Origin of the sequence: Streptosporangium sp. NPDC048047, from assembly GCF_040653115.1 — a bacterium.
Classification (GTDB): Bacteria; Actinomycetota; Actinomycetes; order Streptosporangiales; family Streptosporangiaceae; genus Streptosporangium.
Map to the genome: position 1 here is coordinate 297,239 of NZ_JBEZNH010000001.1, position 55,520 is coordinate 352,758.

Consider the following 55,520-nt stretch of genomic DNA (forward strand, 5'->3'; position numbering starts at 1 on the left):
ATCCGGGCTTTCCGGCTGCCCGGATCAGGGACACGGGAAAGGCCGCACAGCGGTACCCGCTCCACATCGGGGGACGCCGCCGACCGCGGCACCCCGTAGATGCCACGCCGGTCCTGGAACCGGAGCCTGAAACTTCTCGGACGCCCGCTCAGCGGTCCGCGGCCGAGCGCTCGGCGGTACGGCGGGAGCGAGCCAGGGACAGTCCGCCGAGGACCGCGGCGGCCAGTCCGAACGCCAAGGCCAGGGCGCCTCCGAACACTCCGTTCCCGGTGCCGAGGCCGCCGTCGGCGACCGCCAGGTTCACCGCGCCGTTGACCGCGGCGATGAGGCCCCCGGCCAGGGCTGCGACGGCTGCTCTCCTCCGGCCGTCGCCGGTGCGACGGCCGGAGCGCGGCGCCGGCCGGCCGATGGCCACGGCACCCATGACCACGGCGCCCAACGCCAGCAGTGCGGCCATGCTGGCCCAGATCCGCTGAGGAGTGCCGAGGAAGGTGCCGACACCCTGACCCGCGCATTCCGTCGCACTCGTACAGATCGGTGTGGCGACCACAGACAGGACGGACATGAGGTGCTCCCCTCTCCCCGCGACCGGACGCTTCTGCGACCGGACGCTTCGTGTGACCGGGCGCTTCTGCGACCGGGCGCTTCGTGTGACCGGACGCCAGAACCATGCCCGCCGGACCCGCCGCCGGGCATCCGCCTGCGGAGGTGCTTCTCTCTGTCGCAGACGCCGTACGAGCCGGGCGGATCTACCGCGTCCGGGGTAGGGGAGGGCCCGTGCCGTACCGGCCGGTCGCCGGGGCGGGCTGGACGGAATACCGTGATTGCATGCGCCTGACCGCCTTCACCGACATCTCGCTCCGCATCGTGATGCGGCTGGCCGTGGCGGACGGCGAGGAGCAGCCCGCGACCCGGTCGGTCGCCGAGGTACTGGCCGTGCCGTACACCCACGCGGCCAAGGCGGTGGCGCGGCTGAGCGAGATGGGGCTGGTGGACACCCGGCGCGGGCGAGGGGGAGGGCTGCGGCTGACCGGGGCGGGTCACCGGGCGTCGGTCGGCGCCATCGTCCGCGCGCTGGAGGGCGACGGCGACGTGGTCGGCTGTGAGGACGCGGTGCCCTGCCCGCTGCGGGCCGCGTGCCGGCTGCGCGGGGCGCTGGCGCGGGCCAGGGAGGCGTTCTACGCCGCGCTCGACCCGGTCACGATCGACGAGCTGGTGACGGAGCCGACCGGACCGGTGCTGCTCGGACTGCTGCCGCCGAGGACGCCGTCCCGGAAGCCGTCCGAGGAGGCAGCCGGGGTGACGTCGGGAGCGCCGTCCACCGCGTTCTGAGGCCCCCGATGGGACACCCCCGTCGCGGAACCCGCTGAACAGGGGATTTCCGGATGATGTGACTTTCGGCCCTATGGCGGGTGACCTCCGGCCCCGGAGGAGGGGCGGCCACGCGGTCTTTAATATGTATGTGAGATGCAAATTAAGTTGGCCGCATCTCCCCGCACCCGTCGCAGGAGGTCCAATGCTGTCCGCGGAGTCCGCAGCGATCGTCCGTAGCACGCTGCCGGTCATCGGAGCGTCGCTCGACGACATCACCGCCCGGTTCTACGGCACGATGTTCGCCGAGCGCCCGGAGCTGCTCGACGGCCTGTTCAACCGCGGCAACCAGGCCAGCGGGGCCCAGCGCCGCGCCCTGGCCGGCTCCATCGCCGCGTTCGCCACGATGCTGCTGGACAACCCCGGTGAGCGCCCCGACGCGCTGCTGGCCCGCATCGCGCACAAGCACACCTCGCTCGGGGTCACCGACGACCAGTACGTGATCGTCCACAAGTACCTCTTCGGCGCGATCGCCGAGGTGCTGGGCGACGCCGTCACCCCGGACGTCGCCGCCGCCTGGGACGAGGTGTACTGGCTGATGGCCGGTTCGCTGATCGCCATGGAGGCCCGTCTCTACGCCGAGGCGGGCATCGCCGACGGCGACAGCCGGCGCCGGTGGCGCGTCGTCGGACGCCGCGAGGAGACGCCCGACGTGGTGTCCTTCCTGCTGCGCCCGGCCGACGGCGGGCCGGTCCCGCCCGCCCGTCCCGGCCAGTACGTCAGCGTCGAGGCGCGCATGCCCGACGGCGTGCGCCAGCTCCGCCAGTACAGCCTGTCGGGCCTTTCAAGCGAGGACGGCCTCCGGCGCATCACCGTCAAGCGGGTGCGCGGCGAGGGCGGCCCGGACGGCGAGGTCTCCAACCTCCTGCACGCCGCCGTCCGCGAAGGGGACGAGCTGACCCTGACCGCGCCCTTCGGCGACGTGGCCCTGGAGGACGGCGACGGCCCGCTCGTGCTCACCTCGGCCGGCATCGGCTGCACCCCCATGGTCGCCATGCTGGAGCACCTGGTCCGCACCGGCTCCACGCGGCGCGTGCTGGTGCTGCACGCCGACCGCTCCCCGGCGGACCACGCGCTGCGCGAGGACACCGAGCGCCTGGTCGCCGCGCTGCCCGACGCGACGCGCCTCTTCTGGTACGAGGACGGCGCGGCGGGCGGAGAGCGCTCCGGGTGGATGGACCTCGCCGGGACGGAGGTCCCGGAGGGGGCGACGGCCTACCTGTGCGGTCCGCTGCCCTTCATGCGGGCGGCGCGCTCGGCGCTGATCGGCGCGGGCGTGGCGGCGCGGGACGTCCACTACGAGGTCTTCGGCCCCGACCTGTGGCTCGGCTCCGAGGGCTGAGCCCCGCCGGCCCCGGCCGGACCACCCGTCATCGGCCGCGGGCCCCTACGCGGGGCCCGCTCCGGGACCGTCCGCCCGGACGGAGCCGGGACCGGTCGCGAGACCCTCGACCGGGGCCAGCGGCTCGACGGCCGGTCCCTGAAGGACCTCGCCGTCCACGCCGAAGCGTGAGCCGTGACAGGGGCACTCCCAGGCGCGTTCGGCGTCGTTGAACCCCACCACGCAGCCCAGATGGGTGCAGACCGCGGAGACGGCGTGCAGGCGGCCGGCCTCGTCCCGGTGCACGGCGCACCGCTCCCCGCCGATCTTGAGCACCGCGCTCTCGCCCGGCCGGAGGGCCTCGGCCTCCTCCGCCTGTCCCGCGCCGAAGCGGTCGGCGACGAAGTGCCGCGCCACCGTGGCCTGCATGCGCAGCGCCGCGCCCGCCTCGCGCACCGGGTGCAGCCGGCGGGGGTCGTACAGCTTCGCCCAGGGGGAGCCGCCCCCGGTGATCAGCTCGGCCAGCAGCCGTCCCGCCATGACCCCGTTGCTCATGCCCCACCCGCCGAACCCGGTGGCGACGTAGGCGTGCCGGGCCCCGGGGTGCAGGAGGCCGACGAACGGCAGCCGGTCGGCGGTGTGGTTGTCCTGGGCCGCCCACCGGTAGGAGATCTCCTCGGCGCCGAACCTGTCGGCCACCCAGGAGGCCAGCCGTGCGAAGCGGTCGCCGACCCTCCCGGCGCCGGGCTTGAACGTCTCTCCGGTGACGATCAGCAGCCGCCGGCCCTCGTCGTACGGGGCGGTGCGGACCGAGCGGGTGTTGTCCTCGGACGTGACGAACATGCCCTCGGGCGCCCGGTCCGCGGGCACGGCCGCCGCCACGACCAGCTCGCGGCTCGGCTCCATCCGGGAGAACAGCAGCGCCCGGTCGAAGATCGGATAGTGCGTGGCCACCACCACGTCGCGGGCGGTGACGGTGACGCCGTCGGAGGTGGTGACGCGGCACGGGTCGCTCTCGGACAGCTCCGTCACCCGGCTGTGCTCGAAGACCAGCGCACCGCCCGCCACCAGGGCGTCGACCAGGCCCATGAGGTAGCGGCGCGGGTGGAACTGCGCCTGGTCGTCCACCCGCACCGCCCCGGCGACCGGGAACGGCAGCGGCGTCTCGGTGACGAACGACGCGGGCAGCCCCGCCCGTGCCGCGGCCTCGGCCTCGGCGCACAGCTCCTCGGCGCCCTCGGACGACTCGGCGTAGGTGAACGCGGGCATCCGCTCCACCTCGGCGTCGATCCCCAGCTCGCCCGCCGTGGCGATCAGGTGCTCGATCGCCGCCTGCTGGGAGGAGGCGTACAGCCGGGCGGTCTCCGCGCCCGCCGACTTCTCCAGGTGGGCGTAGATCCGCGTGTGCTGGGCGGTGAGCTTGGCGGTGGTGTTGCCGGTGACGCCCCCCGCGACCTGGCCCGCCTCGACCACGGCCACCGTACGGCCCGCACGCTGCAGCTCCCAGGCGGCGCTGAGCCCGGCCATCCCCGCGCCGACGACCACGACGTCGACCTCCAGGTCCTGTACCAGGGTCGCGTGCGGCCGGCCGGGGGCCGATTCCATCCAGTAAGACTGCGTCGTCATGCCGCGCCCCTGCCCTCGTCACCGCCCGTCACACACGGGGACGGCGGACGCGGGGCCGGGCGCGGGGGATCCGGCGCGTGTGGAGCGCGTGGATCCCGCGCCCGCGGGCCCCCCTCCCGGGTCCTCGCGCGCGACCCCCGCCGCCGGGGCGGGTCAGCCGCCGCTGAGGCCGTCGGGCCGCTCGGGAGAGGAACTGGTCAGCGGGACCGAACCGCCCCGCACCAGGTCGAGCTGGACCATCTGCCGCGGCAGCAGGGCGTCCAGCAGCCAGTTCCCCGCGATGCGGGCCCGGCCGCCCGGTACGGCCAGCAGGTGGTAGCCCCGGGTCACCGCCTTCGCCGGCAGGCCCGACAGCGGCAGGCCCAGCGGGTTCGCCGCGGCCTTGAGCCCGCCCAGGTCCACGACGAACCCCAGGTCGTTGTGCTTGTACGGCTTCCGCTCGGCGCGGCCGTAGGTGGCGGCGACGTTGCGGGCCACCTGCTTGCCCTGGCGGCTGGCGTGCTGGGCGGTCATCGGCGTGTACTTGCCGGGGTTGGTCAGGTCCGGCACCGCCGCCGCGTCGCCGCAGGCGAAGACCTCCGGGTGGCCGGGGACGTTCATGTACTCGTCCACCAGCAGCCGGCCCTTCTCGGTGGGCAGTCCCATGGACTCCACGAACGGGTCGGGCCGCACGCCCACGCACCAGATCAGCGAGCGGGTCGGCACGTGCTCCCCGTCGGACAGCTTGACCCCGTCGGCGTACGCCTCGGCCACGCTGGTGCCGGTGCGGATCTCCATGCCGCGCTCGGACAGGGTGCGCTGCGCGGTGTCCGACAGCCGCCGGTCCAGCTCCGGCAGGATGCGCGGGGCCAGGTCGGCCAGGATCCAGCGGATCGGCTGGTCGCGCAGGCCCGGCCGCCGCCGGACCGCGTCACGGGTGAGGAGCTGACCCTGGGCGGCCACCTCGGTCCCGGTGTACCCGGCGCCCACCACGACGAACGTGCAGCGCGCCCGGCGCTCCTCGGGGTCGTCGGAGGCGTCGGCCAGCTCGATCTGGCGGATCAGGTGGTCGCGCAGGTAGAGGGCCTCGGCGATGCTGCGGAAGCCGTGCGCGTGCTCGGCGACCCCGGGGACGGGCAGCAGCTTGTTGACGCTGCCGACGGCCAGGACCAGGCGGTCGTAGGACAGGTCGCGGTGGTCGCCCTCGGCGTCGACGCACGTCACCCGCCTGTTCTCGATGTCCACGGACTCGGCCGCGGCCAGCAGGTGCCGCACTCCCGGGCAGTTGCCCGCCAGCGGGATCGCCACCTTGCGCGGGTCGAGGACGCCCGCGGCGACCTCGGGCAGCAGCGGGAGATAGAGGAAGTAGTCGGTGGGGTTGACGAGGACGATCTCGATGGCTCCCCGGGCCATGCGGGCGAGGGTGCGTGCGGCGGTGAACCCCGCGAAACCGCCCCCCACGATGACGACTCTCTGCCTGTCGGCCATTTCCGATGGGTCCTTCCACGTCGTGGAACTGCTGTCCTAGCCGCGTGCCCTTTCTGGGCGCGGGCAAGCCTCCGCGCGGGAAAAGGCCGGGCCGCACGGGGCGGGCCGTACGGATGACGGGGCCGGTCGGAGGGCCGGGCCGTACGGGATCCGGCCGGGCCGGGGCGGCGGGCCGTTCGGGAGCGGGCCGGGCGGGTACCGGACCCGCATGAGCACAGAACACGCTTCGGGGCGCGGCGACCGCGAGGACGCCGAGGCGCGCCTGGCCTCCCTCGACCCCTTCGACATCTTCGACGCCGAGGCGGCCCGCCTGGACCGGTTCTTCTCCGGGCTCGACGCCGCGGGATGGGCCCGTCCCTCGCGGTGCGAGGGCTGGTCGGTGCGGGACGTCCTCGCGCACCTGGCCGGGGAGGAGATGTACAACCACGCCTGCCTGGACGACGACCTGGAGGGCTTCCGCGCGGCGCTCGGACGCGAGGGCGTCGGCGGCGGCTTCGACGGCTTCAACGAATGGTGCGTACGGCGCCGCCGCGACGTCCCCGTGGAGGAGGTGCTCGGCGAGTGGCGCCGGGCCAACGGGGAGACGCGCCGCCGCATGCGCGAACTCGGCCGCGACGCCGAACTGCCGACCATGGCCGGGCCGTACCCGGTGGGCCTGCAGGCGTTCCACTACGACTCCGAGTACGCCACCCACGCCGACGACGTCGGAGCGCCCGTGGGGGACGGCGAGAACGGCGGGCGCGCCCGGTGGCGGGCGGCGGTGGGCGCGTTCGTCCTCACCGAGCGGGACTCCCCGGTCCGGGCCGAGCCGGGCGGCGACCTGGTCGCGGTGCGGATGGACGGCCGGCGCGAGCGGCTGCCCGTGGCGGAGTTCGTGGACGCCACGGTCGGCAGGCTGCCCGAAGGGCGTCTCGACCCGGCGCTGCGGGACGCCCTGCGCTGCCTGGCCTGAGGAACCCGGGGCCCCGGGCCGTCCCGCGCCGCCTGGTCTGAGGAACCGGTGCCGCGGGACGGCCCGCGGCAGCGGGCCTGAGGAGTCCTCAGCCCCCGGTGACCTCTTCGACCAGTACGGCGGTGCCCTTCCTGAGCGTCACCTTGGCGCGGATCGCCTTGCGGGCGCCCAGCGCCTTCTTGAGCTGGTCCACGGTGCAGCGGTGCGGCGCCTTCCCCTTGTCGCAGATCCGGCCCCGCTGGTCGAGCACCTCGGCGTGCGGGCTGAGCGGGACGGACTGGGTGTCGCCGGCGCCGGTCAGCACGTCCAGGGTGTCCGGCTGCGCCGCGTTCAGGCCGAGGTCGCCGAGCAGGTAGACGGCCGGCTCCGCGTCGCCGGCGTCGTCGTCCCGGGCGGCCACGCCGGGGTCCTCCGTCGGCTTCCCGGGCGAGTCCGTCTCCCCGGAGTCGTCCGGGGCGGTGGGCTCGGCGGACGCGGAGGCCGAGGGCTCACTGGCCGGGGTGCTCTCCGCCGCGGCGGGAGAGGAGACCGCCGGGGACGGCGGGGGAGCGGCCGTGCCGCCGCCCGCCGAACAGGCGGTGAGCCCGGCGGCGAGTACGGCCGGCAGGAGGAAACGGGGCATCGTCAACGAACCGCTCATGGGGCGCAACGATCTCACGCCTCCCGGGGCGACGGCGAACTCACGCTCCGAGGCCGGCCGGCCGGCCGGCCGCGCCGCGCGGGGAGGCCGGGGCCGCCTCGCCGTACCGGTGCCGAGGGGTCCGCGCGCCCGGCGGCGGGTAACAGCATCACATGCCGGAAATCCTGCCCGAGGAGACGCTTCGGGAGGTCGTGAACCTGTTCGTCCGCCTCGTCGAGGCGGCCGGCGCGCTGGTCATCTTCTCCGGCGCGGCCGTGGCGTTCGTACGGTTCCTGCTGGCCGCGGTGGGACGGCGGGAGGGGCAGGGGTTCGTGGGCGTGCGCCTGTTCCTGGGGCGGTTCCTCGTCCTCGGACTGGAGTTCCAGCTTGCCGGGGACGTGCTGCGCACGGCCGTGGCGCCGAGCTTCGGCCAGATAGGCCAGCTCGCCGCGATCGCGACCATCCGGACGGCGCTGAACTTCTTCCTCGGCAAGGAGATCGAGCGGGAGGGGCGCGTGGTCGACGCCGGCCGGCCCGTCGCGTCCGGCGGCGCCGCCGGGGGGTCCGGCCGGTGAGGCACGGCGTCGCCGGTGCCGCCGGGACGGATCGGGGAGGACGGGGAGGCAGGGGTGGGGGAGATCGTCCAGGCCGCCGTCAACCTGATCGTCGCCGCCGGGGTGGTCGCCGCGCTGGCGGTTCTGCCCGCCGGCGGGCCCCGGGCCGCGGTCGCGGTGCTGCTGGACTTCCTCCTCGCCGCGGGACTGCTGCGCCTGTCGCAGGCGCAGACCTGGGCGGCGATCGTCACCGCGGCGCTCACGGTGGTGATCCGCAGGATCGCGGTCGCGGGTTTCTCCCGGCCGGTGCGACGATCCCCTCCGGCCGCCGGGACGCGCCGGGACTGACGGGCCTCCCCGGCCGAAACTCCATAGAGTGATGTTTGCGGCCCTTGATGGCCCTTTTCCCGGAATGTTCGTTTTGAGAAGCGCTGCTCTCGGTAGTTAAGTAACTACACCACGAGAGGCGACTCGATGATATTTCTCGGGATAAATGCGATTTTTCATGATCCGTCCGCCGCGTTGGTCGTGGACGGGGAAGTGGTCGCGGCGGCCGAGGAGGAACGCTTCAACCGGCGGAAGCACGGCAAGAGCCCGGTGCCGTTCTCGGCGTGGGAGCTGCCCGAGCAGGCGGCGGCCTGGTGCCTGGACCGCGCCGGGCTGCGCCCCGAGGACCTGGACGCGGTGGCCTACTCCTACGACCCCGACCTCGTGGTGCCCGGCGGGCCGGGCCAGGACGCCGGCTGGGAGGAGCTGCGCACCGCCTACGCCCGGCGCGCCCCGTCCTTCCTGGCCGCCGCGCTGCCCGGACTGGACGCGGCACGGGTGCGCTTCGTGCCCCACCACATCGCGCACGCCGCCTCCGCGGGCCTGGCCGCGCCGTTCACCGACTCGGCCGTCCTGGTCTGCGACGGCCGGGGCGAGGCGGTCTCCCACCTGGCCGGCGCCTACCGGAACGGCGCCCTGGAGATCCTCGCCGCCCAGGAGCTGCCGCACTCGCTCGGCCTGCTGTACGAGAGCCTGACCGCCCACCTGGGATTCCTGCGCTCCAGCGACGAGTACAAGGTGATGGCGCTCGCCTCCTACGGCCGCCCCCGGTTCCTGCCCGAGCTGCGCACCCTCGTCCACCCCACCGGGGACGGCGGGTTCCGCACCGAGCCGGTGGACTGGAGCGCCTTCGCCAAGCCCCTGCGCCCGCACCGCGAGTGGACGGGCGAGCACGCAGACCTCGCCGCGAGCGTCCAGGCCAGGCTGGAGGAGGTGCTGGTGGACCTGGCGCGGTGGCTGCACGGCCGCACCGGGCTGCGGACGCTGACGATGGCCGGCGGGGTGGCGCTGAACTGCGTGGCCAACACCCGCATCAGCGAGGCCACCCCGTTCGAGCGGGTCTGGGTGCAGCCGGCCGCCGGGGACGCCGGCACCGCGCTGGGCGGCGCGCTGCACCTGGCCGCGGCGGCGGGGGAGCCGGCCGCGCCCATGCCGGGCGCGGATCTGGGCCGGTCCTGGAGCGAGGCGGAGCTGGCGGCCTGGCTGCGGACGGCGAACGTCTCCTGCGAGCGGCCGGCGGACCTGGCCGCGGCGGTGGCCGGCGAGCTGGCCGCCGACCGGATCGTGGCGTGGTTCCAGGGCCGCAGCGAGTACGGCCCCCGCGCGCTGGGGCACCGGTCCCTGCTGGCGCATCCGGGGCACGTGGCCAACACCGAGCGGCTCAACGACGTCAAGGGCCGCGAGCGGTTCCGTCCGATCGCGCCGATGGTGCTGGCCGAGCGGGCGGGGCGGATCTTCAGCCGGGGACCGGTGCCGAGCCCGTACATGCTGTTCGTCCACGACGTGGCGCCCGAGTGGCGCGGCCGGATCCCGGCGGTGGTCCACGTGGACGGTACCGCCCGCGTCCAGACCGTCGAGCGGGAGAGCGAGCCGCTGCTGGCGCGGCTGCTGGAGGAGTTCGAGGCGCGGACCGGGCTGCCGGTGCTGGTCAACACCAGCCTGAACACCGCGGGCCGCCCGATGGTCGACGATCCGCGGGACGCGCTGGAGTGCTTCGGGTCGGCTCCGGTGGACGTGCTGGCCCTGGGACCGTTCCTGGTGCGCCGGGCGGGGGCGTTCACCGCATGATCACCGTGGTGGTCCCGACCACGGGCCGGCCGAGCCTCGCCGCGACGCTCGCCGCGCTGGACCCTGGCCTGGACGTCATCGTCGTCGACGACCGCCCGGCGGGCGCCGGCACCGCACCCCTGCCGGTGCCGGACGGGGTGCGGACGGTGCGCTCGGGCGGCAGGGGGCCGGCCGCCGCCCGCAACGCCGGCTGGCGGGCCGCGGACACCCCCTGGATCGCCTTCCTGGACGACGACGTGATCCCCGCCCCCGGCTGGGCGAAGACGCTCCACGCCGACCTGGGCGGCCTGCCGGCCGAGGTGGCGGGCAGTCAGGGCCGCATCCACGTGCCGCCGCCCGAGGGCGGGCGGCCCACCGACGACGAGCGCGCCACCGCCGGACTCGCCCGCTCCCGCTGGATCACCGCCGACATGGCCTACCGGCGGGAGGCGCTGGAGCGGGTCGGCGGATTCGACGAGCGCTTCCCGCGCGCCTACCGCGAGGACGCCGACCTGGCGCTGCGGGTGACGGCCGCCGGCTACCGCCTGGTCAGGGGCGAGCGCGTCACCAGCCATCCGTTCCGTGACGACGGGCCGTGGGCGAGCGTGCGACGCCAGCGCGGCAACGCCGACGACGCGCTGATGCGCCGCCTGCACGGCCCGGCCTGGAGGATGGCCGTCGGCGGCGGCCCGGGACGGCTGCGCCGCCACGCGCTGATCACCTGCCTCGGCGGACTGGCGGTCCTCGCGGGCGCGCTGCCCGTGATCGCCGGTCCCGGCGCGCCGGCCCGCGGCCGGGCGTCCGGGCCGGTACGGGGCCGAGGCCGGGCGGCCGGACCGGTGCGGAACCGCGGACTGCCGGGCGTCCCAGGACGGGCGCATGGCCGGCGGGTCCGCAATCCGGTCCTCCCGGAACGGGGCCGGGGTCCGGCACGCGCGCTGGCCAGGGGGGTCGCGGCGGCGGCCGGGACTGGCTGGCTGGCGCTGACCGTCGAGTTCGCCTGGGCCAGGATCGCCCCGGGGCCGCGCACCCCCGCCGAGATCGGCCGGATGCTGCTCACCAGCGTCCTCATCCCACCGGCGGCCTGCGCGCACCGGCTGCGCGGCGAGTTGCGGGTCCGGCTGTGGCGGGCCCCGTGAACGGCCCGGCGAGCAGCCCGGTGGACGGCTCCGTGAACGGCGCGGTGAACAGCCTGGTGGACGGCGCGGTGAACGGCGCGGTGAACGGCGGCGCGGCCCGCCCCGCGCCCGCCGTGACCCGCGCCCCGGCCCGTTCCGCGAACGGCGCTCCGGCCGGAACCGTCCTGATCGTCCGCCTCGACAACGCCGGTGACGTGCTGCTCGCCGGTCCGGCCGTCCGCGCCGTGGCGGCGTCGGCCCGCCGGGTGGTGCTGCTGGCCGGGCCTGACGGCCGGGCCGCGGCCGAGCTGCTGCCCGGCGTGGACCGCGTGCTGGAATGGCGGGCCCCGTGGATCGACCCCGACCCGCGGCCGGTGACCGGCTCGCACGTCGTCGGCCTGCTCCGGCTCGTCCGGGAGGCCGCCCCCGACCAGGCGCTCATCCTCACCTCCTTCCACCAGTCGTCACTGCCGCCGGCGCTGCTGCTGCGGCTGGCCGGGGTCCCCCGGATCGCCGCGATCAGCGAGGACTACCCCGGCTCGCTGCTGGACGTCCGTCACATCGTGGACGAGACCGTGGACGTGCCCGAACCCGAGCGGATGCTCGCGGTGGCCCGCGCCGCCGGTTTCCGCCCGCCGCCCGGCGACGACGGCCGGCTCGCCGTACGGCGTCCGCTGCCGCCGGTCGGGCACCTCGCCGGGCCGCCCGGCTACGTCGTGGTCCACCCCGGGACCTCCGCGCCGGCCCGGGCCTGGCCGGAGGGCCACTGCGCCGAGGCGGTCCGGGAACTGGTCCGCGCGGGCCGGCGGGTCGTCGTCACCGGCGGGCCCGGCGAGTGCGAGCTGACCCGGCGGGTGGCGGGCGGCGCCGGGCACGCCGGGACGGACGGCTCCGGCGCGGAAAAGGCCGTCCCGGGCGCCGCGGAGGCCGTCCGGGACCTCGGAGGCCGGACGTCCCTCGCCGAACTGGCCGCCGTGCTCGCCGGGGCGAGCGCGGTCGTGGTGGCCAACACCGGCCCCGCCCACCTGGCGGCGGCGGTCGGCACGCCGGTGGTCACCCTGTTCGCCCCGGTGGTCCCGGCGGCCCGCTGGGCCCCGTACGGCGTGCCGTCGGTGCTGCTCGGCGACCAGGACGCCCCGTGCGCGGGGAGCAGGGCCCGCGTCTGCCCGGTCCCCGGCCACCCGTGCCTGTCGTCGGTGTCACCGGCGCGGGTCGCCGAGGCCGTCGGCCGCCTGGCGTCCGTGAGGGAGACCGTGTCGTGAGGGCGCCCGCGGGAGGGAGCGTCCGTGAGGGAGGCGGCGTCGTGGGTGCGCCCGCGGGAGGGAGCGTCCGTGAGGGAGGCCGTGCCGTGAGGGCGCCCGCGAGGACCGTGACCTGAAGGCGTCCGCGTGGAAGTCAGTGGCATGAGGCGTGAAGGAGATCGTGTCATGAGGATCGCCCTGGTGTCGGAGCACGCCGACCCCCTCGCGGCCGTCGGCGGAGTGGACGCGGGCGGGCAGAACGTCCACGTCGCCGCCCTGGCGGCCGCCCTCGCCGAGCGGGGCCACGAGGTGGTCGTCCACACCCGCCGCACCGCGTCCGGCCAGCCGGAGCAGGTCTCCGCGGGACCCGGGCTGACCGTCGAGCACGTCCCGGCCGGGCCCGCCGAGGACCTGCCCAAGGACGAGCTGCTGCCGTACATGCCCGCCTTCGGCGCCCATCTGGCGCGTCGCTGGGCCGGACGGCCACCCGACGTGGTCCACGCCCACTTCTGGATGAGCGGGCTGGCCGCCCTCGCCGCGGCGCGGGACCTCGGGGTGCCGGTCGTGCAGACCTTCCACGCCCTGGGGGTGGTCAAGCGGCGCTGGCAGGGCCCGGCCGACACCAGTCCGCCGGGACGCGTCGCCGCCGAGGCCGACATCGCGCGCCGGGCGCACGCGATCGTGGCGACCTGCCGCGACGAGGTGAGCGAGCTGCTGCGCATGGGCGTCGGCCACGAGCGGATCGCCGTGGTGCCGTGCGGGGTGGACCTGGAGCTGTTCCGCCCCGACGGGCCGGTCGCCCCGCGCGGCCCATCGCCCCGGGTGCTCTGCGTCAGCCGCATGGTGCCCCGCAAGGGGCTGGACACCGTCGTGCGGGCGCTGTCCCGGCTGCCGGACGCCGAACTGCTCGTCGTCGGCGGCACGCCGCGCGACGACGAGGCGGTACGGCTGACCGGCCTGGCCGCGGCCTGCGGGCTGACCGGCCGGGTCCACCTGCTGGGCAGCGTCGGCCGCGCCGAGGTGCCGGCGCTGATGCGCTCGGCGGACGTGCTGGTGACCGTGCCGTGGTACGAGCCGTTCGGGATGGTCCCGGTCGAGGCGATGGCCTGCGGCGTGCCGGTGGTCGCCTCCTCCGTCGGCGGCCACCTGGACACCGTCGCCGGCTGCGGCGTGCTGGTGCCGCCCCGCGACCCGCGCGCCCTGTCGCGGGCCCTGCTCGACGTGCTGGACCGGCCCGAGCTGCGCGCGGCCCTCGCCGAGGCGGGCCGGCGGAGAGCCGTCACCCGGTACGGCTGGCCGCGGGTGGCGGCCCGCACCGAGTCGGTCTACCTGGACGTCCTCGCCGAGCGCGGGGCCCGGGTCGCCGTGGCGGGGGGATGACCGTGCACCCGCACCTGACCCGTCTGCGCGCCGCGCTGCGCGCGGTGGACGCCGAGGCGGCGACGATCTCCGTCTGGGGCCGCAAGCTCGCGGCCGTGCTGTGCGGCGGCGGCCGGCTGCTGGCCTGCGGAAACGGCGGCTCGGCTGCCGAGGCTCAGCACCTGACGGCCGAGCTGGTCGGCCGCTACCGCTCCGACCGGGAGCCGTACGCGGCGATCCCGCTGCACGCCGACACCTCGGCGGTGACCGCGATCGGCAACGACTTCGGCGCCGAGGAGGTCTACGCCCGCCAGGTGCGGGCGCACGGCCGGCCCGGCGACGTGCTGATGTGCCTGTCCACCAGCGGGCGCAGCCCGAACGTGCTCGCGGCGGCGCGCGCCGCCCGCCGGACGGGCATCACGGCCTGGGCGCTGACCGGCCCGGCGCCCAACCCGCTGGCCGTGCTGTGCGACGAGGTCCTGGCGGTGCCCGCCGGGGACACCGCGACGGTGCAGGAGGTGCACCTCGCGGTGATCCACATGCTCTGCGACGCGGTGGAGGGCGCGATGGAGGAGGTGACCGGATGAGCACGGGCCCGATCGTCGTCATCGGGGACACCCTGCTGGACGTGGACGTCGAGGGCGACGCCGAGAGGCTGTGCCCCGACGCCCCCGTGCCGGTCGTGGCGGGCGGCCGCGAGCACCGCCGCCCCGGCGGGGCGGGACTCGCCGCGGTGCTGGCCGCCGAGGGCGGCGCCGAGGTGGTCCTGGTCGCCGCCTTCGGCGACGACCACCCCGGCCGCTGCCTGCTGGGCCTGCTGGCCGGCCGGGTCGAGGTGGTACGGCTGCCGCTGCAGGGCACCACGGTCACCAAGACCCGGGTGCGGGCCAGGGGCCAGACCATGCTGCGCGTCGACACCGGCGACGGCCGGGCGGACCCGGCCCTCGACATCCGCCGGGCCGGGCAGGTCGAGTCGCTGCTCCGCGGCGCGGGAGCGGTCCTGGTGTCCGACTACGGCCGCGGCGTCGCCGAGGTCCTGGGCCCCTGCCTGCGCCGGGCGGCCGGGCCGCTGGTGTGGGACCCGCATCCGCGGGGGCCGCTGCCCCCGCCCGGCTGCACGCTGGTCACCCCGAGCGAGTCCGAGGCCCGGACGCTGAGCGCCCAGCCGCGGCTGTCGCCCGACCGGATGGCCCGCCACCTCGTCCGCGCGCTGCGCGCCGAGGCGGTGGCCGTCACGCTGGGCGGGGAGGGCGCCGTGCTGGCCCGGCGGGGCGGCAGGTCCACCCGGATTCCACCGCCGGTGTGCTCGGCGGGCCCGGACGCCTGCGGCGCGGGCGACCGGTTCTCCGGGGCCGCCGCGCTCGCGCTGGCCTCCGGCGTCCCGGTGGAGGAGGCCGTCGGGACCGGCGTCGCCGAGGCCGCCCGGTTCGTGGAGAACGGCGGGGCGGCGGCGGTGCGGACGCCCGCGCCCGCGCCCGGGGACCGGCCGCGCACCGCCCTGGAGGTGGCCGAGGTGGTCCGGGCCACCGGCGGACGGCTGATCGCCACCGGCGGCTGCTTCGACCTGCTGCACGCCGGTCACGTCAGCCTGCTGCGCCGGGCCCGTGCGCTGGGCGACGCGCTGATCGTGTGCGTCAACTCCGACGCCTCGGTGCGGCGGCTGAAGGGCCCGGGGCGGCCCGTGGTCGGCCAGCGGGACCGGGTGGAGGTGCTGCGCGCGCTGCAGTGCGTCGACGCCGTGGCCGTGTTCGACGAGGACACCCCGGCGGCGATGATCGAACGGCTCCGCCCCGACGTGTGGGTCAAGGGCGGCGACTACACGGCGCCGGACCTGCCGGAGGCCGAGACCGTGCGCCGGACCGGGGGAGAGAGCGTGATCCTCCCGCTGGTGTCCGGAAGGTCCACGACCGGTCTGATCGAGGCCGCGAGGGCGGCCAGGCGATGCGAGGGGGAACATCCATGCTGGGAAACATCCTGATCACCGGCGGATCGTCCGGGCTGGGCAGGGCGGTGGCCGAGGCCGTGGCCAAGGAGGGCGGGCGGCCGCTGGTCGTCGACGTCCGCCCGCCCGCCGGCGGCGTGGACCACGTCCTCGCCGACGTGGCGGACCGCGACCGGGTGGAGCGGGCGGTGACCGAGCTGGCCGGGAGGGCCGGCGGTCTCGACGGGGTCGTCACCGCCGCGGGCATCGACGCCTGCGGCCGCCTCGCGGACGTGCCCGCCGCCGCGTGGGAGAAGGTCGTCGCGGTCAACCTGCTCGGCACCGCCGCCACGATCCGCGCGGCCCTGCCCCACCTGACCGCCTCGGGCGGCCGGATCGTCACCTGCGCCTCCACCCTGGGACTGCGCGCCCTCAGCGACGCCACCGCCTACTGCGCCTCCAAGTTCGGCGTGGTCGGCCTCACCCGTGCCCTGGCCGCCGAACTCGCCGGACGGGTCGGCGTCACCCTGCTCGTCCCCGGCGGCATGCGCACCCACTTCTTCGACGACCGTCCGGACCGGTACAGGCCCGGCCCCGACGCGGGACTCAACCAGCCCGAGGACGTCGCCGCCGTCGTGGTCTTCGCCCTGTCCCAGCCGGCCGGCTGTGAGATCCGCGAGCTCGTCGTCTGCCCCGCCACGGAGACCTCATGGCCGTGACCGGCGGAACCGCCCGGTGGACCCGGTGGACCCGGTGGACGCCGTGAACCCGGCGGGCGCGGCGGACACCGGGACGGGCCTGCCCGCCCCCGGAAGGGCCTCCGGCGGCCCCGCCGGGAGCGGGCGGCCGGTCATGGTCGTGCTGCGCGGCCTCGGCCTGGGCGACCTGCTCACCGCCGTGCCCGCACTGCGGGCCCTGCGCCGCGCCTTTCCCGGCCACCGCGTCACCTTGGCCGCCCCCGCCCCGCTGGCCGGTCTGCTGCCCCTCATCGGCGCCTGCGACGACCTGCTCGACGTCAGCGGGCCGGGCCCCGTCCCCCTGCGCCGTCCCGACGTGGCCGTCAACCTCCACGGCCGTGGCCCGCAGAGCGCCGCCGCCCTGCTGGCCACCCGTCCCGCCCGGCTGATCGGCCACGCCCGCCCCGGCCTGCCCGGCCCTCCCTGGCCCGCCCAGGTGCACGAACGCGTCCGCTGGTGCGACCTGCTGACCTGGCACGGCATCCCCGCCGACCCCGCCGACCTGACGCTGACGCCGCCGTCCGCGGGCTCCGGCGCTCCGGCGCGGGAGTCTCACTCCGGCCCGGCCCCCGTCCTCGTCCACCCCGGAGCCGCCCGCTCCGCCCGGCGCTGGCCGCCGGACCGCTTCGCCATGGTCGCCGCCGCGCTGCGCCGCGCCGGACACGACGTGCTCGTCACCGGGGGCGCCGCCGAACGCGGTCTCGCCCTGCGGGTGGCCGCCGTGGCCGGCCTGCCGGACGAGGCGGTGACGGCGGGCCGTACGGACGTCACAGGGCTGGCCGCGCTGGTGGCACGGGCCCGCCTCGTCGTCTGCGGGGACACGGGCGTGGCGCACCTGGCGAGCGCGTTCGGCACGCCCTCGGTCGTGCTGTTCGGGCCGACGCCTCCCGAGCTGTGGGGGCCGCCCCCGGGGCCCCATGTGGCCCTGTGGGCCGGTGTCCCCGGTGACCCGCACGCCGGCCGTCCCGGCCCCGGCCTGCTGAGAATCGGCGTCGAAGAGGTCCTCGGCGCCGCGACCGACCTGCTGGAGGTGACCGTCCGATGAACATCCGACGCGCAGTGGTCACCGGAGGCGCCGGCTTCCTCGGCTCCTACCTGTGCGAACGCCTGCTGGCCCGTGGTGCCGCCGTGATCTGCATGGACAACTTCCTGACCGGCTCGCCGCGCAACGTCGACCACCTCCTGGGCCGTCCCGCCTTCCGCCTGCTGGAATGCGACCTGACCGGGTTCGTCCACGTCCCCGGCGACGTCGACCTCGTCCTGCACCTGGCGTCGGCCGCCTCCCCGGCCGACTACCTGCGTCACCCCATAGAGACCCTCAAGGTCGGCAGCCTGGGCACCCTGCACGCCCTGGGTCTGGCCCGGGAGAAGAACGCCCGCTTCGTCCTGGCCTCCACCAGCGAGGTCTACGGCGACCCCCAGCAGCACCCGCAGACGGAGTCCTACTGGGGCAACGTCAACCCCGTCGGTCCCCGCAGCGTCTACGACGAGGCCAAACGCTTCGCCGAGTCCCTCACCACCGCCTACCGCGACACCCACGGCGCCGACACCGGCATCGTGCGGATCTTCAACACCTACGGCCCGCGCATGCGGCCCCACGACGGCCGCGCCATCCCCACCTTCATCCGCCAGGCCCTGCGCGGCGAACCCCTCACCGTCACCGGCGACGGCTCCCAGACCCGGTCCATCTGCTACGTCGACGACACCGTCGAGGGCATCCTCGCCCTGGCCGACAGCGATTTCCCCGGCCCGGTCAACATCGGCAACCCCACCGAGATCACCATGCTCGACCTGGCCCGCACCGTCATCGAGCTGACCGGCTCGTCCTCCGGGATCCGCTTCATCGACCGCCCCGCCGACGACCCGGCCGTGCGCCGCCCCGACACCACCCTGGCCTCGGCCCGCCTGGGCTGGCGGGCCGAGGTCGGCGTCACCGACGGCCTGCGCCGCACCATCGCCTGGTTCGAGACCGAACTCCGCCGCACCGAGGAACTGGTCGGCTGACAGCCGTCCATGAGGGGTTTCAGGGGGCTGACTCCCAGATGGTCTCGCCGTCCTCGGTGGCGGGGGTCGGGGTGAGGCCCGCGCGGCGGGCCACGGCCGCGGAGGCGGTGTGGGCGGGGTGGACTGCGGCGGCGAAGGAGCGCACGCCGCGCTCCCGCAGCCAGGCGACCATGGCGGTCGCGGCCTCGGTCGCCACGCCGCGGCCCTGCCACGGGGTGCCGACGACCCAGGCCACCCAGGCCCGGCCGGAGGTCACGGTGGCCTGGACGTAGCCGGCCAGGCGGCCGGTCTCCGTCACGCGGATCACCCAGTTGAGCCAGAGGTCGTCACCGCCGGCCGGCCCGGCGATCATGCGGGCGTAGCGGTCCCGCAGCTCCCCGGCGGTCGAGGGGGAGCCGCCGGTGAACTCGTGCAGGGCGGGGTCGTCCAGCGCCTCGGCCATCTCGGCGGCGTGTTCGACCGCCAGCGGGAGGAGGGTGAGGCGCGCGGTCTCGATCGGTTCGGCGTCCATGAGCGGCGAGTGTCCCACGGTCCGTGCCCGCCGGTCGATCGGAATGCCGCCCGGATCCGGGACGCCACGCGGACGGCCGCCGCCCGGCCGTGATCCGCCCGGCACGGCCGATCAGGCGCCGCCGATCAGGCACGATCGATCAGGGACGGCCGGTCAGGGACGGCCGGTCAGGGACGGCCGGCCGCGTGCTCGGCCGCGCCGGGGGCCAGGACGTGCTCGATGACCATGACGGCGGCGCCGACCACCCCGGCCCGGTCTCCCAGGTCGCTGGCGGTGATCGTCAGGTGCTGGGTGGCCAGGGGCAGGGACCTGCTGTAGATGACCTCGCGCAGACCGGCGAGGATCTGCTCCCCGGCCTCGGCCATGTCGCCGCCGACCACGATCACCGAGGGGTTGAAGAAGTTCACGATCGAGGCGAGGACCTCGCCGATCTCGCGGCCGGCCTGGCGGATGAGCTGGACGGCCCGGGTGTTGCCGCTCCGGACGAGCCGGACGATGTCGCGCCCCCCGGTCGCCTCCACTCCGGCGTCGCGCAGCCGGGCCGCCACGGCCGCGCCGCTCGCCACGGCCTCCAGGCAGCCGCGGTTGCCGCAGCGGCAGACGACGTCGAGGACGGGGGAGACCTGGATGTGGCCGATGTCGCCAGCCGCGCCCTGGGCGCCCCGGTGCAGGCGGCGGTCGCTGATGATGCCGCAGCCGATCCCGGTGCCGACCTTGACGAAGATGAGGTGGTCGGCCTCGGGGCGGGCGGCCCAGTGCTCGCCGAGGGCCATGATGTTGACGTCGTTGTCCACCAGGACGGGCGCGCCCAGCCGTTCCCCGAGCCACTCCGGGACGGGGAAGCCGTCCCAGCCCGGCATTATCGGCGGGTTGACCGGCCGTCCGGAGCTGTGCTCCACCGGACCGGGCAGGCCGACCCCGATGCCGCAGACCTCCTCGACGGTGTGGCCGCTCTCGGCGAGCAGTTCCTCGAAGGTCCGCTGGAGCCAGCGGAGCGTCTCCTCGGGGCCGCGGTCTATCGGCACCTCCGCGGCGTGCTCGGCGAGGATCTCTGTGCCGAGGTCGGTGACCGCGACCCGGGCGTGGGTCGCGCCGAGGTCGGCGGCGAGGACGACGCGGGCCGAGCGGTTGAAGGTGAAGGCGACGGCCGGGCGGCCCCCGGAGGAGATGGCCTCCTCGGTCGGGACGACCCACCGCTGGCTCACCAGCGCGTCGAGGCGCTGCCCGAGCGTCGATCTCGCCAGGCCGGTGAGCTGCACCAGCTCCGCCCGGGTGCGGGCCCGACCGTCGCGCAGGATCTTCAGCAGCGCCCCCGCGCCCGCGTCGGGTCCGTTCGCCTCGCTCGGCATGCGCACAGTCAACACTCCTCGTTCACGCGTGGCCACGGCGACTTAGGCCAGCTCTTCCGGTCATTATGCCCAAATGATCGCTACTTTTGTACGGCTGTCGCCATAAGCGGGGCGCTATGCGACCCGTACGGCGGGCCGGGAGACGACGGTGATCTACCGGCCCGTTCTGTTCGGGGAGACGCCGCGAGGCGCGGGAGAACAGGGCTTCCCCGGAGCCGGTGACCGAGGGTGACGGAAACGGCTCCGCCGGTCATTCTCCGCCACCGGATGGTGGGTCGGCCGGGCCGATGGTTTTCCCCTTTCCTGGGAAGGGCGGTGATTTCCGTTCCGGCCCGGGTGGAATCCCAGTTGTACGCCGTCTCCGTGCCGGCCGGGACACCCGGGTGGCCGGTCCGGCGCCCCGTCGGCCCGGGTGCCGCCCGGGCGTGACCGATCGGACCTGGGGGTCACATGATCAGGATCAGGTACGCTCTCGCCGCCGGCGCCGTGGCGGGCTCCGGCCTCGTCGTCCCCGCCGCGCTGGCGGCGCAGCCCGCCACGGCGGACACGGCCGCCCGCGTCGCCGTCGAACAGCCCTTCCAGGGGTACGACGACGGCGACGACGGTGGCGGCGGCGGGTACGGCAACCGCGGCTGGAACGACGACGACGGCTACGACGACTGACGACGTGCTCCTCGCGACCGCGCGGCCGGTCCGGCCGGCCGCGCGGTCCCCGCGCCGGAAGGCGTCGGCCGAGCCGTCCCCGCGCCGAAGGGCCCCGGGCGGGCGGTCCCCGCGTCAGGTGGCGCCGGGCGGGCGCGGGACCCGGCGGAAGAAGGCCGCCACCGCGTAGGGGTCGACCGGGTCGGTCAGCAGCGCCAGCATCTCCTCCCGGCGCTCCGGCGCCACCTTGAACGGGTGGCCGAACACCCGCGGCCCCCGGCCGTCGCCCAGCAGCCGGGTCAGCATCAGGTCTCCGGGCACGGCCTGGCGCGACAGCAGCTCGTCGGTCACCGTGACCGTCCCGGTCCCCCCGGACCCGGAGTCGCGCAGGGCGACCTCCTCCCCCTCGACCTCCAGGACCTCCCACAGGCGCAGCGGCGTGCGCCGCCAGGACTCCAGCAGCTCCACCTCGTCGTCGCGCAGCCACACGCCCCGCGCGTCCAGGAACTCTCCCGCCACGTCGTTCTCGAACAGGGCGAGGTCGGCCAGGGCGGGCTCGGCCACCCGGACGCTCAGCGCCACCAGGTCGTCGGTCAGCCGGCGGCGGGCCGGGCGGGCGCCGTACACGGCGAGCTGCCGGAACAGGTGCTCCGCCCGCGCGGGCAGCGGGTCGCCGGGGTCGGTGCGGCAGGCGGCGTACTCGGCCGCGTCCCGCTCGGCCGGGGCGAGGCCGGGCGCCAGGGACAGCGCCTCCCCGACGAGCCCGGACGCCTCGAACGACCGTCCCTCGCCCTCGGCGGACCTGGCGGCCAGCAGCAGCGCCGTCGGCTCGGTGCGGGGGAGCGCCTCCAGCACCCGGGCGGAGAGGGGCTCGCGCTCGACCTCGTCGGCGATCCGCTCCAGCACCTCCGGCGAGCGCGACAGGTACGTGACGGCCCTCGACAGGTCGGCCCCCTCGTCGTAGGTGCGCAGCGCGCTGCGCGACAGGGTCAGCCGCATGATGTCCAGCGGCGACAGGCCCGCGACCGACCCGGGGTCCCAGGGGGTGCCCACGACGCCCACCCGGCCGCCCCGCACCTCCAGCGAGGCCCCCCGCAGCAGCGGGGCCAGCGGCGGCAGCGGGTCGGCGAAGGTGTCCGGCGCCCTGGCCAGCAGCTCCAGCACCGCCGCGTCGATCGGGACGCCGGGGGAGGGGTCGATCCCCTCGGCGAAGCCGCGCAGCGCGTCGAGCGCCCGCTCGCCGAACTCCTGGACGACGAGCATCGCCCGGTCGGCGGGGAAGGCGTCGAGCTTCACGACGGACGGCTCCAGCCGGCCGTCGCGCAGGCGCAGCGCGACGACGTCCTCTGCCGCCACGTCCGCCAGCCAGCCCGCGGGCCCGGCCAGGAACGGCTCGCCCTCCTCGGTCACGGTGCGCACCCGGCCGCCGCCGGTCAGCGGCAGCCCCTCGCCGTCGGCCAGCCGCGCCCACAGCCGCAGGTCGTCTGAGGCCGCCAGCCGGCCGGCCGCCAGTTCGGCCCGGGTGGCCAGGTGTGTCAGCACCGTGCCCTCGCACAGCGTCAGAACCTCGCTCATCCGACCATTGTGGTCGACGGCGGTCGGGGCCGTGACGCGCCCCGTCAGGGACTGGTGCCGAAGCGCGGGTTGCGGCTCAGCCAGGAGGCGTAGCGGGCGTTGCGCCGTACCGCGTCGGCGTGGGCCGACTTGGCGTGCTCGGCGACCGAGTCCGCGACCCGCGCGGTGCCCGCCTCCGGGTGCCAGCCGAGGATATGCCGCCAGCGCAGCGGCGCGCCGGCGAGCGGCACCGTGGTCAGCCCCGGGGTCGGCTGGAAGGTCGCCTGGCACAGTACGGCGGCGCGGCCGACGGAGGCCAGGTGCAGGCACGTGGCCACGTCGGTCTCGTAGATGGTCAGGGGAGTGAAGCCGGCGCGGGCGCAGGCGGCGGCGAAGCAGTCGCCGAAGCAGCCGTCGCCGGGGGTGACGGCCCACCGCTCGCCGGCCAGTTCGGAGAGCTCCGCCTCCTCGCGCCCGGCGAGCGGGTGGTCCTCGCTGAGCAGCACGAAGACGGGGTCCAGCCCGATCGTCTGCCACATCACCGGCCCCTCCAGGGGCGGCGGGCTCTCGCCGCAGGCACCGACGACCGCGAAGTCGATGCGGCCGAGCGTGACCATCGTGGCGAGTTCCCTGGCCGACCAGGAGGTGCAGGTGCTGACCGGCGTGGAGGGCCACTCTCCGGCCAGCCGGTCGACCAGGCCGCCCAGGATCGGCCCGTTGGTGGCGCCCAGGCGGTAACTGGGCGCGGCGCCGCCGGTGTTGGCGAACCGCACCGCCTCCTCCTGGAGTTCGCGGGCGGCGGGCAGCAGCACCTTCGCCCTGGCCAGCACCAGTTCCCCGAGAGGCGTGGGCCGCGCGCCGGTGTGGTCGCGCCGGAACAGGGCTCCCCCGAGTCCTCGCTCTATCCGCTTGAGCTGGGCGGTCAGCGCCGGCTGGGCCAGCCCGAGGTGGGTGGCGGCCTTGGTGACGCTCCCGGCCTCGGCGACCGCGCGCACGATCCTGAGGTGTCGAAGCTCGAGGTCCATACCGGGAAGGTAAAGCGGCGGCGGTATGCCCGCAATGTAGCCGAGTCATGAAATCTGACGGAATTTGGTGAAATCAAGTGACGGGCGAGGTCGTTCGTGCGGCACGGCGGAGACGAACGGGAGGTGAGGGAGGGCGGTGACGGGGTAGGCGAGTCCCCATGACGATGGGAATCGACCCCAAGGACCTCTCCGAGGAAGACCTGTTCCGCGAGCTGCGGCACATGCACGAGACGCGGACCGAGACGCTCCTGCACGGATCCGACGACGCGCTGGCGAACCACACCACGCGGACCGGGGAGCTTGAGCAGGAGTACCTGCGCCGCCACCCCGAGCGGGACGTCGATCCGGAGCGGCTGCGCGAGGGCGCCCGGCAGCGGTAGCCGTCGCCCGCCGCCGGTGACCGTACGGCCGGTCGCGATGGCCGTCGTCCGGCGGTGACCGTACGGCCGGCCCCGCCGCGGACGCGCGTCCGCGGCGGGGACCGGTGGCGTGCCCGGCCCCCGGCCCCTTCGCAGAACTTTCGTCCATACGGCTCAGCGGTCTTCCGCCGCGCCCGATCCGCGCCTACTTTCGAGGCAGGATCCGGCCCGCGGGAGGCTTCTGTGCGCGTGCGGCGATGGAAGGCGCTCTGCCTCGTGGTCGCCTGGTCGGCCCTGGCCGCGGCGGCAGTCCCGGCGGGCCCGGCCGCGGCGGCGCGGAGCGCGGACGACATGGGCCGGGACGTCTCCACGGCGGTCTACGTCGTCGACAACTACTGGCGGACCCACTGGTCGCGGTTCTTCACCGGGAAGTACGTCCCCCCGGCCGTGTACGGCGGCTACCGCAGGGGCGTGAAGAAGCCGCCGCTGTGCGGCGGCCGGCGTCTCGGCTACGACAACGCCTGGTACTGCATCGAGGACGACTTCATCGCCTGGGACCTCGACCTCATGGCGCAGGGCTACCGCATCGGCGACGCGTGGGTGTACCTCGTCGTCGCCCACGAGTGGGGGCACGCCGTGCAGGCGCGGCTGCGCGACTCGCTGGTGATGTCCACCTACGAGCTCCAGGCCGACTGCCTGGCCGGCGCCGTGCTGTACGGCGCCGCGGCCGACGGCGTGCTGCGGTTCGAGCGGGGCGACGTGGAGGAGATCGCCGAGATCCACCGGAGGCTGGGCGACGAGACGTCCTGGACCGACGTGACCGACCACGGCACCGCCGCCCAGCGCACCTCCTCCTTCAACCGCGGCGCTAGGTACGGCGTGCGCGGCTGCCTGCCCTGACGCCGCGCCGCCGTACGGCCCGTCCTCCCGGCCCGGGGAATCCGGCCCGGGGAATCCGGCCCGGGGGACCCGGCCCGGGGGACCCGGCTCGGGGGACCCGGCTCGGCCGGCCGTACGGCGGGGGCGTCCCTCACCCCTTCAGGCCGGAGCGGGAGATGCCCTCGATCACCCAGCGCTGGGCGGCGAGGTAGATGACGATCACCGGGGCGCTGGCGATCACCGCGCCGGCCATCAGCAGGTCGTAGCGGACGCTGTTGGCGCTCTGGAAGTTGCCCAGGCCGGCGGGCAGGGTCAGCGACTCCGGGCTGAGCAGCACGTACAGCGGCCACAGGAAGTCGTTCCAGTTCGTCAGGAACGACAGCAGGAACAGCGTCACCAGCGCGGGGCGGGCCAGCGGCAGCGCGATGGAGGTGAAGATCTGCCACCGGTTGCAGCCGTCCAGCTCCGCGGCCTCCTCCAGCTCCCCGGGCAGCGTGATGAAGAACTGCCGCAGGAAGAACACCCCGAACGCGCCGGCCGCGGCCGGGACGATCACCGCGGGCAGGCTGTCCACCCACGCCAGCTCGTTGACGATCAGGAAGTTGGGGATCAGCAGCACCACCGGCGGCACGAACAGCGTGGCCACGATCGTCCCGAAGAGCAGGTTCCGGCCGCGGAAGCGGAGCCGGGCCAGCGCGTAGGCGGCGGGCGTGGCGGTGACCAGGACGAGCACCGCGTGCCCGGTGGCGGCGGCCAGGCTGTTGAGGAACCAGCGCATCGCCGGGCTGTCGGCGCTGCCGAGGATCTCCCGGTAGGCGTCGATCGTGACCGGGGAGGGGATCCACTGCGGCTCCGTCGAGCCGGCGGCCTCGCGGGTCTTGAAAGAGGTGACGACCATGTAGACGAGCGGGCTCAGGTAGAGCGCCGCGATCACCGCCAGGACCAGGTGCAGCAGCGTACGGCGCAGCCGGCGGATGTCCCCGGTCACGGCTTCCTCCCCTTCGCGGAGATCGTGGGACCTCCGGTCGCGGTTCCCCCGGCGAAGGCCCGGATCATGCCTTCCTCCTGTCCCGGAACGCGCCGAAGACCAGCCCGCTGGCCACCATCAGGAAGGCGGCCAGGATGAAGCTCATCGCCGAGGCGGTGCCCATGTCGAACTGGCGCAGACCGGTCTCGGCGATCAGGTAGATCGCCGTCTTGGTCTGGTCGGCGGGGGCGCCCCGGGTGATGAGGTAGGACTGGCCGAACATGTTGGCCGAGGCCAGGATCGTGGTGTTGACCACGAACAGCATGACCGGCCGCAGACCCGGCAGGGTCACCGCGCGGAACCGGTCCCAGGCCGAGGCGCCGTCCACCATCGCCGCCTCGTGCAGCTCCCGGGGGATGTCCTGCAGCCCGGCGAGGAAGATCACCGCGTTCAGGCCGAGCGTCCACCACACCGTCACCCCGACGAGGGCGATCCAGGCGGGCGGCACGGCGGTGGTCCACTGCACGTCCAGGCCGAGATAGTGGTTGACCAGGCCGATGTTGCCGTCCAGCAGGAACTGCCAGACGACGCCGACGACCACGACGCCCAGCACGTAGGGGGCGAAGTAGACGGCCCGGTAGAGGTTGCGCCCGGCGAACCGGCCGTTCATCAGCAGCGCCACCAGCAGCGGCAGCACGATCAGCAGCGGGACGGAGAAGACGGTGAAGATCCCGGTGGCCCGCATCGCCGACCAGAACCGCGACCCGTCGACGCTCGCCGGGTCGAACAGGTCGGTGTAGTTCTCCAGCCCGACGAACGGCTTGGCCGGCAGGTTGATGTCCCACTCGTGCAGGCTCGTCCAGAACCCGAAGCCGATCGGCAGGATCATGAAGACGGCGAACAGCACGAGGTAGGGGGCGCAGAACGCGTACGGCGTCCAGGACCGCATCCTGCCCGCGGTCCGGGGGGACCCGCCCGGGGACGCCGCCCCGGGCAGGTCCTCCACCCTGGCGGGCGGGCCGCTCACTGACCGTACTTCCGCTTGTTGTCGGCCAGCAGCTTGTCCGCCGCCGCCACGCCCTCCTTCAGCGCGTCGGCGGGGGACGACTGCTTCAGCACGGCCTTGGCGACGGCCAGCTCCAGGGCCTTGCTCTGCACGTCGCCGACGCCCGGGATGGCGGGGATGAAGTGGAACACCTCGGGGTCGGCGGCCAGCTTGATCTGCGGCAGGTCGGCGATCTCCGCGTCCTGGCGGGCGGAGTTGCGGGCGGGGATCATGCCGGCCTTGGCCCACTCGGCCGACAGGCGGCCCATGTGGTCGATGAAGAACTTCGCGGCCTGGACCTTGTTCGGGTCCTTGCCGGCCTGGGAGGTCATCACGAAGTTGTGCGAGGAGCTCCACATGGCGGCGGTGCCGCCGATGTTCGGGATCGGGGACATGCCCCACTTCAGCGACGGGGCGTTGGTCTTGAGGTCGTTGATCTGCCAGATGCCGTCCCAGGTGAGGCTGACCTTGCCGTTCTTGAAGGCGGCGTACTGACTGTCCTGGGCGACCTCGGCGGGGCTGTAGCCCTTGTCGATCTGCTCGACCATCCAGGCCAGGGCCTTCTCGCCCTCCGGCCCGCCCCACAGCGCCTTGACGCCGTCCTCGCTGTAGAGGTCGCCGCCGAACTGCCACAGCAGGCTCATGAACATCAGGTGCGCCGGCCACTTGTTCGGCATCCAGAACGGGCTGGCGACACCGGCCTTCTTCAGCTCCGTCAGCGCCTTCTCGTAGCCCTCCCGGTCGGCGGGCGCCTCCTTCAGCCCGATCTTGTCCAGGTGCTCGGTGTTCCAGTAGTCGGCCAGGCAGTGCACGTCCAGCGGCACGCTGTAGCGCTGGTCCTTGTAGACGCCGGCCTTCCAGATGGCGGGGATGTAGTCGGACTCGGTAAGCCCGAGCGAGTTCACCACGTCGTCCAGCGGCAGGAGCGTCTTGCGGGCGGCCATGGTGCCGACCCAGTCGATGTGGATGACCGCCACGTCCGGGCCCTTGCCCGCGGAGATGGCCGTCGGCATCGCCGGGTACAGGTCCTCCCAGCGCCGGGTGACGTTGCGGATCTCGATGCGGCCGGCGAACTGCTTGTTGAACTCGTCCAGCATCTTCCGCATGTGCGGGCCGTCGCCGCCGGTGAAGCCGTTCCAGTAGTCGAGCGTCACCTTGGGCCCGGTGTACTCGCCACCGGAGAACGTCGGCGCGGCCGAGGCGGGCGCGGAGGAGTCCGCCCCGATCTTCGTGCCGCCTCCGCAGGCGGCGAGCGCGGCGGTGAGCCCTGCGGCCCCCGTGACGCTGAGGAAAGAGCGGCGGGAAAGCGGACTGGTCATTGCCACTCCTGGGGGGAAGCGGGGGCGAAGCGGACGATGTTCCACGAGGCGGGGGAGAGGCGCAGCGAGGCGTGGCGGCCCTCGACGCGGGCGCCGGAGCCGGGACGGGGGACGACGCGGCCGGGCGTCTCGGCGGAGTTGACGGCCGAGGGGTCGTCGTCGGCGAGCTCCAGGTGCGCAACCGCCCGCATCCCCTCGGGAAGGGTGACCTCCAGGTCGCACGGGGAGTTCCGGTCGCGGTTGACGGCGAGGAGCGTCGTGTCGCCGGTCGCCTCGTCGTGCGTGGCGGTGGCCCAGATCGCCGGGACGTCGCCGTACCTGGCGGTGGGGATCACCGCGCACTCGGGTTCCACCCTCAGCACCTGGCCGCGGGCGTGCCGGGCGGTCAGCGCGAACGGGTGGAAGATGGTCTGCCGCCAGGCCGGGCCGCCGGGCTCGGTCCTGATCGGGGCGATGACGTTGGCGAGCTGGGCCTGGCAGGCGACGCTCACCCGGTCGGCGTTGCGCAGCAGCGTGATCAGCAGGCTGCCGACGACGACCGCGTCGGTGACGTCGTAGGTGTCCTCGATCAGCCGGGGGTGCTCGGTCCAGTCCAGCGACGACTCGCCGCCGAACCGGCTCTGGTACCAGACGTTCCACTCGTCGAAGGAGAGCATGATCTTCTTCCTGCTGCGCAGCTTCGCGCCGACGTGGTCGGCGGTGGCGGCGATGGAGCGGATCATGTGTTCCATGTCGGCGCCGCTGGCCAGGAAGGAGTCGACGTCGCCGTCGGAGGGGTCGTAGTAGGCGTGCAGTGAGATGTGGTCGACCATCTCGTAGGTGGCCTCCAGCACCTCGGCCTCCCATGAGCCGAACGTCGGCATGCCGCTGTTGGAGCTGCCGCAGGCCACCAGGGACAGCCCGGGGTCGAACCGCTTGAGCGCCCGCGCGGTCTCGGCGGCGAGCCGGCCGTACTCGGCGGCGGTCTTGTGCCCCATCTGCCAGGGGCCGTCCAGCTCGTTGCCCAGGCACCACAGCCGCACGTCGTGCGGCTCGTCCATGCCGTGCGAGCGGCGCAGCTCCGACAGGGCGGTGCCGCCGGGGTGGTTGGCGTATTCCACCAGCTCCAGCGCCTCGGCCACGCCGCGGGTGCCCAGGTTGAGCGCCATCATCGGCTCCACCCCGGCCTTGGCGGCCCACGCCATGAACTCGTTGAGGCCGAAGCGGTTGCCCTCCAGGCTCCGCCACGCCAGGTCCAGGCGCGCGGGCCGCTCCTGGACGGGGCCGACGCCGTCCTCCCAGCGGTAGTTGGAGACGAAGTTGCCGCCGGGGTAGCGGACCACGGTGATCCCGAGCTCACGGGTCAGCTCCAGCACGTCGGTGCGGAAGCCGTCGGCGTCGGCCAGGGGATGGCCGGGCTCGAAGACGCCGGTGTAGACGCAGCGGCCCATGTGCTCGACGAACGAGCCGAAGAGCCGGGGTTCCACCGGGCCGATCCGGAAGGCGGGGTCCAGGGTGAGGCGGGCGGAGGGGGGCAAGGCAGACCTCTTTTGCGGGGGCTTGCGTGAATAGGGACGTTTGTACAACGTTGTTTCAACGTTGTAAACAGTCGCCGCCGCAGCGATACCCGGGCGTTACGATCGACGGGTTCGCATCTCGCGCGAGCCTGGAGGGCCGCGCGGCCGGGGAGGACGGAAGACGCCGTGGGAGTGAGCCTGCGCGACATCGCGCGCCTGGCGGGGGTGTCGGTGAAGACCGTCTCCAACGTCGTCAACGGGTACGCCCACGTCTCCCCGGAGACCCGGGCGAAGGTGGAGAAGGCGCTCACCGAACTCGACTACCGCCCCAACCTGTCGGCGCGGAACCTGCGGCGCGGCCGCACCGGCGTGATCGCCCTGGCCCTGCCGGAGCTCGACGCGCCCTACTTCGCGGAGCTGTCCCGGTTCGTCATCGACGCCGCGGCCGAGCACCGGTGGCTGGTCGTCATCGAGCAGACCGACGGCGGCCTCGACCGGGAGCGGCAGGCCCTCGACGGGGTCCGCGACCACCGGGTCGACGGGCTCATCCTGACCCCCTTCGCGATCGGCGCCGAGGAACTGGCGGCCCGCACCGACGACACCGCCCTCGTCCTGCTCGGCGAGCGGATCCACGACGGCCCGGCCGACCACGTCGCCATCGACAACGTACGGGCGGCCCGCGACGTCACCGAGCACCTGATCGGCCTCGGCCGCACCCGCATCGCCGCCCTCGGCGCGCAGGACAACTCCGCCAGCGGTACGGCCCCGCTCCGCCTGGCCGGGTACCGCCAGGCGCTGGCCGCCCGCGGGCTGCCCGAGACGGTCGCGAAGGTGGAGCGCTACCACCGGGCGGAGGGCGCGGCGGCGATGGCCGGCCTGCTGACCCTGGACCCGCGGCCCGACGCGGTGTTCTGCTTCAACGACCTGCTGGCGCTCGGCGCGATGCGCACGATCCTCGCCGCGGGACTCCGGGTGCCCGAGGACATCGCGCTGGCCGGGCTCGACGACATCGAGGACGGCCGCTACAGCACGCCGACCCTCACCACCGTCGCCCCCGACAAGGCGGAGCTGGCCCGCATCGCGGTCGACCTGCTCCGGCAGCGCATCGACGGCCGGCCGGGCCAGCCCCCTCGCGAGGCGCGGGCCGGCTACCGACTCGTCCCCAGGGAGAGCACCCTGGGCAGGTGAGGGCCCCGACGCTCCCACGCGGACGCCGTGGCTCCGGGCGAAACCTCAAGAATGGTGGAGGTCGAGTTACGATGGGCCCGTGCCCAACTTCGAACTCACCGTCGGCCAGCTCGCGGCCCGCAGCGGCGTCGCCGTCTCGGCGCTGCACTTCTACGAGGCCAAAGGGCTGATCCGCAGCCGTCGCACGGCCGGCAACCAGCGCCGCTTCGCCCGTGACACGCTGCGCAGGATCGCCTTCATCCGGGTCTCCCAGCGGGTGGGCATCCCGCTGAAGACGATCCAGGCCGCGCTGTCGGCGCTGCCCGAGGAGCGCACCCCCACCCGCGACGACTGGGCGAGGCTGTCGGCGACGTGGCGGTCGGAGCTGGACGACCGGATCAAGCAGCTCCAGCGGCTCCGCGACGGCCTGACCGAGTGCATCGGCTGCGGCTGCCTGTCCCTGGACCGCTGCGCGCTGGCCAACCCCGGCGACGCGGAGGCGGCCCGGGGTCCGGGCTCGCGGCTGATGGTCGGCCGTCCGAACCCGCGCCCGTGCGCCGGCGAGGTGTGCGAGCCCGCGGTCTGAGCGGCCCGCCGTACGGCTCCCGCCCGCCGTACGGCCCGCGCGGCGCAGGACGCGTCCCGGCCGAACGGGCCGCCGGAGTCGCGTGCGGGCAGGACCCGGGACGTCCGCCGTACGGCGCGGCCCGCCGTACGATCGTGCGGATCAGACGCCGTGGGCGCGCAGCCAGTCGCGGTTGGCGCGCTGGTCGTCCAGGATGCGGCGGACGTCCTGGCCGGAGCCGGGCGCGTCCTGCTCGACGACCAGCCAGCCCTCGTAGCCGTCCAGTCCGGCGAGGACCCCCGCCAGATCGACCTCGCCGGCCCCCAGGGCGGGGAAGCCGCCGCCCGCGACCACCGCGGCCAGGTCGCCGCCGGACGCCCGCACCCCGTCGCGCGCCGCGCGGCTGGCGTCCTTGATGTGGATCTGCCGGATCCGGCCGCCCCAGTCGCGCAGCGCCGCCACCGGGTCGCCGCCCGCCAGCCACAGGTGCCCGGTGTCCAGGCAGAGGGAGACGTCGGTGAGCTCCAGCAGCCGCTCGACCTCCTCGGCGGTCTCCACCAGGGTGCCGAGGTGGTGGTGGAAGACGGGCTCCAGGCCCCGGTCGCGGCAGCGGTCGGCGGCCTCCTGGACCCGGGCGGCGAAGCCCGCCCATTCGCCGGCGGGCAGGCCCGGGGCGCCGTCGCGGGCGACCCGCGGCGGATGGCCGGGGCAGGCGAGCGTGGGCCGCGGCGCGAACCGGTCGTCGGCGGGCGTCGCGCCGGCGAACACCGCCAGGGCGGCCTCCAGCCCCGGCAGGCCGGCAGAGAACGCCCCGGCGTCCTCGTAGCGCAGGTCCACCCAGCCGCCGGCCAGGCCCATCCCGGCCCGCTCCAGCCGCTCCCGAAGCTCCGCGCCGATGCCGAGGTAGCCGATCGGCCCGGAGTCGACCCCGTCGTATCCGGCGCCGGCCAGCGCGCCGAGCATGGTCGCGGGGCCTATCGGCGCGTCGTCGGCCCGGTAGATCCCGAAGTTGACGGGGGCGTTCGCGACCTTGATCGACATCACTGCTCCAGGTGTCACTGTTCCAGACGGGCCAGCCAGCGGAGGGGGTTGTCACGGGTGATCAGGCGGATGGTGTCCTCGGTGATCCCAGCTTCGCGCATCCTGGGCAGGAACGTGCGGAACAGATGGCCGTAACCGGCTCCGCCGTACCGCTCGATCTCCGAGACCCTCGACAGGCCGCTGCTGAGCAGCAACCGGTGGGCGTGCCCCTCCTCGACGAGGGCGAGGGCGTGCCGGAGCCGGTCGGACCCGGGAGAGGATCCGAGGGAGGAGAGGCAGACGTAGCCGCCGGCCTCGGCGACCTTGCGGGGGAGCGCGCGGTCGGTCCCGGTGTCGGCGACGCTGACGCGGCCGGCGGGCAGCCCCTCGCCGAGCAGGATCTCCAGCAGCGGCAGGGCGCCGCGGTGGTGGACCGCGACCGGCAGGCCGGAGGCCAGGGACGCCCGGGCGGCGGCGGCCGCGCAGCGCTCCTCGGCGGGGGACGGGTCGCCGTCCCAGGCGCCGATCTCGCCGATCACGCCGGGCCGGACCCCGGTGCCGTCCAGACCGTCGCGGATCTCGGCCAGCAGGTGGGCGGTGAGCGTGTCCACGTCGGCGTCGAGCGCCCAGGCGGGCGTGAACGGGCCGGCGAAGAAGCCGGTCCCGGCCACCACGCCGACCCGGCTGCACGCCGCGACCTTGGCCAGCGTCGCGGCGTCGCGCCCGGCGCCGATGCAGCTCAGCTCGACGACCAGGCCGAGGGCGTCGTACCGGCGGAGGTCGCGCAGCTCCTCGACGACGGCGCCCTCCTCGTCCAGCCAGCGGTTGGGGTCGGAGGCCGCGCCCGCCGCGCACCGCAGGTCGCTGCGGAGATGCTCGCGGGGGAGGACCGCCCCCTCGATGTCCGGCGGGAGGCACGGGCCGTTGACGGTCATCACGAGATTTGCCTCATGCATGAACGGACATTAGCCCATATTTGGTGTGAAAATCGAAGAAAGCCTCAGGGCTTTACCTTTCCGCTTTTAGTTGTCCTTCCAAACTATTGACGGGATGTGCGCTGCTGTGTGACCCTCTGGGCGTTCATGCACGTGCATCATGGGCGGTCGAAGGTCAGGGTCCCCGCCCCCTGACCGTGCATGGCGGTCTGACCATTGCTCAGCGAAGGGAAGCCGTACATGCGAAGAAGTCTGTTCAGCGTGCTCGCCGCCGTCTCGGTGGCCTGCGCGGCCGTCGCCGGGGGAGCCGGGGGAGCCGCGGCGTCCGCCGGCGCGCTCCCCGCGCCCGCCGGGGCGCGGGCGAACGCCGCCGCGGCCGCGGCCCAGCCGTACGACTGGAAGAACGTCCGGATCGACGGCGGCGGGTTCGTGCCGGGGATCATCTTCAACCAGACCGAGAAGAACCTGATCTACGCCCGCACCGACATCGGCGGCGCCTACCGCTGGGAGCAGGCCACCAAGAGCTGGACCCCCCTCCTCGACTGGGTGGGCCGCGACCGGTGGGGCTACAACGGCGTGGTCAGCCTCGCCACCGACCCCGTCGAACCCGACCGCGTCTACGTCGCCGCCGGGATGTACACCAACAGCTGGGACCCCAACAACGGCGCGATCCTGCGCTCGGCCGACCGGGGCAAGACCTGGCAGGCCACCCCGCTGCCGTTCAAGCTCGGCGGCAACATGCCCGGCCGCGGCATGGGCGAGCGCCTGACCGTCGACCCCAACGACAACCGGGTCGTCTACCTCGGGGCGCCCGACGGCAACGGCCTGTGGCGCAGCACCGACAAGGGCGTGACCTGGGCCAAGGTCACCTCCTTCACCAACCCGGGCGACTACGCCCAGGACCCGAACGACCCGAACGGCTACCTCAGCCACCGGCCCGGCGTGGTCTGGGTGACCTTCGACCCCTCCTCGGGGACCAAGGGCAGCCCGACGAAGAAGATCTACGTCGGCGTCGCCGACAAGGCCGGCACCGTCTACAGCTCCGCCGACGCCGGCGCCACCTGGACGCGGGTCGCCGGACAGCCCACCGGGTACATCGCGCACAAGGGCGTCCTGGACGCCAAGAACCACACGCTCTACATCGCCACCAGCGACACCGGCGGGCCGTACGACGGCGCCAAGGGCGACGTCTGGAAGCTCGACACCGCGACCGGCGCGTGGACCCGGATCAGCCCGATCCCCTCCAGTTCGTCCGACGACTACTTCGGCTACAGCGGGCTCACCCTCGACCGCCAGCACCCCGGCACCCTGATGGTCGCCACCCAGGTCTCCTGGTGGCCCGACGTGATCTTCTTCCGCTCCGCCGACGGCGGCGCGACCTGGACCCGCATCTGGGACTGGGCGAGCTACCCCGAGCGCACCCTCCGCTACAAGATGGACATCTCCTCGTCCCCCTGGCTCACCTTCGGCGGCAACCCGGCGCCGCCGGAGACCGCGCCCAAGCTCGGCTGGATGACGGAGTCCATGGAGATCGACCCGTTCGACTCCAACCGCATGATGTACGGCACCGGCGCCACCATCTACGGCACCGAGGACCTCCTCAAGTGGGACACCGGCGGCCAGTTCACCATCAAGCCCATGGTCAAGGGGCTGGAGGAGACCGCCGTCCTCGACCTGGTCAGCCCGCCCACCGGCGCGCCGCTGATCAGCGGCCTCGGCGACATCGGCGGCTTCCGCCACGCCAGCCTCGACGCCGTGCCGCCGATGATGTTCACCTCGCCCGTCTTCACCACCACGACCAGCCTCGACTACGCCGAGACCAAGCCGGCGATCATGGTCCGGGCGGGCAGCTTCACCGACGCCGACCGGCCGAACGACAGCCACGTCGCGTTCTCCACCGACGGCGGCGCCAACTGGTTCCAGGGCACCGAGCCGGGCGGGATCAACGAGGGCGGCACGGTCGCGGCGTCCGCCGACGGCTCCCGCTTCGTCTGGGCCCCCAAGGGCATACCCGTCCACTACTCGGTGGGCTTCGGCAACTCCTGGACCGCCTCCACCGGCATCCCCACCGGCGCGGTGGTCGAGTCCGACCGGGTGGATCCCAACACCTTCTACGGCTTCGCCGCCGGGAAGTTCTACGTCAGCGTCAACGGCGGCGCGTCCTTCACCGCCACCGCCGCCACCGGCCTGCCGGCCACCGGCGACGTCAGGTTCAAGGCCCTGCCGGGCGTCAAGGGCGACATCTGGCTCGCGGGCGGCGAGAGCGGCCTGTGGCACTCCGTCAACGGCGGCGCGTCCTTCACCAAGCTCTCCGCCGTCACGAACGCCGTCAGCGTGGGCTTCGGCAAGGCCGCGCCGGGCAAGACGTACCCGGCGCTCTACGCCGCCGCCACCGTGGACGGCACCGCCGGGGTGTTCCGCTCCGACGACGCCGGCGCGACCTGGGTGCGGATCAACGACGACCGGCACCAGTACGGCAACATGGGCGACGCCATCACCGGCGACCCGCGGATCTACGGGCGCGTCTACCTCGGCACCAACGGCCGGGGCGTCCTGTACGCCGACCCGTCCGGGACCGTCCCGCCCGATGACGACACCGCCCCGCCGTCCAAGCCCGGTAAGCCGGCCGCCTCGTCGATCACCTCCTCCGGCGCCACGCTCACCTGGACGGCGTCCACCGACGACACCGGCGTCACCGGATACGACGTCTACCGGGAGGCCGGGACGACCGACGTGAAGGCGGGCTCGCCGTCCTCGGCGACGTTCACCCTCACCGGCCTGTCCCCGGCGACCTCCTACACCTACTACGTGGTCGCCCGGGACGCGGCGGGCAACGTCTCCGCCGCCTCCGACCCGGTCACGTTCACCACGGCGCCCGGCGGCGGCCAGCCCGGCGGCGGCTGCACCGCCGCCTACAAGGTCGCCAACTCCTGGCCCGGCGGGTTCCAGGGCGAGGTCACGGTGAAGAACACCGGCACCTCGGCGATCAACGGCTGGACGGTCAAGTGGACCTTCCCCGACGGCCAGAAGATCACCCAGCTCTGGAGCGGAGTCCACACCCAGACCGGCGCGGACGTGACCGTCAAGGACGCCGGCTGGAACGCGAACCTGGCGGGCGGCGCGTCCACCACGTTCGGGTTCGGCGCCTCCTGGACCGGGGCCAACGGCGTCCCCGCCACCGTCACCTGCACGACGGGCTGACCCCGCGCGCCCTCCGGCCGGAACGCGACGGTGACCGGCCGGAGAGGCGTGGCGGCCCGACTCCGTGTTCTCCGGCCGGAAGGCGACGGTGACCGGCCGGAGAGGCGTGGCGGGCCGGCCCCGTGCCGCCGGCCGGGAAACGGCGCGACCCGGCCGGAGGAGCTCCCCCTATCCTTGAACGAAACCGACCGTACGGGGGAGTACGTGACGATCTCCGGTGGAACGCCTGACGCCCGGGGCGGAGCCGCCCGCCCGCCGAGGGCCGCGGACCTCCGCGGCGGGACCGGCGCCCCGTCCGGGGCCGGGGACGAGGACCCCGGCCCCGGCGTGGACGCGCCGGCCCGCCGCTCCGGCCTCCAGGGGTGGCTCGACGGCATCCGGTCCACCCGCACCGGCCACCTCACGCTGAAGTTCGTCATCGGCGTCGTCGGCGCCGTGCTGGTCATCGGCGGCCTCATCATGGTCCCGTTCCCCGGCCCCGGCTGGCTGGTGGTCTTCGCCGGCCTCGCCGTCCTGGCCACCGAGTTCCACTGGGCCCGCAGGCTGCTGGCGTTCGGCCGGCGGACCCTCGCAGCGTGGACCGCCTGGCTCGGCCGCCGGGGCTGGACGGTCAGGATCCTCGTCGTCCTGGCCGCGGCCGTCGCCGCCGCCGCCATCGTCTACTACGGCCTCAAACTGAGCGTGGGCATCGACCTGGTCGAGGAGGCCCGCCGCCTGCTCGCCCGCTGACCGGGCACGGGGTCCCGGGGCGACGGCGAATCCCCGGCAGCCTTTACCCTGAACCGACGGTCACGTAACGATTCCAATGCGTCACACTCCGTAGTCTCGCTGAGTCTGATCCCCAAGGACACAAAGGAGAGTGACACTCGATGCGTGCCCTGTCTTCGATGATCGCCCTGGCGGCGGCCGGAATCGTCGCGGTGACCGGCACCGCGGCCCACGCCGACTCGGTCAACCTGCGCGCCAGGGTCATGCCCGGCCAGGAGGTGATGCTCACACCCGAGCTCGTGCCCACGGCCGCCTACCGCGGCAACGTGCTGGTCAAGCTGGAGAACAACGACGTGCCCACCGAGGTGCGGGTCGCCAACTGCCGGGGCCGCTCCATCGGCAAGGTGGAGATCGCTCCCAACGACCACGCGCCGCGGGTCGCCGCGACCCTCTCCCGGCGCGCCGTCCGGAGCCTGGCCCGCACGGACCGGGACGACGCCGCCCAGAGCGGCCCCGCCCAGACGGACGACACCCGCGGCGCCACCCAGACGGACACCCAGGGCGCCTCCCGGACGGCCTCGCGGGACGTCCAGGCGAACACCCGGGCCCGCCTGGCCCAGTCCTGCCTGCGCTTCAAGGTCAAGAACCTCGGCCAGACCCCGGCGGTCATCAAGGGCATCGGCTACTTCTAGCCGGCCGCCCACGTCGCCCGCGCCGTCCGGGACCGGCGCCCGGCGCCCGGTCCGCCCGGCCGCCGGGCACCGGTCTCCGGGACGGCGCGGGTGATGCGACACCTGAACGGGGCGGGGACGGCCGACACGGCCGTCCCCGCCCCGCCGTACGCCCCGGCTCGTGACCCGGGGGGCACAGGCGCCCGCCCGCTTCGCCGTACCGGAGAAAAACCACCCCCGGCCAGGGCTCGTTCCGGCCGGATGCCACCCTGGAGGTCCGGGGACGCCGCCCCGGAGGAGCGAGAGCGAAGGGAAGGCGGCAGAGTGCGCATCGACCTCACCGGCAGGACCGCGATCGTCACCGGCTCCTCACAGGGCATCGGCCACGCCATCGCCACCGGCCTCGCCCGGTCCGGCGCGCGGGTCGTCCTCACCGGACGCGGCGCCTCCTCTCTGGACGACGCGGCCGGACGGCTGCGCGGCACGGTGCCGGACGCCGGGATCGTCACGGTCGTCGGGGACCTCGCCACCGAGGAGGGCGCGGCCGCGCTGGCCGACGCGGTCCCGGACGCCGACATCCTCGTCAACAACCTCGGCATCTACGGCTCCCGCCCGCCCCTGGAGATCACCGACGCCGAGTGGCGCGCCTACTTCGACGTGAACGTCCTCAGCGCCGTACGGCTGACCCGCCGCTACCTGCCCGGGATGATGGAGCGGGGCTGGGGGAGGGTGCAGAACATCGCCAGCGACTCCGCCGTCGCCATCCCGGCGGAGATGATCCAGTACGGCATGTCGAAGACCTCGCTGCTCGCCGTGTCCCGCGGGTTCGCCAAGGCCGCCGCCGGGACCGGCGTCACCGTGAACTCCGTGATCGTCGGGCCGACCCACACCGGGGGAGTGGAGGACTTCGTCTACGAACTGGTGGACCGGAGCCTGCCCTGGGAGGAGGCGCAGCGCGAGTTCATGCGCCTGCACCGCCCGCAGTCGCTCCTGCAACGGCTCATCGAGCCCGAGGAGGTCGCCAACATGGTCGTCTACCTCAGCTCGCCCCAGGCGTCCGCGACCACCGGCGGCGCGCTCAGGGTGGACGGCGGCTACGTCGACGCGATCCTGCCCTGAGTCCCCGCCCTGAGTCCCCGCCCTGAGTCCCCGCCCTGAGTCCCGGTTCCGGCGCCCGGGAGGCGCCGGACCTCGGTGCTCGGAGGCACGCCATCTTTTACATGTCGGTGACAGGCTCGGTCACGGCCCGTAATCGGCGCCGCCGAGCCTTGAGGCATGAGTGAGACGGAACGGAGACGATCCGCCTCCCGGTGGACGCTCAACAGAGAACTGACCAACGTCGGCGCGATCATCGTCGCCGCGGGGATAGCCCATCTCGTCATCGGACTGATCGGGCACGACAGGTTCGGGCCGGTGATGCTCGTGCTGCTGGGCGTCGTCCTCGTCGTCGCGGCCCTCGGACACCGGTTCTATGAGGAGCGGCGGCACCGCGCGGCGCCGGCCGCCGGGTGCGCCCGGTGCGGGGATCTCGTGGGGGAGGAGCACTGAGAGACACCGAGGGAGATGCCGACAGGGGCGGGGAGGAGCGCTGAGACGCCCCTTGTCACGCCAACCGATCCGTTATAGATCACGAAGTATGAGGTGTATCCGGCTTAGGCTGCGGCCGTGCCCATGATCGCTGGTCTCCGCCGAACGACCCGCCGTACGGCCCGCGGAACGGTCCGCCGTACGGCCCGCCACGCCGCCGCCCTGGCCGCCGCCGTGGCTCCGGCCGCCGTCCTCGCGCCCGCCGCGCACGCGGCGCCGGCCGCGGCGGCGGTGGTGGTCGACGTCAAGCTGACCGGGACGGGCGTGACCGTCCACGAGAAGGCGGCCGACCCGGTCAAGGTGACCTCCTACACCCTCGGCAACGTCGCCTACCTCCGCCGCGACGGCCGGTTCGCCAAGCAGACCGGCTACCAGGAGATCACGGTCGCCCCGAAGGGGCGCAGGGCCGTCGCGGTGCCCACCACCTACGTCAACGACCACGACTCGGTGCTCCTCGCCGATCTCACCGCGAACACCGGCTCGAAGGTGCAGACCGTCGCCAGGCCGCTCATCGCCAAGTTCGCCCACTGGTCGCGCGACGGCGCCAAGGCGGTGCTGACCGTCCAGCGGAAGAACGGCACGAGCTGGGACACCGTCGGGTTCGCGGTCGTCGACGCCGCCGCGAAGACCGCGCGGGCGGTGACCGTGCAGGGGGCGGACAGGGCCGCCAGGTTCCGCTGGGGGCCCGGCGGAACCGAGGTGGTGACCGGGCACCAGGGCGGCACCCGCTTCTACGGCCTCGACGGCGGTCTCCGGCGCACCTTCGCCGGGACGGGCGCGCCCGCCGGGGGAGAGGACGCCTTCTCGCCCTCCGGGAAGGACTTCCTGACCTGGTGCCCGCTGACCTACACCGAGCCCGTCTGCGTCCGGGACCGCGCCACGGGAAGGCTGTCGGCCAGGGTGAACATCCGCGCCCAGGCACTGCTGGGCTGGTGGGACGACAGGCACCTCATCGCCGTCGTCCCGTCCGGCGGCGCCTACCGGGCGGTCGTCGCCGACCTCACCGGGAGGAGCACCCGGGTGCTGGCAGACATCCCCGCCGCCGACTGGAAGGCCAAGGTCTACCTCAGCTACACCCGCCCCTGACCGTTCTCCTCGCCGGTGCGTGGAGGGGCCGGCGACGGGAGGGTTCGCCGCCGGCCCCTCGTACGGCGGGCCACGCCGCCGACGGCGGTGTGACCGGCTGTGATCACAGCACCTGGACGATCACGCGCGGATCAGTTCCAGATGACGTCGCGGCGAATGCTCATGGGGCACCTCCTCTCGTTTCGGACGGGGAAGGGATCCTGGGATCAGGTCCAGACGACGTCGCGGCGAATGCGCACGGGTGTCGGCCTCTCTCGTGTCCGGCGGGGCAAGGGATCCTGGGATCAGGCCCAGATGACGTCGCGGCGAATGCTCATGGGACGTCTCCTCTCGTTCCGGCGGGTGACCGTGTCCGGGCGGATGCCGGGACCGGTGGGCCGAGGCGAATCGGCCTGGCTTATGACCGGGTTGCCAGCGGCCGAAAATCACAGTAATGAGGCGGACATAGGCCGTCATTGACGTCACGCGCCCGGTTCCTTGCCGATTCGCGCACGCGCCAGGAGGAAAGGGGTGCGGAGGTTATCGGCGTTCGGCCGGACGCGTGAGGGGGCGGTCGGCCGAGGCGGGCGGGCAGCCGTCAGCGCCACCGGCGGTGACGGCTGTGCCGGAGATGAGGGCTGTGCCGGCGGCGCCGGAGGTGAGGACGCGTCAGCGGGACCGGCGGAGAACGCCTCGGGGGCGGCGGGAAGCGCCTAGAGGTACAGGCCGGTGCCGTTGTCGGTCTGCTGGGTGGCGATGGCGTGCAGGTCGCGCTCGCGCAGGACGAGGTAGACCTGGCCGTGCACCTCGACCTCGTACTGGTCCTCGGGGTTGAACAGGACCTTGTCCCCGACCTTGACCACGCGGACGTTCGCGCCCGCGCCGCAGACCTGGCCCCAGACGAGCCGGTTGGCCATCTTCACCGTCGCAGGGATGACGATGCCCGCCGTGCTGCGCCGCTCCTCTGACTCCTGCTCCACCCTCACCATGACGCGGTCGTGGAGCATCTGGATCTCGAACTTCGGGTCACCCACAGCATGAAGCTTATGGGACGGGCGGGGCGGCGCCCGTCGAACCCCGGAGCCGGTCCGCGGCAGTAGGCTCACGGAGCATGACGGAGCTCTCCCCGGACCCGGTCGGCGACTACATCGACTGGTATCTCGACGCCAACCCCATCTTCGCCGCCCTCGTGGGCGCCGAGGGCCATGACAGGACCCTCGGCGACTTCAGCGAGGGAGGCATCCTCACCCGCGAGCGCGAGTCCCGCCGCCGGCTGGAGCGCCTCCAGGCGGTCCCCGGCGGGAGCTTCGAGGAGCGCATCGACCGCGAGCTGGTGATGTCCGGGTTGCGGGGCGGGCTGGCCCAGGAGTCCTGGCCCGCCTGGCGGCGCGACCCGTCGGTCTACACGGGGCCCGTCCTCAGCTCGATGTTCACCCCGTTCCTGCACCGCCTGGCCCCCGAGGCCGAGCTGGTCGAGGCCGCCGTCGCCCGGCTCGCCGAGGTGCCGGGCGTCCTCGCCGCCTGCCGGGCCAACCTCGACCCGGAGCTGGCGAGCCCCCTGCTGATCGAGCGGGGCCTGGGTCAGGCGCGGACCGCCCGGCGCCTGCTCACCGAGACGATCCCCGGCCAGGTCGCCGACGAGGCGCTGCGGGCCGGGCTGGCGGCGGCGGCCGAGCCCGCGGCGGCGGCCTTCGACGAGCTGGCCGCCTTCCTGGAGGGGTTCCGGGCCACCGGGACCTGGCGGATGGGCGAGGAGCTCTACTCCACGCTGCTGCGCGACCGGGAGATGCTCGGCTACGGCGTCGACGAGCTGCTGCGCCGGGGGCAGAAGGCGTACGAGGAGCTGGACGCCGAGATGCGGGAGATCGCCCGGCGGCTGCCCGGCGGCTCCGGCGACTGGCACGCGGCCATCTCGGCCCTCCAGGACGACCACCCGCCGACCCTCGAGGACATGCGGGCCGAGTACGAGGCCGAGACCGAGCGGGCCAGGAGGTTCGTGCGCGAGCGGGGCCTGGTGACCTTCGCCGACGGCGAGGAGTGCCGGGTGGTGCCGTCGCCGGAGTTCCAGCGGCCCATCCTCGCCGTCGCCTCGTACATGATGCCCCCGCCGCTGTCGGCCTCCCGGCTCGGGCACTTCTTCGTGCCGTTCACCCCCGACTCGTTCACCGACGAGCAGGTGCGCCAGCGGCTGCGCACCAACGCCAGGGCGCAGATGCCCTCCATCGCCGTCCACGAGGCCTACCCGGGTCACCACTGGCACCTGTCCTGGATGGCGGGCAACCCGCGCCGGGCCCGCAGGCTGTTCCGCACGCCGTACTTCACCGAGGGGTGGGCCCTGTACGTGGAGAAGGTCATGCGGGAGGAGGGATACTTCACCACCCCCGCCCAGGAGCTCGCCCACCTGGAGTTCCGTCTCTTCCGGGCGGCCCGCATCGTCGTGGACGTGTCGCTGCACTGCGGCGAGATGACCGTCGAGGAGGCCGAGACCTTCATGACGGAGCGGACCTCGCTGACCCCGGGCACGGCCAAGGGGGAGGTCAACCGCTACTGCGCCTGGCCCACCCAGGCCCCGTCGTATCTCACCGGCGCCCTGGAGATCGACCGCATCCGCGCCGACTACCTCGCCGCGGGCCGCGGTGACCTGCGTTCCTTCCACGACTCGCTCGCCGGGTCCGGCGGCCTGCCCCTCGGGCTGGCCCGCCGGGTCGCCATGGAGGGCTGACGGCATGGGCGCGGGCGAGACGGGCGGGGTGTCCTCCGAGGAGGCGAGGGTGCTCGCGGCGATCGACGAGGCGGAGACGGTCCGGCTGCTGGCCGAGCTGGTGCGGACGCCCAGTGTGACCGGCACCGACGCCGAGTCGGAGCTGCAGCACCGCTGCGGGCGGCTGCTCGCCGAGGCGGGCATGGACGTCGACGTCTGGAAGCTCGACCTGGACGCCCTGCGCGCCGACCCCGGCTTCCCCGGTACCGAGGCCCCCCGCACCGAGGGCTACGGCGTGGCGGCCGTCACCGGGGGCGAGGGCGAGCCCGCCCTGATCCTGCAGGGGCACGTGGACGTGGTCCCCACCGGCGACCTGGCCAAGTGGGAGGGCGGCGACCCCTTCGGCGCCCGGATCACCGGTGGCGTCCTGCACGGCCGGGGCGCCTGCGACATGAAGGCCGGCCTGGCGGCCAACCTCGCGGTCGCCGCCGCCGTCCACCGCTCGGGCGTACGGCTGGCCCGGCCGCTGGCCGTGCACTGCGTCGTGAGCGAGGAGGACGGCGGCCTGGGCGCGTTCGCCACCCTGGCGCGCGGCCACCGCGGCGAGGCGGCGGTGATCACCGAGCCGACCGGCGGAGCCGTCGTCACCGCCACGGCGGGCGCGCTGACGTTCCGCGTCGAGGTCGCCGGCCGGGCCGCCCACGGCGCGACCCGCTACGAGGGCGTCAACGCGCTGGAGGCGTTCTGGCCCGTCCTGGTGGCGCTCCGGCGACTGGAGGCCGGCCGCAACCGCGACCCCGATCCGATCTTCACGGGCAACCCGCTCCCCTACCCGATCGAGGTCGGCACGGTCCGCGCGGGCGACTGGGCCAGCAGCGTGCCCGACCTGCTGGTCGCCGAGGGCCGGATGGGCGTGCGGCTGGACGAGGACCCGGCCGACGCCCGCCGTGCCCTGGAGGAGGCGGTCGCCGGGATCGACGACCCGTGGCTGCGCGCGCACCCGCCGGTCGTGACCTGGCCCGGCGGGCGGTTCGCGAGCGGCCGGATGCCTGCCGGGCACGAACTGCCGTCCCAGGTCGCGGCGGCGGTGGCCGACGTCACCGGGGCCCGGCCGGCCGAGACGGCGGCGCCGTACGGCAGCGACCTGCGCCTCTACGCCGCGGGCGGGGTGCCGTCCCTGCACTACGGCCCGGGCGACGTCCGCCTCGCCCACGCCCCGCGCGAGCTGGTCGGTCTGCGCGAGCTGCGCGACGTCACCCGGGTGCTGGCCCTGCTGGCGGTGCGCCGCTGCGGGGCGCGCGGCTGACCGCCGTCAGCGGACGGCGACGCCCGACTCGACGGGCAGCCCCGCCTCGACCCAGTCCTGGATGCCCTCACGGTACTCGCGGACGTTGCCGTAGCCGAGGCCGGTCAGCCGCCGGGCCACCGCCTCGCTGTTGCCGCAGGCGGGATCAGGCGTAGGCGCCGCGGACCTCGATGATGTCGGCCAGCGGGAACTCCAGGTAGTCGCCGGCCTCCTCGCACCACGCGTCGAGCACGCCGCTGCGCAGCTCCCCGTGGCTGATGGTGGCGGTCAGGCCGTCGGCGAGCGTGATCGCGGCCCGGACGCCGCGGTCCACCACGAAGCCGAGCAGCGACTGCTGGGCCGTCGGCAGCCGGGAGGCCATCCGGCCGATGACCGCCCAGGTCCGGCCGCCGGCCTGGGCGACGTGGTTCTCGGCGGACAGCAGCCGCCGGGCGTGCTCTCCGGGGTCCGGCGGCGGCTCGACCAGCGGGTGCGGCTGCTCCAGCTCGGCGACCCGGCCGCCGGGCAGCAGGATCAGCCGCCCGTTCTGCGGCTCGTCGATGCGGGCGCGGCGGATGGTGATCTCCCCGGTGTCCTCGACGGGGACCGGCGCGTAGCCGTTCTCCCGGAGTGCGGCGAGGGTCCGGTCGGCCGGTTGCCCGCTCGCCAGCACGGTGGGCGCGAGCAGCCGGAGGCCCAGCCGGGACAGCCTCCGGTGCCCGGCGATCTCGGCCAGCAGTCCGGGGTCGGACGCCTGCACGATGCAGGCGACCGTGGTGACGGTGACCTCGCCGTGCCGCCTGGCCACGTCGCGCACGAGGTAGTCGAGGGGCTGCGGCACCGAGCCCACCCCGGCCAGGTCGGCCAGCAGCTCGTCGGCGGTGTGCCCGGCGTCCATCGCCCGGCGCACGCTCGCCGGGGTGAACCGCCACACCGACGCGGTGCCGCGCGACTCGCGGTCGGCGGCGCGGTCCAGCAGCTCGGCCAGCTCGGCGGAGGGCGGGCCGGTCACCACGGCGGTGAGGTCGGCGCCGAACAGCGCGCTGCGGCGCACACTGGCCAGCGCCCGGACGGAGCACTCCACCAGCATCGGGTCGTGCTCCACCGCCGGCGCGCAGTCGTCGTTCTCGTCCCCGGCGACGGCGTCCAGGGAGGCCAGAGCGCGGCCGAGGTCGGTGACGGCGTCGCAGGCGACCAGCCCGAGCATCCGCGCCTCCTCCAGCACGGCCGGGGCGCACTCGGCGAGCAGCGGCAGGTCGAGCAGCGGGGCGTGCCAGTGGGCCGCCCTGACGAGCCCGTCCATGTCGGTGCACGCGGTGCTCGCCGGCAGCCGGGCCAGCACGCCGAGGACGGCGCGCCGGGCACGGGCGACCGAGGCCCCGGCGAGGTCGTCGCCGAGCACGGTGCCGTACCTGCCGTCCACCCGGCGCAGCGACGAGCGCTCCATGCGCCACCACGCCGACAGCAGCACCCGCAGCCGGGCGGCGGAGTCGTCCAGCCGCCAGCGGTCGAACTTCTCGGTCGGCACCAGGCCGCCGGCCGGCTCGTCCCAGGACAGCAGCCGGGCCACCGCGCAGACCTCCAGCAGCAGCCGGGTCTCGTCCTCGTCGCAGCCGGTGTCCCTGGCCAGCCGCCGGACCTCGCGCACGCCGATCCCGCCGGCCTTCAGCAGCGGCAGCGGGACCTTGGCGGTGTTCTCCAGCATCGCCGAGCAGCGCTCCACCACGTGCGGGGCGGCGAGCGTCATCAGGTGGTCGACCGTCTCGGGATCGACCGGGACGCCCGCGAGGTCGGGCGGGACGGGGGTGAAGGGCGGGTGGTAGCCGGGCCCCCGTACGGCGAGCGCCACCTCCCGGGGCATCTCGGCGACGTTCCAGCTCGGCCGGAAGAGCAGCCCGTGGTCGCCGGCCCATTTCTCCGGTGTGCCCGGCGTGACGAACCGCCCGCCGTCGACGTCGCGGACCGGGCCGTCCCAGGCGAACTCCTCCAGCAGCGCCCGGGTGCCCTCCGGCGCTCGCCCGGCCATGGACGTGACCCGGCCGGGGTCGGACAGCATCTCGATGATCCGGGTGACGGTGCGGCGCTTGGGGCCCTGGGGCAGGCCGAGCGTCCTGGCCAGGGCCCGCAGCGCGTCGGCGCTGACCGTCCAGGAGTCCAGGTAGTGGGTGAGCGGCTCGCCGAGCCCGCAGGGGGCGGTCCACCACCGCGCCACCCCCTCGGCGACGCGGATGCGCCCCTCGGCGTCGGGCCAGGCCAGTGCGTGGTCGAAGAGCCGGTCGATCCAGGGGGCCACCTCGGCCTCGGGCGCGCCCATGAACCGGGCCAGCTCCTCCAGCCCGCCCCGGCCGCCGAGGGCGAGTGACGCCTGAGCCACCTCGACGGCGGGCAGCGGAAGGCCCCGCATGACCCCGATCACCGCGAAGCCGCTGCCCAGTCGCTGGGCGAGGGTGTCCAGGCGGCGGGGCCACGGCGGGGCGATGGCGTCCGGCCGGTTGGCCAGCAGCCGGGTGAGCCGGTCTTCGTCGAGGGTCTTCAGCCAGCCGAGCAGGTCATCGTCCATCTCGCAGCTCTCTCAGGAATCTCGCGCGGGGACTCTCCGTGAGCCATAGGCATCCACGGTAATGCAGAGGGCATCCCGGGAGGCATGCACCGCGCAGAATGCAATGAGTTCCCCGCCGGTGACCATCTGTTCTCTGGCCGGGTCCCGGGGCCGCCCGATGGGGAGTCGGATGGCGGCCCCGGAACCGGGCCGGCGCCAGATGAGGGGAAGAGGCGGCGCCTTCCAGGAAGGTCTGTGGGGTGTGCGGGGTGTGCGGGCTTCGGGGACGGGCCGTTCCGGTTCCGCTCCGTGGATCTCCGTGGATCTCCGGCCGGGCGGCGCGGCGGGCGGTCCACGGAAACGGGGACCTAGCCGAGGACGGCCCAGACGATCTTGCCGTAGGGGGCCAGCGGCGCCCAGCCCCAGCGGAGGCTGAGCGAGTCGACGATGTGCAGTCCGAGGCCGCCGACGTCCAGCGGGGAGGGATCGCGGAGCGAGGGGAAACCGGCGCCGGGGTCGTTGAGCGCGCAGACCACGAGGCCGTTCCTGCGCAGCAGGGAGAGTCTGATGGGCTCCCTGGCGCGCGTCTCGGCCAGCCGCAGGCCGTGCCGGAAGGCGTTGGTGGCCAGTTCCGAGACGACCAGTTCCATGCTCTCGCTCAGGTCGCCGAGGTTCCAGCCGGTCAGGGTGCCGGTGGCGAAGCTGCGCGCCGAGTGGACCGATTCCGCGCTCGGGGGAAGCACGAAGGTGGCGCTGGCCGGAGCCGGGGAGCCGGACAGGAGGTCGCGCGCGGCTTCGGGCCACCAGCCCACGGGCGGCCACCAGTCGAGCGCCGTCCACGACGTTCTGGGGGGAGCGGTTCGGGCGGACTGCACACGGATCATCATGATGCAAACTCCTGTGCAGGTGCAAGAGCGAATGCACGTGCATTGGGCGTGTGCAAGCGCTACGGTTACCCGTAAGTCGGTCGACCAACGCGGAAAGGGGATTTTCCGCGGCCAAGGAAGTCACGGGCCGCGAAGTGACAAACTGTCGATCAGGAAAGCGAGCGAGGAGCACCACGTGGCCATGGACCCGCCCGGTACCGGTTCCACCGTTCGGCGCATCATGCTCGGCGCCAGCCTGCGCCGCCTGCGTGAGGAGAAGGGGCTCACCCGCGAGGCCGCCGGATTCCACATCCGCGCCTCGGAGTCCAAGATCAGCCGGATGGAACTCGGCCGTGTCGGTTTCAAGACCCGGGACGTGGAGGACCTGCTCACCCTGTACGGCGTGCTCGACGACGCGGAACGGCGCGGCCTGCTGGAGATGGTCCGCGAGGCGAACACCCCCGGATGGTGGCACAAGTACGGCGACCTGCTGCCGAACTGGTTCACCACCTACGTGGGGCTGGAGGAGGCGGCGAGGGTGATCCGCACCTACGAGGTGCAGTTCGTGCCCGGCCTGCTCCAGACGTCCGACTACGCGCGCACCGTGATCCGGCTCGGCTACCCGGACGCGCCGGAGGCGGAGATCGAGCGTCGTGTGCACATGCGCATGCAGCGGCAGGAGCGCTTCACCCGCAAGGACGGCCCGCGTCTGTGGGCGGTCATCGACGAGGCGGCTCTGCGCCGGCCCATCGGGGGCAAGGAGATCATGCGCGAGCAGGTCCAGCACCTGCTGGAGGTGGCCGCGCTGCCCAACATCACCCTCCAGGTGATGCCCTTCAGATTCGGCATGCACGCGGCCGAGGGGGGCGCGTTCAGCATCTTACGGTTTCCCGAGTCCGACCTGTCGGACGTCGTTTACGTCGAGCAGCTCTGGGGTGCCCTCTACCTGGACAAGCGTGAGGACGTCGACCCCTACCTCACGGCCATGGAGCAGCTGTGCGTGGAAAGCACCACGCCCGGGGGCACCGCCGAGATCCTCGGCGACCTTCTCGGAGAGATCTAAATGGAGAAGACCTACAACGGCATGCCCGCCACCGATCTGGCGGGAGCCAGGTGGCGCAAGAGCCGCTACAGCAACTCGACGGGCAACTGCGTCGAGCTGGCCGAGCTGTCGGACGGCAGCATCGCCGTCCGCAACTCGCGTTTCCCCGACGGCCCGGCCCTGATCTACACACGCGACGAGATCCGCGCCCTGGTACTCGGGGTGAAGGACGGGGAGTTCGACGGCCTCACCGTGTAACAGTGTTTTTACACCCGGCTCATCTGGTTAACCCGGTCGCGCCGGAGGCGTAACCGGGGACGCGGCCCGGGGGGCGAGAGTGGGTCCCACAGCTGATAGGGGGCTTCGACCGTGCTCGACCAGATGACCTTGTATCCCGTGGCCGACGACGTGCTGTTCGCACCGGGCGGGCGCGTCGTGATCCGCACCTACGGCGTGGCCTCGCCCGCCGGCCGGGACGGGACGCCCGCCCCGGTGTCCTACAGCACGTGGGTCACCGGGGTGCGCGACCAGCCCCGCTACTGGCGGTGGCGGCATTTCGAGGAAGCCCGCCGCGGCCACCGCGGCGTCATCGAATGGCTGACCGGCCGCGGACCGCAACCCGGCGCGGCGACCGTCCCCGCCGGCCCGGCGGTCTCCGGCGAACCGGGCCCCGCCGTTCCGAGGGTTCCCGCCGGACCGGTCCCCGCCACGGCGGCGGCCCCCGGCGGTCCGCTCCTCTAGCGGTGGGTCGTTCCGGCCGGGCGCGGCTCTAGAGCGGGGCGTTCCAGCTGAGCACGACCGGCTCGGCGTGCTCGTAGCCCAGCCGGGAGTAGGTGCCGGTGTCCAGCCGGAAGAGCCGGCCGTCGGTCGGAGGGAGATCCAGCCAGCGGGCGCACAGCACCCGCAGGTAGTGCCCGTGGGCCACCAGGGCCACCTCGCCCCCGGCGGCGCGGGCCCGGCCGATCACCCGGTCGGCGCGGGCGCCGACCTCCGCCGCGCTCTCGCCGGGATGGGCGGCGTCGCCGGGGACCACCCCGTCACGCCACAGGTACCAGCCGGGCCGGTCCTCGCGGATCACCGGAGTGGTGATCCCCTCGTACCCGCCGTAGTCCCACTCCCACAGGTCGGGATCGATCTCGTAGTCGGTGAGGCCGGCCAGCTCCGCCGTACGGCGGGCCCGCGCCGCGGGACTGACCAGCACCAGGTCGAAGGACCGCTCCGCGACCAGCCGGGCGAGCGCCCGCGCCTGGGCCTCCCCCCTCTCGGTGAGCGGAAGGTCCGTGCGCCCGGTGTGGCGGCCGTTCCGGCTCCACTCCGTCTCGCCGTGCCGTAGCAGGAACATCTCTCTCATATGTCACCCATCATGCCGGTACGGCCGGCGCGGCCGATCGGGTGCCCCTGCCACCCGGCGGAAACGCTCCCCGCGGGGCCGTCCGGTCCTTGCGCGTCCGGTCCCCTCCGCGCCCGATCCTTGCGTGTCCGGTTGATCCGCCATCCGATCCCTCCGGTTCAGCGGAGCGTCGAGACGGGTTCGGCGAAGCGTCGAGACCGGTTCGGCGGAGTGCCCCCGCCCGGCGGTGCACCCCGTGAGAGGCTGGGGGATGTGACGATATCTGTGGGCCTGGTGGGTGCCGGGCCGTGGGCCGAGAAGGTGCACGCGCCGATGCTGTCGGCCGGACCGCACACCCGCCTGACCGGCGTGTGGGCGCGGCGGCCCGGAGCGGCGGCCGGGTTCGGCGTCCCGGTCTTCGAGCGGATCGAGGAGCTGTTCGACAGCTGCGAGGCGGTCGCGTTCGCGGTGCCGCCCGCCGTACAGGCCGAGCTGGGCGTGCGCGCCGCCAAGGAGGGCAAGGCGCTGCTGCTGGAGAAGCCCCTCGCGGCCGACCTGGAGGGGGCCCGGCGGCTGGCGGACGCGGTCGCCGAGGCCGGGGTGCCCTCCCAGATGGTCCTCACCTGGCGTTACTCGCCGGCCACCAGGGCGTTCCTGGCCCGGGTCTCGGCGATCGAGCCCTTCGGCGGCAGGGCGGCCCACATCTCCGGCGCGCTGCTCGGCAGCGGTTTCACCAGCCCCTGGCGGCTGGAGCGCGGCGCGATCCTCGACGTCGGCCCGCACATGATCGACATGCTGGACGCCGCGCTCGGCCGGGTCACCGCGGTCCGCGCCCACGGCAACCCACGGGGCTGGGTCGGCCTGCTGCTGGAGCACGAGGGCGGCGCGGTCAGCGAGGCGTCGCTGTGCATGAGCGTGCCGGGCGACAAGCCGCCGGCCGCCGTCGAGGTCTACGGCAAGCTGGGCACGGAGGCCATGAACGGCGACCGGCTCGGCTCCGACGTCTTCTCGGTGATGCTCGCGGAGTTCGCCGAGGCCGTCCGCGGCGGGGGCGGCCACCCCCTCGACGCCGCCCACGGCCTGCGCCTTCAGGAGATCATCGCGGCGGCGGAGGAGCAGCTCACCCACGCCTGACGGGTCCGGCGCCGCGCCGCGCGACCCCGCCGGGGGAGTCCTCCGGGCGGCGCGAGGCGTGGCCGGGTGAGGGAAGGTTGACGGCGCGGGTCCTGCGGCCGGGCGGGGGAGGCCGGTCCGAGGGTCCCATGTCGCGGCTCCCCGGGGAATTGGTAACGTTTGCCCGACGCATAACGTGTAGCGAAGTCCGGTGTGAGTCCGGCGCTGTCCCGCAACTGTCATGGTCCCCATGGGGCCGAGCCAGGTCGCCTCCGTTGTGCCGACGTCGTCAGCCCTCGTGGAAAAGGGTGATCCGTCGCTTCTCGCGGGTCTCTCGGTTCCGGCAACTGAAAGGACCTCGGTTGAGGCCCGTACGCCCCGTTCTCGCCGGTGCCCTGCTCGGCATGCTGGCCCTGGCCGGATGCGGTCAGAACTCCCCCTCGTCCTCCTCGTCCCCCGCGGTCTCCTCGGGGGCGAGCTCCGCGCCCGCCGCCCAGGCGGCCGGGTTCCCCGTCACGGTCCAGGCCGGCAACGGCCCGGTCACCATCGCCAGGAAGCCCGAGCGCGTCGTCTCCCTGTCGCCCACCGCCACCGAGAGCCTGTTCGCCGTCGGCGCCGGGCCCCAGGTGGTCGCGGTGGACGACCAGTCCACCTACCCGGCCGAGGCCCCCAAGACCGACCTGTCGGGTTTCAAGCCGAACGCCGAGGCGATCATCGCCCAGAAGCCCGACCTGGTCGTGCTCGCCAACGACATCGACGGCATCGTCGCCAAGCTGGCCAAGGTCAAGGTCCCCGTCCTGCTGGAGCCCGCGGCCGCCAAGCTCGACGAGACCTACGACCAGATCGGCGACCTCGGCGCCGCCACCGGCAACAAGGCCAAGGCCGACGAGGTCGTGACCGGGATGCGCAAGCGGATCGACGAGCTGGCCGCCGCCGCGCCCAAGGACAAGAACCTCACCTACTACCACGAGCTGGACGCCACGCCCTACTCGGTGACGTCCAGCACGTTCCTCGGCCAGGTCTACGGGCTGTTCGGCCTGACCAACATCGCGGACAAGGCGCCCGACCCGGCCGGCGGCTACCCCAAGCTTTCCGCCGAGTTCGTCGCCCAGGCGGACCCCGACCTGGTGTTCCTGGCCGACACCAAGTGCTGCGCACAGACCGCGGCCACCCTCGCCAAGCGTCCCGGCTGGTCCAAGCTCTCCGCCGTCGGGAAGGACCGGGTCGTCGAGCTCGACGACGACATCGCCTCCCGCTGGGGGCCGCGCGTCGTGGACCTCGCCGAGAAGGTCGGCGAGGCCGTGCAGAAGGCCGCGACGGACTAGGTGACCCGCTCCGCCCGCCCCTCCGGCCTCCTCAGCCGCGACGCCCCCGACATGCCCGACAGTCCTGACGGTCCCGGTGTCCCGGCCGGACGGCCGGGACGTGCGGCCCGGCTCCGGCCGGCGGCGGCGCTGGCGGCGGTCGGGGTGCTCCTGGCGAGCGCCCTCGCCGCGTTCCTGGTCGGCGCCGCCGACATCCCGCCGGGGAAGGCGGCGCTGCAGCTGCTCGACTGGTTGCCGTTCGTCTCGGCCGACCCGGGGCTGGCGCCGGTCGAGCAGAGCCTGCTGTGGGAGCTGCGGCTGCCCAGGGTCCTGCTCGCCGCGGTCGTCGGCGGCCTGCTCGCCTCCGCCGGAGCCGCCTACCAGGGCGTCTTCCGCAACCCGCTGGCCGACCCGTACCTGCTGGGCGCCGCGGCGGGCGCCGGCTTGGCGACCACGGCGACGGTCGTGTTCACCAGGGGCGACGACCAGTCGCTGACCATCCCGGCGGCCGCGTTCGCCGGGGCCATCGGCGGCGTCGTGCTCGCCTACGCGCTGGGCAACGTCGCGGGCCGGGGCGGGGGAACCGCCACGCTCGTCCTGGCGGGCGTGGCCGTCACCTCCTTCCTCACCGCCATCCAGACCTTCCTGCAGCAGCTCCGGGTCGAGGAGCTGGAGCGCATCTACTCGTGGATCCTCGGCAACGTCGGCGGAGGCTGGAGTCAGCTGGCGCTGGTCGCCCCGTACGCGGCGGTCTCGGTGACGGTCATGCTGCTGCACGGCAGGCTGCTGGACGTCCTGTCCGTCGGCGACGACGAGGCCGCGAGCCTGGGACTCAACGTGGCCAGGGTCCGGTTCACCGTACTGCTCGCCGCCTCGCTGGCCACCGCCTCGGCGGTGGCGGTCAGCGGGCTGATCGGCTTCGTCGGCGTCGTGGTACCGCACGCGGTCCGGCGCCTCGCCGGAGGTTCCTACCGGATCGTCCTCCCGCTCTCGCTGCTCGGCGGCGGCGCCTTCCTAGTCCTCGCCGACCTGCTGGCCAGGACCGTGCTCGCCCCGGCCGAGCTGCCCATCGGCGTGGTGACCGCCTTCGTCGGCGCGCCGTTCTTCGTCGCCGTGCTCCGCGTGACCAAGAGGACGGACACATGAGCGGCCGGGACACGGACGGGCCGGCGGCGGGCCGCCGGAGCGACCGCCGGGGCTCGGACGGGCCGGTGGCGGACCACCGTGACCCGGTCCCGGACGGCGGGATGGACAGGAGCGGCGGGGACGGCGGGGACACGGCGAGCGGTGTCGAGGTGCGCGACCTCGGGGTCGTGCTGGAGACGCGGACCGTGCTGTCCGGCGTCGGCCTGCGGATCCGACGCGGCGGCTGGCTCGCCGTCATCGGGGCCAACGGCGCGGGCAAGTCCACGCTGCTCAAGGCGATCGCCGGGGTGCTGCCCCACTCGGGGGAGGTGCTCATCGACGGCGCGCCGGTCCGCTCGCTCAAAGCCCGGGAACGGGCGAGGCTGCTGGCCTACGCCCCCCAGACCCCCGCCCTGCCGGACGACATGACCGTCTTCGACTACGCCCTGCTGGGCCGCACGCCGTACATCCCCTACCTGGGGCGCGAGGGCCGCCGCGACCGGGAGACGACCGCGTCGGTGCTGGAACGCCTCGACCTGTCGTCCCTGGCCCGCCGCCCGCTCGGCCGGCTGTCCGGCGGGGAGCGCCAGCGCGTCGTGCTCGCCAGGGCCCTGGTCCAGCAGGCCCCCGTGCTCCTGCTCGACGAGCCCACCACCGCCCTCGACCTGGGGCACCAGCAGCAGGTCCTGGAACTGGTCGACCGGCTCAGGCTGGCCGACGGGCTGACCGTGGTCACGACCCTGCACGACCTGGGCGTCGCCGGCCAGTACGCCGACTCGATGACGCTGATCGCCGCCGGCCGGGTCGCCGCGTCCGGCTCCCCGGCGGAGGTGCTGACCGGCGAGCTGATCGCCGAGCACTTCGACGCCCGCGTCCGCGTCGCGACGGACCCCTCGGGCCGGCCTCAGGTCCACCTGGAACGACCCGGACGGCGGGAGGACCGATGCTGCTGAGTCACCGCGTCGAGGACGGGGTACGGCTCGCCTCGCTGCTGTGGGAGTTCGGCCCCGGCTGGCGGGCGATCTCCTCGGCCATGGTCGGCGGCGGCATCGGCCCGGTGGAGTGGGTGCTCAACGCCCAGGTCCCGGGCGGCTACGCGCGGATGGACCCGGCCCGGCACCTGCTGGAGATGGCCCCGCCGGGCCGCGGCGTCGGCATGCTGACCGCCGCGTCCGTCGAGAGGTTCACCCGGGCCGCCGACGGGGGAGCGGAGGCGGTCGCCACCACGGGGCTGCGCGTCCCGACCTGGGCCGCCGCCCCCGAGGGCGCCGTGGACCCGGAGCTTGCCCCGATGCACGTGCCCGGCACGATCAACATCATCGTGGCCGTGCCGGTCGCGATGAGCGACGCCGCCCTGGTCAACCTGGTCATGACGGTGACCGAGGCCAAGACCCAGGCGCTCGTGGAGGAGGGGTTCCCCTGCACGGGGACCGCCTCCGACGCGGTCTGCGTGGCCGTGCGCGACGACGGGCCCGAGGAGCCGTTCGGCGGCCCGCGCTCCCTCTGGGGCGCCCGCGTCGCCCGCGCCGTCCACTCCGCCGTACGGCGGGGCGCCCGCGACTGGGCGGGCCGCGATCGGAACATCACTCTGAGTGAGGGAATTTCCGGAACTACCATGTGAGCGAGGGCCGGACTCCCGATACTTGGGCAGGTGACCGCTATGGCGACGACAGAACCTACGACAGGGCACGCCCCCGAACGGACGGTTCTCCGCGGAAGACCGCCGTTCAGCGTCGACGACCTGCTGACGTTCCCCGACGACGGGA

At 74.3% G+C, this 55,520-nt stretch carries 53 protein-coding genes, 1 pseudogene and 1 riboswitch (1 of these 55 cut by a window edge); of the genes and pseudogenes, 36 read left to right on the plus strand and 18 right to left on the minus strand.

Going from position 1 to position 55,520, the window contains the following annotated elements; genetic code table 11:
* Positions 1-148: 148 nt before the first annotated feature.
* A complete protein-coding gene (locus AB0D67_RS01365; protein ID WP_362928566.1) occupies positions 149-565 on the minus strand; it encodes a DUF6223 family protein in 417 nt (138 codons plus the stop codon).
* A gap of 263 nt (positions 566-828) precedes the next feature.
* On the opposite strand from AB0D67_RS01365, the gene AB0D67_RS01370 reads away from it, so the two are divergent.
* Together AB0D67_RS01370 and AB0D67_RS01375 are read left to right on the plus strand one after the other, a co-directional pair.
* On the plus strand, positions 829-1,332 hold the full coding sequence (locus AB0D67_RS01370; RefSeq protein WP_362928568.1) for an Rrf2 family transcriptional regulator: 504 nt from the start codon (positions 829-831) through the stop codon (positions 1,330-1,332).
* Positions 1,333-1,516: 184 nt separating this feature from the next.
* Complete coding sequence (locus AB0D67_RS01375) at positions 1,517-2,713, plus strand: globin domain-containing protein (RefSeq protein WP_362928569.1); 1,197 nt, start codon at positions 1,517-1,519, stop codon at positions 2,711-2,713.
* Positions 2,714-2,758: 45 nt separating this feature from the next.
* On the opposite strand, the gene AB0D67_RS01380 is transcribed toward AB0D67_RS01375, so the two are convergent.
* Both AB0D67_RS01380 and AB0D67_RS01385 read right to left on the minus strand, forming a co-directional pair.
* The gene (locus tag AB0D67_RS01380; protein ID WP_362928571.1) at positions 2,759-4,318 is read right to left on the minus strand and encodes an FAD-dependent oxidoreductase; all 1,560 of its coding nucleotides are present in this window, start codon (positions 4,316-4,318) and stop codon (positions 2,759-2,761) included.
* 153 nt (positions 4,319-4,471) lie between these two features.
* Positions 4,472-5,785 (minus strand): NAD(P)/FAD-dependent oxidoreductase, encoded by a 1,314-nt coding sequence (locus AB0D67_RS01385; protein ID WP_362928573.1) that lies wholly within the window; start codon positions 5,783-5,785, stop codon positions 4,472-4,474.
* Between the two features lie 208 nt (positions 5,786-5,993).
* Between AB0D67_RS01385 and AB0D67_RS01390 the strand changes: the two genes are divergently transcribed.
* A complete protein-coding gene (locus AB0D67_RS01390) occupies positions 5,994-6,737 on the plus strand; it encodes a maleylpyruvate isomerase family mycothiol-dependent enzyme (protein ID WP_362928575.1) in 744 nt (247 codons plus the stop codon).
* Positions 6,738-6,825: 88 nt separating this feature from the next.
* Here the strand turns inward: AB0D67_RS01390 and AB0D67_RS01395 are convergent, their stop codons facing one another.
* Entirely contained in the window at positions 6,826-7,377 is a 552-nt protein-coding gene (locus AB0D67_RS01395) for a hypothetical protein (protein WP_362928577.1), read from the minus strand.
* Between the two features lie 152 nt (positions 7,378-7,529).
* On the opposite strand from AB0D67_RS01395, the gene AB0D67_RS01400 reads away from it, so the two are divergent.
* The 11 genes and pseudogenes from AB0D67_RS01400 to AB0D67_RS01450 all read left to right on the plus strand — a co-directional run bounded on the left by AB0D67_RS01400 (position 7,530) and on the right by AB0D67_RS01450 (position 18,384).
* Positions 7,530-7,931, plus strand: a complete 402-nt coding sequence (locus AB0D67_RS01400) for a DUF1622 domain-containing protein (protein WP_362928579.1) — start codon at positions 7,530-7,532, stop codon at positions 7,929-7,931.
* A 54-nt stretch (positions 7,932-7,985) separates the two neighbouring features.
* A complete protein-coding gene (locus tag AB0D67_RS01405; RefSeq protein WP_362928581.1) occupies positions 7,986-8,258 on the plus strand; it encodes a hypothetical protein in 273 nt (90 codons plus the stop codon).
* Between the two features lie 126 nt (positions 8,259-8,384).
* A complete protein-coding gene (locus AB0D67_RS01410) occupies positions 8,385-10,025 on the plus strand; it encodes a carbamoyltransferase C-terminal domain-containing protein (protein WP_362928583.1) in 1,641 nt (546 codons plus the stop codon).
* Positions 10,022-11,119, plus strand: a pseudogene (locus AB0D67_RS01415) (glycosyltransferase); the annotation flags it as partial. The gene AB0D67_RS01410 and the pseudogene AB0D67_RS01415, both read left to right, overlap by 4 nt.
* A 137-nt stretch (positions 11,120-11,256) precedes the next feature.
* Positions 11,257-12,384 carry a glycosyltransferase family 9 protein gene (locus tag AB0D67_RS01420; protein ID WP_362928760.1) on the plus strand — a complete coding sequence of 376 codons (1,128 nt, stop codon included), beginning with the start codon at positions 11,257-11,259 and terminating at the stop codon, positions 12,382-12,384.
* A gap of 165 nt (positions 12,385-12,549) precedes the next feature.
* Positions 12,550-13,743 carry a glycosyltransferase gene (locus AB0D67_RS01425; protein ID WP_362928585.1) on the plus strand — a complete coding sequence of 398 codons (1,194 nt, stop codon included), beginning with the start codon at positions 12,550-12,552 and terminating at the stop codon, positions 13,741-13,743.
* Between the two features lie 2 nt (positions 13,744-13,745).
* On the plus strand, positions 13,746-14,309 hold the full coding sequence (locus tag AB0D67_RS01430; protein ID WP_362928762.1) for an SIS domain-containing protein: 564 nt from the start codon (positions 13,746-13,748) through the stop codon (positions 14,307-14,309).
* Positions 14,306-15,700, plus strand: a complete 1,395-nt coding sequence (gene rfaE2 / locus AB0D67_RS01435) for a D-glycero-beta-D-manno-heptose 1-phosphate adenylyltransferase (protein WP_362928587.1) — start codon at positions 14,306-14,308, stop codon at positions 15,698-15,700. Before AB0D67_RS01430 ends, rfaE2 begins: the two co-directional genes overlap by 4 nt.
* Positions 15,682-16,362 (plus strand): SDR family oxidoreductase, encoded by a 681-nt coding sequence (locus AB0D67_RS01440; protein ID WP_362928589.1) that lies wholly within the window; start codon positions 15,682-15,684, stop codon positions 16,360-16,362. The genes rfaE2 and AB0D67_RS01440 overlap by 19 nt, the downstream gene beginning before the upstream one ends.
* A 16-nt stretch (positions 16,363-16,378) precedes the next feature.
* On the plus strand, positions 16,379-17,425 hold the full coding sequence (locus AB0D67_RS01445; protein WP_362928591.1) for a glycosyltransferase family 9 protein: 1,047 nt from the start codon (positions 16,379-16,381) through the stop codon (positions 17,423-17,425).
* Positions 17,422-18,384, plus strand: coding sequence for a UDP-glucuronic acid decarboxylase family protein (locus tag AB0D67_RS01450; protein WP_362928593.1), 963 nt, complete (start codon positions 17,422-17,424; stop codon positions 18,382-18,384). Before AB0D67_RS01445 ends, AB0D67_RS01450 begins: the two co-directional genes overlap by 4 nt.
* 19 nt (positions 18,385-18,403) lie before the next feature.
* Here the strand turns inward: AB0D67_RS01450 and AB0D67_RS01455 are convergent, their stop codons facing one another.
* Positions 18,404-18,895 (minus strand): GNAT family N-acetyltransferase, encoded by a 492-nt coding sequence (locus AB0D67_RS01455; RefSeq protein WP_362928596.1) that lies wholly within the window; start codon positions 18,893-18,895, stop codon positions 18,404-18,406.
* 167 nt (positions 18,896-19,062) lie between these two features.
* Positions 19,063-20,244, minus strand: a complete 1,182-nt coding sequence (locus AB0D67_RS01460; RefSeq protein WP_362928764.1) for an ROK family protein — start codon at positions 20,242-20,244, stop codon at positions 19,063-19,065.
* Between the two features lie 450 nt (positions 20,245-20,694).
* Here AB0D67_RS01460 and AB0D67_RS01465 point away from each other — a divergent pair, with 450 nt between their 5' ends.
* Complete coding sequence (locus AB0D67_RS01465) at positions 20,695-20,907, plus strand: DNA primase (RefSeq protein WP_362928598.1); 213 nt, start codon at positions 20,695-20,697, stop codon at positions 20,905-20,907.
* 114 nt (positions 20,908-21,021) lie between these two features.
* Here AB0D67_RS01465 and AB0D67_RS01470 read toward each other — a convergent pair whose 3' ends face one another.
* Entirely contained in the window at positions 21,022-22,461 is a 1,440-nt protein-coding gene (locus AB0D67_RS01470; protein ID WP_362928600.1) for a hypothetical protein, read from the minus strand.
* 44 nt (positions 22,462-22,505) lie between these two features.
* Entirely contained in the window at positions 22,506-23,465 is a 960-nt protein-coding gene (locus AB0D67_RS01475) for a LysR family transcriptional regulator (protein WP_362928602.1), read from the minus strand.
* A gap of 158 nt (positions 23,466-23,623) precedes the next feature.
* Between AB0D67_RS01475 and AB0D67_RS01480 the strand changes: the two genes are divergently transcribed.
* A complete protein-coding gene (locus AB0D67_RS01480; RefSeq protein ID WP_362928604.1) occupies positions 23,624-23,845 on the plus strand; it encodes a DUF6158 family protein in 222 nt (73 codons plus the stop codon).
* A 222-nt stretch (positions 23,846-24,067) separates the two neighbouring features.
* A complete protein-coding gene (locus tag AB0D67_RS01485) occupies positions 24,068-24,724 on the plus strand; it encodes a neutral zinc metallopeptidase (RefSeq protein ID WP_362928606.1) in 657 nt (218 codons plus the stop codon).
* A 130-nt stretch (positions 24,725-24,854) separates the two neighbouring features.
* Here the strand turns inward: AB0D67_RS01485 and AB0D67_RS01490 are convergent, their stop codons facing one another.
* From AB0D67_RS01490 to AB0D67_RS01505, 4 genes are all read right to left on the minus strand, one after another.
* Positions 24,855-25,691: a carbohydrate ABC transporter permease gene (locus tag AB0D67_RS01490; RefSeq protein ID WP_362928608.1), complete on the minus strand. Its 837-nt coding sequence runs from the start codon at positions 25,689-25,691 to the stop codon at positions 24,855-24,857.
* 64 nt (positions 25,692-25,755) lie between these two features.
* Positions 25,756-26,697 (minus strand): sugar ABC transporter permease, encoded by a 942-nt coding sequence (locus tag AB0D67_RS01495; protein ID WP_362928610.1) that lies wholly within the window; start codon positions 26,695-26,697, stop codon positions 25,756-25,758.
* The gene (locus tag AB0D67_RS01500) at positions 26,694-28,034 is read right to left on the minus strand and encodes an extracellular solute-binding protein (protein WP_362928612.1); all 1,341 of its coding nucleotides are present in this window, start codon (positions 28,032-28,034) and stop codon (positions 26,694-26,696) included. The genes AB0D67_RS01495 and AB0D67_RS01500 overlap by 4 nt, the downstream gene beginning before the upstream one ends.
* Positions 28,031-29,551, minus strand: coding sequence for an alpha-N-arabinofuranosidase (locus AB0D67_RS01505; protein WP_362928614.1), 1,521 nt, complete (start codon positions 29,549-29,551; stop codon positions 28,031-28,033). The genes AB0D67_RS01500 and AB0D67_RS01505 overlap by 4 nt, the downstream gene beginning before the upstream one ends.
* Positions 29,552-29,716: 165 nt before the next feature.
* Between AB0D67_RS01505 and AB0D67_RS01510 the strand changes: the two genes are divergently transcribed.
* Both AB0D67_RS01510 and soxR read left to right on the plus strand, forming a co-directional pair.
* The gene (locus AB0D67_RS01510) at positions 29,717-30,718 is read left to right on the plus strand and encodes a LacI family DNA-binding transcriptional regulator (protein WP_362928616.1); all 1,002 of its coding nucleotides are present in this window, start codon (positions 29,717-29,719) and stop codon (positions 30,716-30,718) included.
* A gap of 79 nt (positions 30,719-30,797) precedes the next feature.
* A complete protein-coding gene (gene soxR, locus AB0D67_RS01515) occupies positions 30,798-31,283 on the plus strand; it encodes a redox-sensitive transcriptional activator SoxR (protein WP_362928619.1) in 486 nt (161 codons plus the stop codon).
* A 141-nt stretch (positions 31,284-31,424) separates the two neighbouring features.
* Here soxR and AB0D67_RS01520 read toward each other — a convergent pair whose 3' ends face one another.
* Together AB0D67_RS01520 and AB0D67_RS01525 are read right to left on the minus strand one after the other, a co-directional pair.
* Positions 31,425-32,303 carry a sugar phosphate isomerase/epimerase gene (locus tag AB0D67_RS01520; protein ID WP_362928621.1) on the minus strand — a complete coding sequence of 293 codons (879 nt, stop codon included), beginning with the start codon at positions 32,301-32,303 and terminating at the stop codon, positions 31,425-31,427.
* 14 nt (positions 32,304-32,317) lie between these two features.
* Positions 32,318-33,238 (minus strand): aryldialkylphosphatase, encoded by a 921-nt coding sequence (locus AB0D67_RS01525; RefSeq protein WP_362928623.1) that lies wholly within the window; start codon positions 33,236-33,238, stop codon positions 32,318-32,320.
* A gap of 219 nt (positions 33,239-33,457) precedes the next feature.
* Here AB0D67_RS01525 and AB0D67_RS01530 point away from each other — a divergent pair, with 219 nt between their 5' ends.
* The 6 genes from AB0D67_RS01530 (at position 33,458) to AB0D67_RS01555 (ending at position 40,470) form a co-directional block, all read left to right on the plus strand.
* Entirely contained in the window at positions 33,458-36,418 is a 2,961-nt protein-coding gene (locus tag AB0D67_RS01530; RefSeq protein ID WP_362928625.1) for a cellulose binding domain-containing protein, read from the plus strand.
* A gap of 174 nt (positions 36,419-36,592) precedes the next feature.
* Entirely contained in the window at positions 36,593-37,147 is a 555-nt protein-coding gene (locus tag AB0D67_RS01535; RefSeq protein ID WP_362928627.1) for a TIGR02611 family protein, read from the plus strand.
* Between the two features lie 140 nt (positions 37,148-37,287).
* Entirely contained in the window at positions 37,288-37,818 is a 531-nt protein-coding gene (locus tag AB0D67_RS01540; RefSeq protein ID WP_362928629.1) for a hypothetical protein, read from the plus strand.
* 303 nt (positions 37,819-38,121) lie between these two features.
* Positions 38,122-38,916, plus strand: a complete 795-nt coding sequence (locus AB0D67_RS01545) for an SDR family oxidoreductase (RefSeq protein ID WP_362928631.1) — start codon at positions 38,122-38,124, stop codon at positions 38,914-38,916.
* Positions 38,917-39,072: 156 nt separating this feature from the next.
* Complete coding sequence (locus AB0D67_RS01550) at positions 39,073-39,345, plus strand: hypothetical protein (protein ID WP_362928633.1); 273 nt, start codon at positions 39,073-39,075, stop codon at positions 39,343-39,345.
* Positions 39,346-39,462: 117 nt separating this feature from the next.
* Positions 39,463-40,470, plus strand: a complete 1,008-nt coding sequence (locus AB0D67_RS01555) for a hypothetical protein (RefSeq protein ID WP_362928635.1) — start codon at positions 39,463-39,465, stop codon at positions 40,468-40,470.
* A 692-nt stretch (positions 40,471-41,162) separates the two neighbouring features.
* Here the strand turns inward: AB0D67_RS01555 and AB0D67_RS01560 are convergent.
* On the minus strand, positions 41,163-41,483 hold the full coding sequence (locus tag AB0D67_RS01560; protein WP_362928637.1) for a co-chaperone GroES: 321 nt from the start codon (positions 41,481-41,483) through the stop codon (positions 41,163-41,165).
* Between the two features lie 77 nt (positions 41,484-41,560).
* Between AB0D67_RS01560 and AB0D67_RS01565 the strand changes: the two genes are divergently transcribed.
* On the plus strand, positions 41,561-43,171 hold the full coding sequence (locus AB0D67_RS01565; RefSeq protein WP_362928639.1) for a DUF885 domain-containing protein: 1,611 nt from the start codon (positions 41,561-41,563) through the stop codon (positions 43,169-43,171).
* 4 nt (positions 43,172-43,175) lie between these two features.
* On the plus strand, positions 43,176-44,456 hold the full coding sequence (locus AB0D67_RS01570; protein WP_362928641.1) for an ArgE/DapE family deacylase: 1,281 nt from the start codon (positions 43,176-43,178) through the stop codon (positions 44,454-44,456).
* A 145-nt stretch (positions 44,457-44,601) separates the two neighbouring features.
* Here AB0D67_RS01570 and AB0D67_RS01575 read toward each other — a convergent pair whose 3' ends face one another.
* Both AB0D67_RS01575 and AB0D67_RS01580 read right to left on the minus strand, forming a co-directional pair.
* Positions 44,602-46,995 carry a helicase-associated domain-containing protein gene (locus AB0D67_RS01575; RefSeq protein ID WP_362928643.1) on the minus strand — a complete coding sequence of 798 codons (2,394 nt, stop codon included), beginning with the start codon at positions 46,993-46,995 and terminating at the stop codon, positions 44,602-44,604.
* A 347-nt stretch (positions 46,996-47,342) separates the two neighbouring features.
* A complete protein-coding gene (locus AB0D67_RS01580; protein ID WP_362928766.1) occupies positions 47,343-47,858 on the minus strand; it encodes an ATP-binding protein in 516 nt (171 codons plus the stop codon).
* A gap of 223 nt (positions 47,859-48,081) precedes the next feature.
* Between AB0D67_RS01580 and AB0D67_RS01585 the strand changes: the two genes are divergently transcribed.
* The 3 genes from AB0D67_RS01585 (at position 48,082) to AB0D67_RS01595 (ending at position 49,623) form a co-directional block, all read left to right on the plus strand.
* Positions 48,082-48,903 (plus strand): helix-turn-helix transcriptional regulator, encoded by an 822-nt coding sequence (locus AB0D67_RS01585; RefSeq protein WP_362928768.1) that lies wholly within the window; start codon positions 48,082-48,084, stop codon positions 48,901-48,903.
* Positions 48,904-49,140 (plus strand): DUF397 domain-containing protein, encoded by a 237-nt coding sequence (locus tag AB0D67_RS01590; protein WP_362928645.1) that lies wholly within the window; start codon positions 48,904-48,906, stop codon positions 49,138-49,140. It begins immediately after the preceding gene.
* A 123-nt stretch (positions 49,141-49,263) separates the two neighbouring features.
* The gene (locus AB0D67_RS01595; protein WP_362928647.1) at positions 49,264-49,623 is read left to right on the plus strand and encodes a hypothetical protein; all 360 of its coding nucleotides are present in this window, start codon (positions 49,264-49,266) and stop codon (positions 49,621-49,623) included.
* Between the two features lie 28 nt (positions 49,624-49,651).
* Here AB0D67_RS01595 and AB0D67_RS01600 read toward each other — a convergent pair whose 3' ends face one another.
* Positions 49,652-50,233 (minus strand): histidine phosphatase family protein, encoded by a 582-nt coding sequence (locus tag AB0D67_RS01600; RefSeq protein WP_362928649.1) that lies wholly within the window; start codon positions 50,231-50,233, stop codon positions 49,652-49,654.
* A 252-nt stretch (positions 50,234-50,485) separates the two neighbouring features.
* Between AB0D67_RS01600 and AB0D67_RS01605 the strand changes: the two genes are divergently transcribed.
* From AB0D67_RS01605 to AB0D67_RS01630, 6 genes are all read left to right on the plus strand, one after another.
* Entirely contained in the window at positions 50,486-51,346 is an 861-nt protein-coding gene (locus AB0D67_RS01605; RefSeq protein WP_362928651.1) for a Gfo/Idh/MocA family oxidoreductase, read from the plus strand.
* A 138-nt stretch (positions 51,347-51,484) separates the two neighbouring features.
* A riboswitch (cobalamin riboswitch) is annotated at positions 51,485-51,618 on the plus strand.
* Positions 51,619-51,687: 69 nt separating this feature from the next.
* Positions 51,688-52,650, plus strand: coding sequence for an ABC transporter substrate-binding protein (locus AB0D67_RS01610; protein ID WP_362928653.1), 963 nt, complete (start codon positions 51,688-51,690; stop codon positions 52,648-52,650).
* Positions 52,651-53,775 carry an iron ABC transporter permease gene (locus tag AB0D67_RS01615; RefSeq protein ID WP_362928655.1) on the plus strand — a complete coding sequence of 375 codons (1,125 nt, stop codon included), beginning with the start codon at positions 52,651-52,653 and terminating at the stop codon, positions 53,773-53,775. It abuts the gene before it with no gap.
* Complete coding sequence (locus AB0D67_RS01620; protein ID WP_362928657.1) at positions 53,772-54,707, plus strand: ABC transporter ATP-binding protein; 936 nt, start codon at positions 53,772-53,774, stop codon at positions 54,705-54,707. The genes AB0D67_RS01615 and AB0D67_RS01620 overlap by 4 nt, the downstream gene beginning before the upstream one ends.
* Positions 54,698-55,375 carry an adenosylcobinamide amidohydrolase gene (locus AB0D67_RS01625; RefSeq protein ID WP_362928659.1) on the plus strand — a complete coding sequence of 226 codons (678 nt, stop codon included), beginning with the start codon at positions 54,698-54,700 and terminating at the stop codon, positions 55,373-55,375. The genes AB0D67_RS01620 and AB0D67_RS01625 overlap by 10 nt, the downstream gene beginning before the upstream one ends.
* Before the next feature lie 39 nt (positions 55,376-55,414).
* Positions 55,415-55,520: the start of a Uma2 family endonuclease gene (locus AB0D67_RS01630; protein WP_362928661.1), read on the plus strand. It continues 491 nt past the right edge of the window; 106 of the gene's 597 nt are visible here — the first part of the coding sequence; the start codon lies at positions 55,415-55,417; its stop codon lies off the right edge, out of view.

Coding starts and splice junctions, on each gene's coding strand:
- AB0D67_RS01365 (WP_362928566.1), bottom strand. CDS start 565: ATGTCCGTCCTGTCTGTGGTCGCCACACCGATCTGTACGAGTGCGACG.
- AB0D67_RS01370 (WP_362928568.1), top strand. CDS start 829: ATGCGCCTGACCGCCTTCACCGACATCTCGCTCCGCATCGTGATGCGG.
- AB0D67_RS01375 (WP_362928569.1), top strand. CDS start 1,517: ATGCTGTCCGCGGAGTCCGCAGCGATCGTCCGTAGCACGCTGCCGGTC.
- AB0D67_RS01380 (WP_362928571.1), bottom strand. CDS start 4,318: ATGACGACGCAGTCTTACTGGATGGAATCGGCCCCCGGCCGGCCGCAC.
- AB0D67_RS01385 (WP_362928573.1), bottom strand. CDS start 5,785: ATGGCCGACAGGCAGAGAGTCGTCATCGTGGGGGGCGGTTTCGCGGGG.
- AB0D67_RS01390 (WP_362928575.1), top strand. CDS start 5,994: ATGAGCACAGAACACGCTTCGGGGCGCGGCGACCGCGAGGACGCCGAG.
- AB0D67_RS01395 (WP_362928577.1), bottom strand. CDS start 7,377: ATGAGCGGTTCGTTGACGATGCCCCGTTTCCTCCTGCCGGCCGTACTC.
- AB0D67_RS01400 (WP_362928579.1), top strand. CDS start 7,530: ATGCCGGAAATCCTGCCCGAGGAGACGCTTCGGGAGGTCGTGAACCTG.
- AB0D67_RS01410 (WP_362928583.1), top strand. CDS start 8,385: ATGATATTTCTCGGGATAAATGCGATTTTTCATGATCCGTCCGCCGCG.
- AB0D67_RS01425 (WP_362928585.1), top strand. CDS start 12,550: ATGAGGATCGCCCTGGTGTCGGAGCACGCCGACCCCCTCGCGGCCGTC.
- rfaE2 (WP_362928587.1), top strand. CDS start 14,306: ATGAGCACGGGCCCGATCGTCGTCATCGGGGACACCCTGCTGGACGTG.
- AB0D67_RS01440 (WP_362928589.1), top strand. CDS start 15,682: ATGCTGGGAAACATCCTGATCACCGGCGGATCGTCCGGGCTGGGCAGG.
- AB0D67_RS01450 (WP_362928593.1), top strand. CDS start 17,422: ATGAACATCCGACGCGCAGTGGTCACCGGAGGCGCCGGCTTCCTCGGC.
- AB0D67_RS01455 (WP_362928596.1), bottom strand. CDS start 18,895: ATGGACGCCGAACCGATCGAGACCGCGCGCCTCACCCTCCTCCCGCTG.
- AB0D67_RS01460 (WP_362928764.1), bottom strand. CDS start 20,244: ATGCCGAGCGAGGCGAACGGACCCGACGCGGGCGCGGGGGCGCTGCTG.
- AB0D67_RS01465 (WP_362928598.1), top strand. CDS start 20,695: ATGATCAGGATCAGGTACGCTCTCGCCGCCGGCGCCGTGGCGGGCTCC.
- AB0D67_RS01470 (WP_362928600.1), bottom strand. CDS start 22,461: ATGAGCGAGGTTCTGACGCTGTGCGAGGGCACGGTGCTGACACACCTG.
- AB0D67_RS01475 (WP_362928602.1), bottom strand. CDS start 23,465: ATGGACCTCGAGCTTCGACACCTCAGGATCGTGCGCGCGGTCGCCGAG.
- AB0D67_RS01480 (WP_362928604.1), top strand. CDS start 23,624: ATGACGATGGGAATCGACCCCAAGGACCTCTCCGAGGAAGACCTGTTC.
- AB0D67_RS01500 (WP_362928612.1), bottom strand. CDS start 28,034: ATGACCAGTCCGCTTTCCCGCCGCTCTTTCCTCAGCGTCACGGGGGCC.
- AB0D67_RS01520 (WP_362928621.1), bottom strand. CDS start 32,303: ATGTCGATCAAGGTCGCGAACGCCCCCGTCAACTTCGGGATCTACCGG.
- AB0D67_RS01525 (WP_362928623.1), bottom strand. CDS start 33,238: ATGCATGAGGCAAATCTCGTGATGACCGTCAACGGCCCGTGCCTCCCG.
- AB0D67_RS01530 (WP_362928625.1), top strand. CDS start 33,458: ATGCGAAGAAGTCTGTTCAGCGTGCTCGCCGCCGTCTCGGTGGCCTGC.
- AB0D67_RS01540 (WP_362928629.1), top strand. CDS start 37,288: ATGCGTGCCCTGTCTTCGATGATCGCCCTGGCGGCGGCCGGAATCGTC.
- AB0D67_RS01550 (WP_362928633.1), top strand. CDS start 39,073: ATGAGTGAGACGGAACGGAGACGATCCGCCTCCCGGTGGACGCTCAAC.
- AB0D67_RS01565 (WP_362928639.1), top strand. CDS start 41,561: ATGACGGAGCTCTCCCCGGACCCGGTCGGCGACTACATCGACTGGTAT.
- AB0D67_RS01570 (WP_362928641.1), top strand. CDS start 43,176: ATGGGCGCGGGCGAGACGGGCGGGGTGTCCTCCGAGGAGGCGAGGGTG.
- AB0D67_RS01575 (WP_362928643.1), bottom strand. CDS start 46,995: ATGGACGATGACCTGCTCGGCTGGCTGAAGACCCTCGACGAAGACCGG.
- AB0D67_RS01580 (WP_362928766.1), bottom strand. CDS start 47,858: ATGATCCGTGTGCAGTCCGCCCGAACCGCTCCCCCCAGAACGTCGTGG.
- AB0D67_RS01585 (WP_362928768.1), top strand. CDS start 48,082: ATGCTCGGCGCCAGCCTGCGCCGCCTGCGTGAGGAGAAGGGGCTCACC.
- AB0D67_RS01590 (WP_362928645.1), top strand. CDS start 48,904: ATGGAGAAGACCTACAACGGCATGCCCGCCACCGATCTGGCGGGAGCC.
- AB0D67_RS01595 (WP_362928647.1), top strand. CDS start 49,264: ATGACCTTGTATCCCGTGGCCGACGACGTGCTGTTCGCACCGGGCGGG.
- AB0D67_RS01600 (WP_362928649.1), bottom strand. CDS start 50,233: ATGAGAGAGATGTTCCTGCTACGGCACGGCGAGACGGAGTGGAGCCGG.
- AB0D67_RS01620 (WP_362928657.1), top strand. CDS start 53,772: ATGAGCGGCCGGGACACGGACGGGCCGGCGGCGGGCCGCCGGAGCGAC.
- AB0D67_RS01625 (WP_362928659.1), top strand. CDS start 54,698: ATGCTGCTGAGTCACCGCGTCGAGGACGGGGTACGGCTCGCCTCGCTG.